45 protein-coding genes and 1 pseudogene are annotated in these 51,875 nt (G+C 72.2%); 20 read left to right on the top strand and 26 right to left on the bottom strand.

Annotation, left to right across the window (positions count from 1 at the left end; translation table 11 throughout):
- From ACZ7L7_RS08755 to ACZ7L7_RS08730, 6 genes and pseudogenes are all read left to right on the top strand, one after another.
- Positions 1 to 231: pseudogene (locus tag ACZ7L7_RS08755) on the top strand (serine hydroxymethyltransferase); the annotation flags it as partial.
- 62 nt (positions 232 to 293) lie between these two features.
- The gene (locus ACZ7L7_RS08750) at positions 294 to 1,658 is read left to right on the top strand and encodes an L-serine ammonia-lyase (RefSeq protein WP_285512438.1); all 1,365 of its coding nucleotides are present in this window, start codon (positions 294 to 296) and stop codon (positions 1,656 to 1,658) included.
- Positions 1,659 to 1,669: 11 nt separating this feature from the next.
- Complete coding sequence (gene fdhD, locus ACZ7L7_RS08745; RefSeq protein ID WP_472075366.1) at positions 1,670 to 2,509, top strand: formate dehydrogenase accessory sulfurtransferase FdhD; 840 nt, start codon at positions 1,670 to 1,672, stop codon at positions 2,507 to 2,509.
- Positions 2,506 to 3,810, top strand: coding sequence for a D-inositol-3-phosphate glycosyltransferase (mshA, locus tag ACZ7L7_RS08740; protein WP_471591829.1), 1,305 nt, complete (start codon positions 2,506 to 2,508; stop codon positions 3,808 to 3,810). The genes fdhD and mshA overlap by 4 nt, the downstream gene beginning before the upstream one ends.
- A 78-nt stretch (positions 3,811 to 3,888) precedes the next feature.
- On the top strand, positions 3,889 to 4,335 hold the full coding sequence (locus ACZ7L7_RS08735) for a VOC family protein (RefSeq protein ID WP_285512435.1): 447 nt from the start codon (positions 3,889 to 3,891) through the stop codon (positions 4,333 to 4,335).
- Positions 4,336 to 4,360: 25 nt separating this feature from the next.
- Positions 4,361 to 5,251 (top strand): dioxygenase family protein, encoded by an 891-nt coding sequence (locus ACZ7L7_RS08730; RefSeq protein WP_453608320.1) that lies wholly within the window; start codon positions 4,361 to 4,363, stop codon positions 5,249 to 5,251.
- A 61-nt stretch (positions 5,252 to 5,312) separates the two neighbouring features.
- On the opposite strand, the gene ACZ7L7_RS08725 is transcribed toward ACZ7L7_RS08730, so the two are convergent.
- From ACZ7L7_RS08725 to ACZ7L7_RS08705, 5 genes are all read right to left on the bottom strand, one after another.
- Entirely contained in the window at positions 5,313 to 6,302 is a 990-nt protein-coding gene (locus tag ACZ7L7_RS08725) for a zinc-dependent alcohol dehydrogenase family protein (RefSeq protein WP_285512434.1), read from the bottom strand.
- Entirely contained in the window at positions 6,299 to 7,111 is an 813-nt protein-coding gene (locus tag ACZ7L7_RS08720) for a carbohydrate ABC transporter permease (RefSeq protein ID WP_285512433.1), read from the bottom strand. Before ACZ7L7_RS08720 ends, ACZ7L7_RS08725 begins: the two co-directional genes overlap by 4 nt.
- Positions 7,108 to 8,067 carry a carbohydrate ABC transporter permease gene (locus ACZ7L7_RS08715; RefSeq protein ID WP_285512432.1) on the bottom strand — a complete coding sequence of 320 codons (960 nt, stop codon included), beginning with the start codon at positions 8,065 to 8,067 and terminating at the stop codon, positions 7,108 to 7,110. Before ACZ7L7_RS08715 ends, ACZ7L7_RS08720 begins: the two co-directional genes overlap by 4 nt.
- Before the next feature lie 85 nt (positions 8,068 to 8,152).
- Positions 8,153 to 9,508: an ABC transporter substrate-binding protein gene (locus ACZ7L7_RS08710; protein ID WP_285512431.1), complete on the bottom strand. Its 1,356-nt coding sequence runs from the start codon at positions 9,506 to 9,508 to the stop codon at positions 8,153 to 8,155.
- An 83-nt stretch (positions 9,509 to 9,591) separates the two neighbouring features.
- Positions 9,592 to 10,353, bottom strand: a complete 762-nt coding sequence (locus ACZ7L7_RS08705) for a DeoR/GlpR family DNA-binding transcription regulator (RefSeq protein WP_285512430.1) — start codon at positions 10,351 to 10,353, stop codon at positions 9,592 to 9,594.
- Between the two features lie 508 nt (positions 10,354 to 10,861).
- On the opposite strand from ACZ7L7_RS08705, the gene ACZ7L7_RS08700 reads away from it, so the two are divergent.
- Complete coding sequence (locus ACZ7L7_RS08700; protein ID WP_472075363.1) at positions 10,862 to 12,844, top strand: protein-arginine deiminase domain-containing protein; 1,983 nt, start codon at positions 10,862 to 10,864, stop codon at positions 12,842 to 12,844.
- A 58-nt stretch (positions 12,845 to 12,902) separates the two neighbouring features.
- Here the strand turns inward: ACZ7L7_RS08700 and exaC are convergent, their stop codons facing one another.
- From exaC to xylB, 5 genes are all read right to left on the bottom strand, one after another.
- Complete coding sequence (exaC, locus tag ACZ7L7_RS08695) at positions 12,903 to 14,426, bottom strand: acetaldehyde dehydrogenase ExaC (protein WP_093720922.1); 1,524 nt, start codon at positions 14,424 to 14,426, stop codon at positions 12,903 to 12,905.
- Positions 14,427 to 14,591: 165 nt separating this feature from the next.
- Positions 14,592 to 15,884, bottom strand: a complete 1,293-nt coding sequence (locus ACZ7L7_RS08690; protein WP_285512428.1) for a GAF domain-containing protein — start codon at positions 15,882 to 15,884, stop codon at positions 14,592 to 14,594.
- 97 nt (positions 15,885 to 15,981) lie between these two features.
- Positions 15,982 to 16,584, bottom strand: a complete 603-nt coding sequence (locus tag ACZ7L7_RS08685; protein WP_453608330.1) for an N-acetylmuramoyl-L-alanine amidase — start codon at positions 16,582 to 16,584, stop codon at positions 15,982 to 15,984.
- 168 nt (positions 16,585 to 16,752) lie between these two features.
- Positions 16,753 to 17,961, bottom strand: coding sequence for an ROK family protein (locus ACZ7L7_RS08680; protein WP_472075361.1), 1,209 nt, complete (start codon positions 17,959 to 17,961; stop codon positions 16,753 to 16,755).
- Positions 17,962 to 18,005: 44 nt separating this feature from the next.
- Complete coding sequence (gene xylB / locus ACZ7L7_RS08675) at positions 18,006 to 19,451, bottom strand: xylulokinase (protein WP_472075359.1); 1,446 nt, start codon at positions 19,449 to 19,451, stop codon at positions 18,006 to 18,008.
- A gap of 259 nt (positions 19,452 to 19,710) precedes the next feature.
- Between xylB and xylA the strand changes: the two genes are divergently transcribed.
- Together xylA and ACZ7L7_RS08665 are read left to right on the top strand one after the other, a co-directional pair.
- Positions 19,711 to 20,877, top strand: coding sequence for a xylose isomerase (gene xylA, locus ACZ7L7_RS08670; RefSeq protein WP_453608339.1), 1,167 nt, complete (start codon positions 19,711 to 19,713; stop codon positions 20,875 to 20,877).
- Positions 20,878 to 21,209: 332 nt separating this feature from the next.
- Complete coding sequence (locus ACZ7L7_RS08665; protein WP_285512423.1) at positions 21,210 to 21,659, top strand: hypothetical protein; 450 nt, start codon at positions 21,210 to 21,212, stop codon at positions 21,657 to 21,659.
- A gap of 30 nt (positions 21,660 to 21,689) precedes the next feature.
- Here the strand turns inward: ACZ7L7_RS08665 and ACZ7L7_RS08660 are convergent, their stop codons facing one another.
- Together ACZ7L7_RS08660 and ACZ7L7_RS08655 are read right to left on the bottom strand one after the other, a co-directional pair.
- Positions 21,690 to 22,958, bottom strand: a complete 1,269-nt coding sequence (locus ACZ7L7_RS08660) for an SWIM zinc finger family protein (RefSeq protein ID WP_285512422.1) — start codon at positions 22,956 to 22,958, stop codon at positions 21,690 to 21,692.
- Positions 22,955 to 25,807, bottom strand: coding sequence for a DEAD/DEAH box helicase (locus ACZ7L7_RS08655; protein WP_472075357.1), 2,853 nt, complete (start codon positions 25,805 to 25,807; stop codon positions 22,955 to 22,957). Before ACZ7L7_RS08655 ends, ACZ7L7_RS08660 begins: the two co-directional genes overlap by 4 nt.
- Before the next feature lie 244 nt (positions 25,808 to 26,051).
- Here ACZ7L7_RS08655 and ACZ7L7_RS08650 point away from each other — a divergent pair, with 244 nt between their 5' ends.
- Positions 26,052 to 26,234: a hypothetical protein gene (locus tag ACZ7L7_RS08650; RefSeq protein ID WP_093720913.1), complete on the top strand. Its 183-nt coding sequence runs from the start codon at positions 26,052 to 26,054 to the stop codon at positions 26,232 to 26,234.
- A gap of 120 nt (positions 26,235 to 26,354) precedes the next feature.
- Here the strand turns inward: ACZ7L7_RS08650 and ACZ7L7_RS08645 are convergent, their stop codons facing one another.
- The 6 genes from ACZ7L7_RS08645 to ACZ7L7_RS08620 form a co-directional block, all read right to left on the bottom strand.
- Positions 26,355 to 27,728 (bottom strand): tannase/feruloyl esterase family alpha/beta hydrolase, encoded by a 1,374-nt coding sequence (locus ACZ7L7_RS08645; RefSeq protein WP_472075355.1) that lies wholly within the window; start codon positions 27,726 to 27,728, stop codon positions 26,355 to 26,357.
- A 224-nt stretch (positions 27,729 to 27,952) separates the two neighbouring features.
- Positions 27,953 to 29,149 carry an NAD(P)/FAD-dependent oxidoreductase gene (locus ACZ7L7_RS08640; RefSeq protein ID WP_453602534.1) on the bottom strand — a complete coding sequence of 399 codons (1,197 nt, stop codon included), beginning with the start codon at positions 29,147 to 29,149 and terminating at the stop codon, positions 27,953 to 27,955.
- 124 nt (positions 29,150 to 29,273) lie between these two features.
- Positions 29,274 to 30,218, bottom strand: coding sequence for an RNA polymerase sigma factor SigJ (gene sigJ, locus ACZ7L7_RS08635; protein ID WP_453602536.1), 945 nt, complete (start codon positions 30,216 to 30,218; stop codon positions 29,274 to 29,276).
- Between the two features lie 147 nt (positions 30,219 to 30,365).
- Entirely contained in the window at positions 30,366 to 31,220 is an 855-nt protein-coding gene (locus ACZ7L7_RS08630; protein ID WP_285512417.1) for a hypothetical protein, read from the bottom strand.
- A gap of 138 nt (positions 31,221 to 31,358) precedes the next feature.
- Positions 31,359 to 31,655, bottom strand: coding sequence for a hypothetical protein (locus tag ACZ7L7_RS08625; protein WP_285512416.1), 297 nt, complete (start codon positions 31,653 to 31,655; stop codon positions 31,359 to 31,361).
- A 140-nt stretch (positions 31,656 to 31,795) separates the two neighbouring features.
- Positions 31,796 to 32,320, bottom strand: a complete 525-nt coding sequence (locus ACZ7L7_RS08620; RefSeq protein ID WP_285512415.1) for a PadR family transcriptional regulator — start codon at positions 32,318 to 32,320, stop codon at positions 31,796 to 31,798.
- Between the two features lie 103 nt (positions 32,321 to 32,423).
- Here ACZ7L7_RS08620 and ACZ7L7_RS08615 point away from each other — a divergent pair, with 103 nt between their 5' ends.
- A complete protein-coding gene (locus ACZ7L7_RS08615; RefSeq protein ID WP_472075353.1) occupies positions 32,424 to 33,179 on the top strand; it encodes an alpha/beta fold hydrolase in 756 nt (251 codons plus the stop codon).
- 93 nt (positions 33,180 to 33,272) lie between these two features.
- Here ACZ7L7_RS08615 and ACZ7L7_RS08610 read toward each other — a convergent pair whose 3' ends face one another.
- Positions 33,273 to 33,872 (bottom strand): class I SAM-dependent methyltransferase, encoded by a 600-nt coding sequence (locus ACZ7L7_RS08610; RefSeq protein ID WP_285512413.1) that lies wholly within the window; start codon positions 33,870 to 33,872, stop codon positions 33,273 to 33,275.
- Positions 33,873 to 34,045: 173 nt separating this feature from the next.
- Between ACZ7L7_RS08610 and ACZ7L7_RS08605 the strand changes: the two genes are divergently transcribed.
- The 7 genes from ACZ7L7_RS08605 to ACZ7L7_RS08575 all read left to right on the top strand — a co-directional run bounded on the left by ACZ7L7_RS08605 (position 34,046) and on the right by ACZ7L7_RS08575 (position 40,620).
- Positions 34,046 to 34,819 carry an MHYT domain-containing protein gene (locus ACZ7L7_RS08605; RefSeq protein ID WP_285512412.1) on the top strand — a complete coding sequence of 258 codons (774 nt, stop codon included), beginning with the start codon at positions 34,046 to 34,048 and terminating at the stop codon, positions 34,817 to 34,819.
- A 41-nt stretch (positions 34,820 to 34,860) separates the two neighbouring features.
- A complete protein-coding gene (locus tag ACZ7L7_RS08600; RefSeq protein WP_453602540.1) occupies positions 34,861 to 37,383 on the top strand; it encodes a sensor histidine kinase in 2,523 nt (840 codons plus the stop codon).
- Positions 37,380 to 37,853 carry a roadblock/LC7 domain-containing protein gene (locus ACZ7L7_RS08595; RefSeq protein ID WP_285512410.1) on the top strand — a complete coding sequence of 158 codons (474 nt, stop codon included), beginning with the start codon at positions 37,380 to 37,382 and terminating at the stop codon, positions 37,851 to 37,853. Before ACZ7L7_RS08600 ends, ACZ7L7_RS08595 begins: the two co-directional genes overlap by 4 nt.
- A 22-nt stretch (positions 37,854 to 37,875) precedes the next feature.
- Entirely contained in the window at positions 37,876 to 38,289 is a 414-nt protein-coding gene (locus tag ACZ7L7_RS08590; RefSeq protein WP_285512409.1) for a DUF742 domain-containing protein, read from the top strand.
- 171 nt (positions 38,290 to 38,460) lie between these two features.
- Positions 38,461 to 39,057, top strand: a complete 597-nt coding sequence (locus ACZ7L7_RS08585; protein WP_285512408.1) for a GTP-binding protein — start codon at positions 38,461 to 38,463, stop codon at positions 39,055 to 39,057.
- A gap of 152 nt (positions 39,058 to 39,209) precedes the next feature.
- Positions 39,210 to 39,623: a roadblock/LC7 domain-containing protein gene (locus ACZ7L7_RS08580; protein ID WP_285512407.1), complete on the top strand. Its 414-nt coding sequence runs from the start codon at positions 39,210 to 39,212 to the stop codon at positions 39,621 to 39,623.
- Between the two features lie 121 nt (positions 39,624 to 39,744).
- Complete coding sequence (locus ACZ7L7_RS08575) at positions 39,745 to 40,620, top strand: DUF6397 family protein (RefSeq protein WP_453602604.1); 876 nt, start codon at positions 39,745 to 39,747, stop codon at positions 40,618 to 40,620.
- A gap of 35 nt (positions 40,621 to 40,655) precedes the next feature.
- On the opposite strand, the gene ACZ7L7_RS08570 is transcribed toward ACZ7L7_RS08575, so the two are convergent.
- Entirely contained in the window at positions 40,656 to 41,525 is an 870-nt protein-coding gene (locus ACZ7L7_RS08570) for an acyl-CoA thioesterase (RefSeq protein ID WP_471430073.1), read from the bottom strand.
- A gap of 19 nt (positions 41,526 to 41,544) precedes the next feature.
- A complete protein-coding gene (locus tag ACZ7L7_RS08565) occupies positions 41,545 to 44,058 on the bottom strand; it encodes a DEAD/DEAH box helicase (RefSeq protein WP_285512405.1) in 2,514 nt (837 codons plus the stop codon).
- Between the two features lie 145 nt (positions 44,059 to 44,203).
- On the opposite strand from ACZ7L7_RS08565, the gene ACZ7L7_RS08560 reads away from it, so the two are divergent.
- Positions 44,204 to 44,998 (top strand): metal-dependent hydrolase, encoded by a 795-nt coding sequence (locus tag ACZ7L7_RS08560; protein WP_285512404.1) that lies wholly within the window; start codon positions 44,204 to 44,206, stop codon positions 44,996 to 44,998.
- 20 nt (positions 44,999 to 45,018) lie between these two features.
- Here the strand turns inward: ACZ7L7_RS08560 and ACZ7L7_RS08555 are convergent, their stop codons facing one another.
- The 5 genes from ACZ7L7_RS08555 to ACZ7L7_RS08535 all read right to left on the bottom strand — a co-directional run bounded on the left by ACZ7L7_RS08555 (position 45,019) and on the right by ACZ7L7_RS08535 (position 49,856).
- Entirely contained in the window at positions 45,019 to 45,279 is a 261-nt protein-coding gene (locus tag ACZ7L7_RS08555) for a type B 50S ribosomal protein L31 (RefSeq protein WP_285512403.1), read from the bottom strand.
- A gap of 33 nt (positions 45,280 to 45,312) precedes the next feature.
- Positions 45,313 to 45,783, bottom strand: a complete 471-nt coding sequence (locus ACZ7L7_RS08550) for a DUF5709 domain-containing protein (RefSeq protein ID WP_285512402.1) — start codon at positions 45,781 to 45,783, stop codon at positions 45,313 to 45,315.
- 223 nt (positions 45,784 to 46,006) lie between these two features.
- Complete coding sequence (locus tag ACZ7L7_RS08545) at positions 46,007 to 46,171, bottom strand: hypothetical protein (protein ID WP_472075350.1); 165 nt, start codon at positions 46,169 to 46,171, stop codon at positions 46,007 to 46,009.
- On the bottom strand, positions 46,159 to 47,976 hold the full coding sequence (locus ACZ7L7_RS08540; protein ID WP_453602549.1) for an ABC transporter ATP-binding protein: 1,818 nt from the start codon (positions 47,974 to 47,976) through the stop codon (positions 46,159 to 46,161). Before ACZ7L7_RS08540 ends, ACZ7L7_RS08545 begins: the two co-directional genes overlap by 13 nt.
- Positions 47,973 to 49,856 (bottom strand): ABC transporter ATP-binding protein, encoded by a 1,884-nt coding sequence (locus ACZ7L7_RS08535; protein WP_471430066.1) that lies wholly within the window; start codon positions 49,854 to 49,856, stop codon positions 47,973 to 47,975. The genes ACZ7L7_RS08540 and ACZ7L7_RS08535 overlap by 4 nt, the downstream gene beginning before the upstream one ends.
- Before the next feature lie 398 nt (positions 49,857 to 50,254).
- On the opposite strand from ACZ7L7_RS08535, the gene ACZ7L7_RS08530 reads away from it, so the two are divergent.
- Positions 50,255 to 51,868 carry a peptide-N4-asparagine amidase gene (locus tag ACZ7L7_RS08530; RefSeq protein WP_472075348.1) on the top strand — a complete coding sequence of 538 codons (1,614 nt, stop codon included), beginning with the start codon at positions 50,255 to 50,257 and terminating at the stop codon, positions 51,866 to 51,868.
- Positions 51,869 to 51,875 lie beyond the last annotated feature (7 nt).

Raw genomic sequence — 51,875 nt, 5'->3', positions numbered from 1 at the left:
GGCATCACGGTCAACCGCAACGCCGTGCCCAACGACCCGCGGCCGCCGATGGTGACCTCGGGTCTGCGGATCGGTACCCCGGCGCTGGCCACGCGTGGTTTCACGGCCGAGGACTTCGCCGAGGTCGCGGACGTGATCGCGCAGGCGCTGAAGCCGTCCTACGACGCCGAGGCCCTCAAGGCCCGGGTCACCGCCCTCGCCGACAAGCACCCGCTCTACCCCGGCCGTTAGTCCGTTCCGCGCGGCGTGCCGGGACCGTGCGGCACGCCCTGCCTCTTCCCACGGAGCATGGCGTGGCAATCAGCGTCTTCGACCTGTTCTCGATCGGCATCGGCCCGTCCAGTTCACACACCGTGGGCCCGATGCGCGCAGCCGGGCTGTTCGCCGCCCGGCTGCGGCAGGACGGCGTACTGCACCGAACGGCCACCGTGCGGGCGGAGTTGTACGGCTCCCTGGGCGCGACCGGTCACGGCCACGGCACCCCGAAGGCGGTGCTGCTGGGACTGGAAGGCGCGTCGCCGCGCACGGTGGACGTGGAGACGGCGGACGACCGAGTGGAGACGATCAAGTCCACCGGTCGCCTGTCCCTGCTCGGCGAGCACGAAATCGCGTTTGATGCCGGGGACCTGGTCCTGCACCGCCGCAAGGCCCTGCCGTACCACGCCAACGGCATGACGATATGGGCGTACGACGACTCGGGTGCGGAGCTGCTGTCGAAGACCTACTACTCCGTCGGCGGCGGATTCGTCGTCGACGAGGACGCGGTCGGCGCCGACCGCATCAAGCTCGACGACACGGTCCTGAAGTACCCCTTCCGCACCGGCGACGAACTGCTCCGCCTCACCCGGGAGACCGGCCTGTCGATCTCCGCCCTGATGCTGGAGAACGAACGAGCCTGGCGCACCGAGGACGAGATCCGCGCGGGCCTGCTGGAGATCTGGCGCGTGATGCGCGAGTGCGTGCAGCGCGGCATGACCCGCGAGGGCATCCTCCCCGGCGGCCTGCGCGTCAAGCGCCGCGCCGCCACCACGGCCCGCAAACTCCGCTCCGACGGCGACCCGCAGGCCCTCGCCATGGAGTGGATCACCCTCTACGCCATGGCAGTAAACGAGGAAAACGCCGCAGGCGGCCGAGTCGTAACCGCCCCGACCAATGGCGCCGCCGGGATCATCCCAGCCGTCCTGCACTACTTCCTGGAATTCGTGCCCGGCGCCGACGAGGACGGCGTGATCCGCTTCCTCCTCGCCGCGGGCGCCATCGGCATGCTCTTCAAGGAGAACGCCTCCATCTCCGGCGCCGAGGTCGGCTGCCAGGGCGAGGTCGGCTCCGCCTGCTCCATGGCGGCCGGTGGGCTCGCCGAAGTCCTCGGCGGCAGCCCGGAACAGGTCGAGAACGCGGCCGAGATCGGCATGGAGCACAACCTGGGCCTGACCTGCGACCCGGTCGGCGGCCTCGTCCAGATCCCCTGCATCGAACGCAACGGCATGGCCGCCGTCAAGGCGGTCACCGCCGCCCGGATGGCCCTGCGCGGGGACGGACGGCACCACGTATCCCTCGACAAGGTCATCAGGACCATGAAGCAGACGGGCGCCGACATGAAGGTCAAGTACAAGGAGACCGCTCGTGGCGGGCTCGCCGTGAACGTCATCGAGTGCTGAGGAGGCGGGCCGTGGGACGCGTGACCGAGCGGCGACCGGTGCTGCGGATCCGCGACGGCCGGGCGAGCCGCCGCCCGGACACCCTGGTCGCGGAAGAGCCGCTGGAGATCCGCCTGAACGGCAGACCGCTCGCCGTCACCATGCGTACCCCGGGTGACGACTTCGCGCTGGCCGTCGGTTTCCTGGTGAGCGAGGGAGTCGTGGGCCGCGCCGAGGAGGTGGCCAACGTCGTGTACTGCGCGGGCGCCACGGCCGACGGCTCCAACTCCTACAACGTCGTCGACGTGCGGCTCGCCCGGGGCGTACCACTGCCCGCCATCACGCTGGAGCGGAACGTGTACACCACCTCCTCCTGCGGCCTGTGCGGCAAGGCGAGCCTGGATGCCGTACGGACGACGGCGCGTTGGGCGATCGCCGACACACCGCCGGTCCGCGTCACCCCGGAGCTGCTGGCCGCACTGCCGGACCAACTGCGGGCCGCGCAAAGGGTGTTCGACCGAACGGGCGGACTGCACGCGGCCGCGCTGTTCTCGCCCGAGGGTGAACTGCTGGACCTGCGCGAGGACGTGGGCCGCCACAACGCCGTCGACAAACTCATCGGCCGCGCACTGCGCGACGACGCGCTGCCGCTCTCCCGGGCCGTGCTGCTGGTGTCGGGGCGGGCCTCCTTCGAGCTGGCGCAGAAGGCCGTCATGGCGGGCATTCCGGTGCTGGCCGCGGTCTCGGCGCCCTCCTCCCTCGCCGTGGACCTGGCCACGGGGACGGGGCTCACGCTGATCGGCTTCCTGCGCGGCGGTTCCATGAACGTGTACGCGGGCGGGCACCGCATCACGGCGGAGGCCGGCGCATGACCGGCCGCGACGGCTTCCCGCGCCGCGTCGCGATGCTCAGCGTCCACACCTCACCCCTGCACCAGCCCGGCACGGGCGACGCGGGCGGCATGAACGTCTACGTCGTCGAACTCGCCCGGCGCCTGGCCGCCCGCGGTATCGAGGTGGAGGTCTTCACCCGGGCCACGTCGGCGGACCTGCCGCCCAGGGTCGTACTCGCCCCCGGCGTCCTGGTCAGGCACGTGGCCGCGGGACCGTACGGGTGCCTGGCCAAGGAGCACCTCCCGGCGCAGCTCCGTGCCTTCGCACACGGAGTGACCCGGACCTGGGCCGGACAGCACCACGGCCACTACGACCTGGTCCACTCCCACTACTGGCTCTCCGGTCACGTGGGCCGGCTGACCGCCGCCCGCTGGGGCGTCCCGCTCGTCCACGCCATGCACACCATGGCCAAGGTCAAGAACGCCCACCTCCCCCACGGCGACACCCCCGAGCCCGCCGCCCGTGTGCGCGGCGAGACCCAGGTCGTACGCGCCGCCGACCGGCTGATCGCCAACACCGCCGAGGAGGCCGACGCCTTGGTCCGCCACTACGCCGCCGACCCGGCCCGGGTCGCCGTCGTCCACCCCGGGGTCGACCTGGACCGCTTCTCGCCCGGCGACGGCCGTGCCGCCGCCCGCGCCCGGCTGGGGCTCCCGCCGGACGCGCTGATCCCGCTGTTCGTGGGCCGGGTGCAGCCCCTGAAGGCGCCGGACGTCCTGTTGCGTGCGGTGGCCCGGCTGCTGGAGCGGCGGCCGGGGCTGCGGGAGCGGATCGTGGTGCCGGTGGTGGGCGGACCCAGCGGCAGCGGTCTGACCGAGCCGGAGGGCTTGCAGAAGCTGGCCGCCCGGCTCGGGATCTCCGACGTGGTGCGGTTCCGGCCGCCGGTGCGCCAGGAGCGGCTGGCCGACTGGTACCGGGCCGCGTCCGTGCTGGTCATGCCGTCGTACAGCGAGTCCTTCGGGCTGGTCGCGGTGGAGGCGCAGGCGTGCGGGACGCCGGTCGTCGCGGCACGGGTGGGCGGGCTGCCGGTGGCCGTACGGGACGGGGTGAGCGGTGTGCTCGTACGCGGGCACGATCCGGCGGACTACGCCCGTGCCCTGGAGACCTTCGCCGACAACCCGGAACGCTCCGCCCGCATGGGCGGGGCCGCCGTGCGCCATGCCGGGAACTTCGGCTGGGAGACGGCAGCGGCGGCCACGGCGGAGGTGTACGCGGCGGCCCTGCCGCGGACGCACCGGCGCAAAGCGCTCGACGCGTCGGCCGGGGTGTGCCTAGGGTGATCTTCGCGGCATCGCGTGCCGGTCACCGGCCGGGTGAGGCATGGAGGCGCCGCGGATGTGCCCACGGAGGCATTCGTCTTGTCCGTAGAGCTCAATCACACCATCGTTCCCTGTAGTGACCGGGAAGAGTCCGCCCGCTTCTTCGCCCGCGTCCTCAACCTTCAGGTCGGCGAACCCGCGGGGCCCTTCCTGCCCGTCGACACCGAGAACGGCGTCACGCTGGACTTCGCGACCGTCGGCGGTGACATTCCGACCCTGCACTTCGCGTTCCTCGTCTCGGAGGCCGAGTTCGACGGCATCCTCGCCCGGCTCGTCGAGGAGCGGATCCCCATCCAGGCCGACCCGCACGGCCGGCACCTCGGCCGGATCAACCGCAACGACGGGGGCCGGGGCGTGTACTTCCGCGACCCGTCCGGACACGCCCTCGAAGCACTCACCCGCCCCTACGGCTCCGACCCGACCTCGGAGCTGAACGGGGTGACCGAAGAAGTGCCGGGCGCGGCCGTGAGCCGATCCGTGCGGTGAGCAGTGCTCTCTGAAGGAGGCGGAGATGACCGAGCAGTCCCACGAACCGTCCGGAGCCTTCGCGACGGACCGTTCCGCGGAGGTCGTCGCCGCCTCCTTCGCCGCCGCGCCGGACGAGCGCCTGCGTGAGATCCTCACCTCGCTCGTGCGGCACGCCCACGCCTTCGTCAAGGACGTGGGCCTGACCGCCGAGGAGTGGGCCGAGGGCATCCGCTTCCTGACCGAGACCGGCCACCGCTGCGACGCGACCCGGCAGGAGTTCATCCTGCTCTCCGACGTCCTCGGGGTGTCCTCGCTGGTGGAGTCGCTCGCCAGCCCGACGGACGGCCACTGCACCGAGGCCACCGTGGAGGGCCCCTTCCACCTGGTCGACTCGCCGGCCCGCGCCCTCGGCGACACCATCGACGAGACCGGCCGCAGCGGCGAGCCGTGCCTGGTCACCGGCCGGGTCACCGACACCGACGGAGAACCGGTGCCCGGCGCACGGGTGGACGTCTGGCAGGCCGACGCGGACGGCTACTACGACGTCCAGCGGCCCGGCGAGATCCCGGCCGGCAACCTGCGCGGCCTGTTCACCGCCGACGCCGACGGCGCCTTCTGGTTCCGCACGGTCGTCCCCCGCCACTACCCGATCCCCACCGACGGCCCCGTGGGCGCCCTGCTCAGGGCCACCGGCCGGCACGCCAACCGCGCCGCCCACATCCACTTCCAGATCTCCGCGCCCGGCGTGCGCACCCTGACGACCCATCTGTTCGCCGCGGACTCCCCGTACTTGGACTCCGACGCCGTGTTCGGCGTCCAGGAGAGCCTGATCCGCCCGTTCGCCCCCACCGACGACCCGGCCCGCGCGGCGTCCCACGGGCTGCCGAACCCGTTCCGGCACGTGGACTTCCCGATCACGGTGCGCCGGTTGTAGGCCGCGGGCCCTGGGGCGGTCGTCCGCCCCAGGGCCCGTCCCCTCCGCAGCCTCCGCCGCCTCAGGGAAGCACGACGATCTTGCGGCCCTGGCCCGCAGCGAACTGCTCCAGCGCCTTCGGGTACTCCGACAGCGGCATCCGGTGGCTGATGAACACCTGCGGGTCGAGCACCCCCGTGGCGAACAGGTCCGCCGCCCGCTCGTAGCTGTGCAGCACCGCCATGGAGCCGGTGATGGTGATCTCCTGGTTGTAGATGCGGTACGGCGAAATGGTCGCCGTGGTCGCGTAGTCGGAGACCCCGAACTGCAGGAACGTGCCGGCCTTGGCGACCCGCTCCAGGCCGTCCTGGATGGCGGCGGCGTTGCCGGTCGCGTCGACGACCACGTCCCAGCCCTCCGGCCTGCCCAACTCGTCGGCGGACAGGGCGGTTCGGGTGCAGCCCAGCTTCTCCGCCGTGGCCAGCCGCTCCGGGTTGACGTCCACGACCTCCACCGAGGCGGCGCCGGTGCGCTTGGCCAGCTCCAGCATCATCAGGCCCATCGTGCCGCTGCCGTAGATCAGCACCTTCGAGGCGAGGCGGCTGTTGAGCACGTCGTAGCCGCGCACCGCGCAGGACAGCGGCTCGATGAGCGCCGCGTCCTGGACGTCGACGTGGTCGGGGAGCCGTACGCAGTTGGCGACGGGGGCGACGGCGTACTCCGCGGCGCCGCCGGAGACGGTGACACCGATCGCCTGCCAACGGTCGCACAGGTTGTTGCGGCCCACCCGGCAGTAGCGGCACTCGTTGCAGTACAGCGAGGGGTCCACCGCGACCCGGTCGCCGATGGAGAGTTCGGTGACCTCGGAGCCGAGGCCGACCACCACCCCGGCGAACTCGTGGCCCGGCACGACCGGCAGGGTGGGCGCGAACTCGCCCTGGAGGATGTGCAGATCGGTTCCGCACAGTCCGCAGGCCGCCACGTCGACCACGACCTCGCGCGGTCCGGGCGTGGGGTCGGGCACCGTGGTGACGGTGACCTTGCCGGGGGCTTCGATGACAGCGGCCTTCACTTGACTGCTCCTAGGGACAGGCCCCGGACCAGCTTGTCCTGGGCGGCGAAACCGGCGATGAGGACCGGCAGGGAGACCAACGTGGCGGCGGCGCACAACCGGGCGAGGAACAGGCCCTCGCTGGTGATGAAGCCGACCAGGAACACCGGCGCGGTGGAGGCGTTGGTGGCGGTGAGGTTCACCGCGAACATGAACTCGTTCCAGCTGAAGATGAAGCAGATCAGCGAGGTGGCCGCGAGCCCCGGCATGGCGACCGGCGCGACCACCCGCCACAGCACGGTCATCAGGTTGGCGCCGTCGACCTCGGCGGCCTCCAGGATCTCCTTGGGCACCTCGGCGAGGAACGAGCGCATCATCCACACCGCGATCGGCAGGTTCATCGCCGTGTAGAGGATGACCAGCGTCCACACGTTGTCCAGCATCCCGGCGTCCTTGACGATCAGGTACACCGGCAGCAGGGCCGCGATCGCGGGCAGGAACTTGGTGGACAGGAAGAAGAACATCACGTCGGTCCACTTCTTGACCGGCTTGATGGACAGCGCGTAGGCCGCCGGCACCGCGAGCGCGAGCACCAGGACCGTCGAAATGACACTGGCCATAGCCGAGTTGAGAAGGAACGGCGTGATGTCCCGTTCGAACAGCAGCTTGTACTGGTCGAGGGTGACGGGGGCGAACAGGCTCGGCGGGTTGGTCGCCGCGTCTGCCTCCTGGTGGAAGGAGGTGAGCACCATCCACGCCACCGGTGCGAAGAACGCCAGCGTGGCCAGCCAGGCGATGAACGTCCAGAAGGGGGACAGGCGCGCGGTCATCGGGACACCTCCTCACGGAACAGCGACGCGATGGTGCGCAGCGCGAAGGTCGCGATCACGATGGAACCGAGCACGACGACCACACCGGCCGCGGCGGCCTGGCCGTACTCGAACTTGCGGAACATGGTCAGGTAGATCTCGTAGGGCAGGTTGGTGGTCTGCGAGCCGGGGCCGCCCTGGGTGATCGTGTAGACCGCGTCGAAGGTCTGCACGACGTAGATCGTGCCGAGCAGGATGCCCAGCTCGATGTACTGGCGCAGATGCGGCAGCGTGACGAAGCGGAAGGTCTGCATCGGCGACGCCCCGTCCATCCGGGCCGCCTCCAGTACGTCACCGGGCTGCGCCTGCAGACCGGCCAGCAGGATCAGCATCATGAACGGCGTCCACTGCCAGACCAGCGAGATCACGACCGCGGGCATGGGGTACGTCGACACCCAGTCGATGGTCGGCCCGTTCTCCGCGCCGAAGAGGCGGTAGACGGCGTTGAGGGTGCCGTTGAGCAGGCCGTAGTCGGGGTTGTAGATGGCGTGCTTCCACAGCAGCGCCGCCGCCACCGGCATCACCAGGAACGGTGCGATGAGCAGGGTGCGGGCCAGGCCCCGGCCGACGAACTTGCGGTCGAGCAGCATCGCCAGGGCCAGCCCGAGCAGCACGCTGAGGATCACCACCGACGCGGTGAGCACGATGGTGTTCAGGACCGCCGTGCGCAGCCGCTCGTCGGTGAAGACGAAGGTGAAGTTGTCCAGGCCGACGAAGTGCCGCTCGCCCGGCTTGAGCACGTTCCACTGGAACGTGGAGATGACGATGGTGGCCACGAAGGGCAGCTGGGTGACGACGATCGTGAACACGAGCGCCGGCAGCAGCGGGATACGGCGGCGCCAGGGGCCGACGCCTTTCTTGGTGCGCTGACGGCTGGGCGGTGGCGCCGTCTTGGGCGGGGCGGTGAGCGTGGTCATGGGAGGTTCCTCTGCCGATGGTCGGCGGGAGTGGGAAAGGGGCCCGGCCGGGGGAGGAGGTCTCCCGGCCGGGCGGCACTGGGGGCTACTGGTAGTTCTTCGCGACGTCCTCGGCGAGCTTCTGGCCGTCCTCAAGTGCCTTGTCCACGCTGGTCTTTCCGGCGATGGCGGCGGAGATCTCCTGGGTCACCTTGGTGCCCAGGTCCTGGAACTCGGGGATGGCCACGTACTGCACGCCCACCGTCGGGCGCGGCTGCACACCGGGGTTGGCCGGGTCGGCCTGCTCGATGGACTTCAGCGTGATCTCACCGAACGACGCGGCGGCCTTCTTGTACTCCGGCAGCGCGTACGTGCTGGCCCGCTTGCCGGCCGGGACCCGCGACCAGCCGAGCTTCTCGCCGACCAGCTTCTCGTACTCCTTGCTGGAGGCCCACAGCATGAACTTCGAGGCGGCGTCGGCCTTCTTCGTGGTCTTGGGCATGGCCCACGCCCAGCTCCACAGCCAGCCGCTGCTCTGCGTCTCCACGGTCGGCGCGTACGCGTAGCCGACCTTGCCGGCGATCTTGCTGGAGCTGGGGTCCTCCAGCGAACCGGCCGCGCTGGTCGCGTCGTACCACATGGCGACCTTCTTCTGGCTCATGGCGTTCAGGCACTCGGTGAAGCCGGCCTGGGCCGCGCCCGCCTCGCCGTGCTCGCGCACCAGGTCGACGTAGAAGTTGGTGGCCTTCTTGAACTCCGGGCTGTCGACCTGCGCCTTCCAGTCCTTGGTGAACCAGGTGCCGCCGAAGGTGTTGACCACGGTGGTCAGCGAGGCGCCGAGCTCACCCCAACCCGCCAGGCCGCGCAGGCAGATGCCGCGCATTCCCGGCTCCGCGCGGTCGACCTTGGCCGCGATGTCGGCGATCTGCTGCCAGGTCGGACGCTCGGGCACCTTGATGCCCTTGGCCTCCATGACCTCCTTGTTGTACATGAGCATCGACGACTCGCCGTAGAACGGCAGGGCGTACAGCTTGCCGTCGGTGCCGGACAGCGAGGTGACCATCGGCTTGAGCAGGTCGGCCTTGTCGAACTTGGCATCCTTGTCGGCGTAGGAGCTCAGCTCGTGCAGCCAGCCGTTCTTGTGCCAGATCGGTACCTCGTAGGCGCCGATGGTGGCGACGTCGTACTGGCCGGCCTGGGTGGCGACGTCCTGGGTGACCTTGTCGCGCAGTTCGTTCTCGGGAAGGATCGTGAACTTCACCTCGATGCCGGTCTCCTTGGTGAAGTGGTCCTTCGTCAGCTTGGCGATGTCCTCCATCTGCGGGTTGCCGACCATGAGCACGTTGATGGACTCGCCGTCCCCACCGGAGGTCGAGGAGCCGCCCGCGCCGCTGCAGGCGACGAGCAGGGAGCCCGCTGCCGCGGCGGTGACGGCGACGTGGATCATTCTTCGAGTGCGCATGACTGACTCCAGGGGATGTTTCGGGCGTGCGGAACCAGACCCCCTGACCTACGGGGGTGCGGAAATCGGGGAGTTGACTGCGGCTAGGCCCGGATGACCTCGGGGCCGAGCAGGGAGTAGCGGTGAGCTTCGGAGGCGGGCAGCCCGGTGTCGGTGACGATCGCCTCGAACTGGGTGACCTCGGCGAACCGGCAGAAGCTCGCCACACCGAACTTGGTGTGGACTCCGGAGAAGACCCGGCGCCTGGCGGCCCTGAGCACCTGGGTCTTGACCTCGCTGACGGCGGGGTCGGGGGTGGTGAGCCCGTACTCGCGGGAGATGCCGTTCGCGCCGACGTACGCCAGGTCGATGACGAAGCCGGACAGCATACGGGTCGCCCAGTGGTCGACCGTGGCCAGCGTGCCGCCCCGCACCCGGCCGCCGAGCAGCACCACGGAGATGTTCTCCGCGGACGCCAGGGCACCGGCGGTGGCCAGTGAGGAGGTCACGACGGTCAGCGGCCGGTCGCGGGGGAGCGCGGCGGCGATGAGCTGCGGGGTGTAGCCCTCGTCGATGAAGACCGTCTCGGCGTCGCCCAGCAGCTGTGCCGCCGCCGCGGCGATCCTGGCCTTCTCGGGGACGTGCATGGTGGTGCGGAAGGCGAGCGTGGTCTCGAAGCCCGCGCTCTCCACGGGGTGGGCCCCGCCATGGGTACGGCGGACCAGTCCGTGTCGTTCCAGCAGGTTGAGATCACGTCGCACGGTCTCCCGGGAGACCTTGAGGTCGGCTGCGAGTTCTCCGACATCCACGGATCCAGAACGGCGTGCCGTCTCCAGAATCCCGCGTCTTCGTTCATCGGCGTCCACGGCGACACCTCCGTTTCACGGCTCTGTGCGCGATCCCGCGCCGGTGCTTTCCCGCAACCCGTCCCGTCGGGTTTCGGTGGCCAAATTTCTACCGGCGCCGGCCACTACTGACCAGGTTCGTCGTAGCGCCGCCGATGACCGAATATGCCCGCTTTTCAGGGGGGGAGGCCCAGCGTGAGGCCTCAGCGGGCCCCGGGGCACGGGCGTCTCCTGCCCGCTCGGCCGTGGATCCGTGCCCGAACGCTGCCCGCTTGCGTCTGTCCTGATCCGGTCGGTCGAACGCAACGCGCGTGGACCGGAGTGCCGCACGGGGGAACGCACCCGCCCTCATTGCTCTCTTGCACGGCGACACACCCTGTCCGACCCATCCGATCCATCCGATCTTCAACGACTTCCACGAGCTTCTACGACTCCCACGAGCTCTTACGACTTTCACGAGCTCTTACGACTTTCACGAGCTCTTACGACTTTCACGAGCTCTTACGACTTCCACGAGAAGGGACGCATTGTGCGCCGACGTACGCGTTCACGTACGAACCCCGCCGGACCCGTGATCCTCGCCCTGGCCGCGGCCGGATCCGTCCTGGCCGGACCGCACCCGGCCCTCGCCGCGGAACCGTCGGTACGGGCCGATCTGCGGGCCGACGTGAACCGTGACGGCCGGGTCGACGTCAGCGGCGACACCGACCGGGCGGGCGAGGACACCTGGACCGTCGGGCGCGGGGCGGTCTACCTGCCCAACATCGACGACGACACCAAGCGCTGCCCCGTCAAGGGCGCAGGCGGCAGACCGCTGTCCGACGCCAAGCTCGTGGCCTGCAACGACGCCTCCGACACCAAGGTCAACGGCACCGCCGACACCGCCGACCTGGCCCGTGTGCGCACCGTGCCGATGCCCGACGTGCCCTCCGGCGCCCAGGGGAGCGTCAAGGTCACCACCGGCGCCGAGCACACCCGCGTCTTCCTCAAGCGGGACGGCAAGTGGGTCCTGGTGACCGGCCAAACCCGGCTGAGTGCCGCCGAGTTGCGCTCCGGTGCCGAGTTCGGCGTCGAGGCCACCGACGTCATTCGCGACAGCGCCAAGTGGGACGGCCGCGCCGTCATCCGGCTGAGCGTCACCTCCGGCGGACAGACCACCACCGACTCCGTCACCCTGCGCGTGGCACCGCTGCTGACCCACCATCACCTGCAGAACGCCCAGCAGATGATGGTCACCAAGCTGCGCGGCGCCGGGGACTGGAACGAGATCCAGCGCAAGTTCGTCAAGGACCTGGAGAAGCAGGTCAAGGCGGCCGGTATCACCCGACCACTGGTGACCTTCGAGAAGTACGGCGACATCTGGGCGCAGGACTTCTTCGAGCCCGCCTACGTCAGCATGACCGGGCCGCGCGGACGGCGGCAGACGATGCGCGTGATGCTGCGCTCCGACCAGCCGGGCCGCGAGGCGGGCCGTGAACTCTTCGAGAAGGTGCGCGGCCGGGACATCGGCGTCGTCCAGGCCTTCGACCGGGGCGAGCCGGACGACTGGTCGCTGAACTCCATGGGCAACCTGGAGACCATCCCGCCCTACACCCTCGGCGACCGCTCCTACCCGGCCGGACGGGTCATCCAGGGCTGGCGCAAGGACAGCGGCGAGAGGCCCTCCAAGGCCGTGACCAAGCTGCTCAAGTCGCAGGGCATGCAGGACCCGTTGCTGCTGGACACCTCCTGGCTCGGCGTCGGCCATGTCGACGAGTTCGTGCAGTTCCTGCCCGCCGACACCCCGCGCGGCTGGCGCATCGGCATCGCCGATCCCGACGCCGGGCTCCAACTCCTGCGCGACGCCCAGCGCGACGGCCACGGCCGGACCAAGATGTTCTCCGTGCCGCGCGAACAGGGCATGCCCGCGCCCAGGGAGACCATCGACGAGGCCCTCGCCAACCGCGACCTGCTGGCCGACAACAAGCTGGCCGCCGAACGCATCGCGGCCAACCTGGCGATACTCAAGCGCGAGACCGGCGTCACCGACGACGAGATCGTGCGGGTACCCGCCCTCTACGTCCGTGAACGCCAGCCCGTGGGCGAGCGGGACGGCGTGCCCGTGCCCCGTCTGACCCGGCTCGGAGCCGACACGCCCCTGATGGACCGGCTGGAGGAGCACGGCCAGCAGAAGTGGAGCGCTCGGGGCGAGCAGGGCGAGCGCGCCGCCGCCGAGCCGACCGTGCAGACCAGCGCGTACATTCCCGGCGCCGTCAACGGCATCGTCGTCGCCCGCGACCGCTACCTGGCCCCACGCCAGTGGGGTCCCGTGATCAACGGCAAGGACATCTTCACCGAGGCCGTGACCGACGTGTACCGACGGGCCGGGATGCGGGTGTCGTACCTGGACGACTGGTTCACCTACCACCTCGGGCAGGGCGAGATCCACTGCGGCACGAACACGCTGCGCGACATGTCCGCGCCCTGGTGGGGGTCGCGGAACGGCCTGCCCTGGAGCGGAATCCGGCGCTGAGGGCGGGGCGTCCGACGGGCACGGGCCCGTCGGACGCCCCTGGGCCGTGGAAGAAGCCTCAGAAGAATCCGAGCTTCTTCGGGGAGTAGGACACGAGCAGGTTCTTCGTCTGCTGGTAGTGCTCCAGCATCATCTTGTGCGTCTCACGGCCGATGCCCGAGCCCTTGTAGCCGCCGAACGCCGCGTGCGCCGGGTAGGCGTGGTAGCAGTTCGTCCAGACCCGGCCCGCCTGGATCGCGCGGCCCGCGCGGTAGGCCGTGTTGGCGTCCCGGGTCCACACGCCCGCGCCCAGCCCGTACAGCGTGTCGTTGGCGATCTTGATGGCGTCGTCGAAGTCGTCGAACGAGGTCACCGAGACCACCGGGCCGAAGATCTCCTCCTGGAAGATGCGCATCCGGTTGTGGCCCTCGAAGATCGTCGGCTGGACGTAGTAGCCGCCCTTGAGTTCGCCGTCGTGCTCGATGCGCTCGCCGCCGGTGAGGACCTTCGCGCCCTCCTGCCGGCCGATGTCGAGGTAGGAGAGGATCTTCTCCAACTGGTCGTTGGAGGCCTGCGCGCCGATCATCGTGTCCGTGTCCAGCGGATGCCCGGTCCTGATCCTCTCGGTGCGGGCGATCGCCGCCTCCATGAACTCGGCGTAGTGGCCCCGCTGGACCAGTGCCCGGGACGGGCAGGTGCACACCTCGCCCTGGTTCAGCGCGAACATCGTGAACCCTTCCAGCGCCTTGTCCCGGAAGTCGTCGTCCGCGCGCCAGACGTCCTCGAAGAAGATGTTCGGTGACTTGCCGCCGAGTTCGAGGGTGACCGGGGTGATGTTCTCCGAGGCGTACTGCATGATCAGGCGGCCGGTCGTGGTCTCACCCGTGAACGCCACCTTCGCCACCCGCGGACTCGACGCCAGCGGCTTGCCCGCCTCCACGCCGAAGCCGTTCACCACGTTCACCACACCCGGCGGCAGCAGATCGGCGACCAGGCTCAGCCAGTAGTGGATCGAGGCCGGGGTCTGCTCGGCCGGCTTGAGCACCACCGCGTTGCCCGCCGCCAGCGCCGGGGCCAGCTTCCACGTGGCCATGAGGATGGGGAAGTTCCACGGAATGATCTGCGCGACCACACCCAGCGGCTCGTGGAAGTGGTACGCCACCGTGTCGTCGTCGATCTCGCCGAGCGTGCCCTCCTGCGAGCGGATCGCGCCCGCGAAGTAGCGGAAGTGGTCGATGGCGAGCGGGATGTCGGCCGCCAGCGTCTCCCGCACCGGCTTGCCGTTCTCCCAGCTCTCGGCGACCGCGAGACGCTCCAGGTTCGCCTCCATCCGATCGGCGATCTTGAGCAGGATGTCGGAGCGCTCGGTCGCCGAGGTACGTCCCCAGGCAGGGGCCGCCGCGTGCGCCGCGTCCAGCGCCCGCTCCACGTCCTCCGCCGTACCTCGCGCGATCTCCGTGAACGGCTGCCCGTTCACCGGCGAGGGGTTCTCGAAGTACTGCCCCTTCAGCGGCGGCACGTACTCACCACCGATGAAGTGGTCGTACCGCGCCTGGTAGGAGACGATCGCGCCCTCGGTCCCGGGTGCCGCGTAACGGGTCATGTCGGCCAGCCTCCTCGCAACAGCGCTGCCCGCCGTTGGACAGCTCCTGGCGGGAGGCTAGGGACGGGGACGTTGCAACGACGTTGCGTGTGCGCGGGGGAGAGAGGATCTTGTGCGTGGGGAAGGGCGGAAGGGGAGCGGGATCCGGCGCCGTGGGCGCGCCGCCTACCCCGCGATCCCGCTCAGCTCCTGTTCCAGCGCCGCCAGCCGCGCCCGGACGGCCGCCGTCGGGCGTACGGCGGCCAGGGCGCGCCAAACGTCCAGGTCGTCCTCGCCCCACGGCGCGTGCGCCCAGTCCGCCAGCAGGTCGGGGTCCCGGCGGGCGATCAGCGCCGTCCGGAGCCCGTCCGCGAGCCGCCGTCTGATCCGGGCCACCGCAGGCGCCTGCGAGCCGGGCAGCAGCGGACCCGCGTACGCCGTCGCCGCGGCGCTGACCGCGCCCACGGCCAACCGCCGCTCCACGACGGCGACATCGGACTCGACCGGCGCGGTGAGCCGGTACGGTCGCGAGGCCAGCAGCCCCGGCCCGAGGATCCGCCGCAGCCGCGCCAGCTCCGCCCGCAGCGTCACCGGTGTGACCGTCTCGTCCTCGTACAGCGCGCACAGCAGCTCGTCCCCGGTCAGTCCCTCCGGATGGCGGGCGAGCAGCACCAGGATCTCGCTGTGCCGTCGGCTGAGCCGGATCCGGCGGCCACCGGTGACCAGGTGTGCCTCGTCCCGGCCCAGGGCGGACAGCTCGTGCCGGTCCTCCGTCGGGCCCGCCGGGGCGAGCAGCGCCAGCTGGGACTCCGCCGCCCGCGCCACGGCCTGTACGAAGCCCAGGCTGTGCGGATGGGCCAGACCGTCGCCGCCGGTGATGTCCACCGCCCCGAGCACCCGCCCGGTCCGCGGATCGTGGACCGGCGCCGCCGCGCACGTCCACGGCTGCACCCGCCGGATGAAGTGCTCGGCCGCGAACACCTGCACCGGCCGGTCGACCGCCACCGCCGTGCCCGGCGCGTTCGTCCCGACCGCCGCCTCCGACCACCGCGCCCCGGGCACGAAGTTCATCCGCCCCGCCCGCTGCCGAGTCGTGGCGTGCCCCTCGACCCACAGCAGTCTGCCGTGCTCGTCGCACACCGCGAGCAGATGCTCCCCGTCCGCCGCGAACGAGCCCATCAGCTCCCTGATCAGGGGCATCACCCGGGCCAGCGGATGCTCCGCGCGGTAGGCGCCGAGGTCACCGTCGGCCAGCTCCACACTCGCCGTGCCGTCCGGCCCGACCCCCGCTCTCGCGGAACGCCGCCAGGAGTCGGCCACCACGGAGCGCACCGGCTGCGGCACGGTGCCCGCCGCGGTGAACGTCTCATGCGCGCGGCGCAGCACCCGCGCACGCTCGGCAGGGTCGGCCCCCGGCTCCAGGGCCACCCACGGATCGGTCAACTCGGCCTCCCGGGACGCGATGCGGCTGGGGGACATCGTCACTCCGGGTATACGCGCTGACAACCGTTTCGACGTCGGTCACCCGAACGACGGGCCGCTCGCCTCGAACACGGGGCCGTTGCCGCCCTCGCCATCACATGGCCGCCTCCACGAGTGTCATGTAGCGCTCCCAGTCCCAGTGCGGCCCGGGATCGGTGTGGTCGGTGCCGGGCACTTCGTGGTGTCCGATGATGTGCCTCCTGTCCGTCGGGATGCCGTGCCGGGCGCAGATCGCCGCGGTCAGCGCGGCCGAACGCCTGTACAGGGCACCGGTGAAATAGCCGGGCTCGTCCACCCAGCCCTCGTGTTCGATGCCGATGCTGCGTGTGTTGTGCTCCCAGTCGCCCGCGTGCCAGGCCACGTCCGCCTCGCGGACGCACTGCGCCACATGTCCGTCGCCGGAGCGGACGACGTAGTGCGCGGACACCTTCTTCCTCGGGTTCCGGAAGACGTTGAGGGTCTGGGAGTAGCGGGTCTGGGTGACATGGATGATGACGAGGTCGATGCTGTACTGCGCGGGTCGGCGGGCCCGGGTGTAGTTCGCGGCGCTCGCCGGCTGCCACTCGGCGGTGGGGTGGTCGGGAGCCTGGACGTGCGCGCCCGCCCGCGGCCACGGGAGCAGGGCGTAGGGCACGGCGGCGAGGGCTGCGCCCCGCAACAGCCGGCGTCTGCTGGTCAGTGATCGTGCCCGTTCCATACGGGTGGTGCCTCTCGGTCGGTGATCGGGGAGCGGGGGCCCTCGCGTGAATCACCGTACGTCGGGGAGGGGTTGGGCGGGGGCGACGATCAAGTTCCGTGGACGGGTCGTGGGTTGTGGACAACTCGGGCACTCGTGTGGGTGAGTGCTTGAGTGGGCTCCAGCCCTTCACACCCTCGCGGCAACTCCCGCCGGATCGTCCAGCACCCCGCGCACCACCCAGTGCGCGGCCCCCAGCAGCGGCCCCTCGGAGCCGAGCCGTGACACGGCCACCGGACAGGCCGGACCCGCTGTCCGTCCCGCCAACTCCGCCTCCAGCGACGGCAACAGCCACGGCGCCAGCCCGGCCAGTGCCCCGCCGAGCACCACGCTGTCGGGGTCCAGCAGATTCACCGCGCCGGTCAGGGCGATGCCGAGCGCGGACCCGGCGTCGTGCAGCGCCCCGCGTACCTTCGGATCCCCGTCGGCCGCCCGCCCCGCGAGCAGCCCGACGCGGTCCTCGCCGGGCTCCAGCCCGGCCGCCCGCAGGACGGCCTCCTCGCCGGCGTACTGCTCCAGGCAGCCCCGGCCCCCGCACGGACACGCGGGCCCCTCCGGCCGGACCGGCACATGACCCAGTTCGCCCGCGAATCCCCGGGTGCCGCGCAGCAGTTGTCCCTCCACCACGACGGCGGCACCGATGCCGATCTCCGCCGACACATGCAGGAAGTCGCGGGGGGTGCTGTCGCCGAGCCAGAGTTCGGCCAGGGCGCCGAAGTTCGCCTCGTTGTCCACGGTGAGCGGCACATCGTCCGGCAGCAGCGCCCCGAGGTCGACGTCGTGCCATTCGAGGTTGGGCGCGCGCACGACCGTACGGCCGTCGCGGGCCACCAGACCGGGCACGGCCACCGCGAGCCCCGCGGGCCGCAGCCCCTCCGACTCCGCCTCCGCGACGACCCGTCGCACCAGCTCGGTCAGCTCACGGACCACCGGTTCCGCCGCGCGTCCCCGGTTGGCGCCGTGCCGTACGGCCCGTGCCCGTATCGACCCGCGCAGATCGACCGCGCACACCGCGAGGTGGTCGACGCCGATCTCCGCGCCGATACCGGCCGGGCCGTGCGCGCTGACCGCGAGGGCCGAGCCGGGCCTGCCCACGCGGCCGGGCCGCTCCGGGCCCAGCTCCTCGATGAGGCCGGAGCGGATCAGCTCGTCCACGAGGGTGGACACCGCGGCACGGGTGAGGCCGATCCGGGAGGCGACGGCCGCACGGGAGAGGGTCCCCTCCGCGCTGACGGTGTGCATCACCCGCGCCAGGTTGCGGCGGCGCATGCCCTGCTGGGTGTCGGGCAGCGCGCGGCCGGGACGGGGCGGCTGGGGCTCGTGCAGCGGTGCGGTCATGCCTCCGTCAGTCCTCGGTCGGTGTGTGGGTCGCCGCGCCCCGTTCACCGGGCGCGCGGCACCCGCTCCAGCAGTGGGGCCGCGTCGGAGAGTACCCCGGCGATCCGCGCCAGGGCCGCCTCGTCCCGCTCCACGGCCTCCAGCACCGGGCCGGCGGCGGTGTTCCAGCGCCGGGCGACCGCGGCCGGGTCCTCGCCGGTGAGCAGGCCGGCCGCCTGCGCCGCGGCGCCCAGCGCCACCAGTTCCTTGGCCTCGGGCACCTGCACGGGACGGCCCGACAGCCTGCGCACGGTCTCCTGCCAGGCCGTGCCGCGCGCCCCTCCGCCGATCAGCAGCAGGGGAGCCGAGCGGTCCGCGTCCGCATCTAGGACCAGGTCCAGGGCGCCGAGCAGGGAGTGCACGGCGCCGTCGTAGGCGGCCTGGAGGAGCTGACCGGGGGTCGTGTCGTGGCGCAGGCCGACCAGCAGTCCGGAGGCGGCCGGCAGGTTCGGGGTGCGCTCGCCGTCCAGGAAGGGCAGGAACGTGACCTCGGTGGTGGGCTCCACCGCCTCCCGGTCCAGGCCGAGCAGCGCCGCCACCCGGTCCACCGCAAGGGTGCAGTTCAGCGTGCAGGCGAGCGGCAGCCAGTCGCCGTGCGCGTCGGCGAAGCCCGCGACCGTGCCCGACGGGTCGGCGGGGCGGTGCCTGGACACGGCGTACACCGTGCCGGAGGTGCCGAGGCTGAGCACCGGGGTGCCCGGGCGCAGGCCCAGACCGAGAGCGGCGGCGGCGTTGTCGCCGGTACCGGGGGCGACCAGGGTGCCCTTGGAGAACGGCAGGTCGTGGTGCTCGCGCACGGTGCCCGCGACCTCTCCGGGGCGGACCACACGGGGCAGGAACGCCGGGTCGAGGCCCACGTGCGCCAGGGTCTCCTCGTCGTACGCCTCGGTCCCGGACGCCCACCAGCCGGTGCCGGAGGCGTCGCCGCGGTCGGTCGTGCCCTGGCCGGTCAGCCGCTCGGTGAGGTAGTCGTGCGGGAGCCGTACCGCCTTGGTGGCGTGGACGGACTCCGGCTCGTGCTCGGCCAGCCACGCCCACTTCGTCACCGTGAAGGAGGCGCCGGGCACGCTGCCGGTGCGCTCCGCCCAGGCCTTCGGGCCGCCCAGCTCGTCGACGAGACTGCGGGCCTGGGGCGCGGAGCGGACGTCGTTCCAGAGCAGGGCCGGGCGGACCGGCTCACCGCGCTCGTCCAGCGTGACCAGACCGTGCTGCTGGCCGCCGATCGACACGGCCGCCGCCTCGCGCGCCGCTTCACCGCACTGGCGCAGCGCCTCGCACAGGGCGTCCCACCACTGGCGGGGGTCGGACTCGCGGCCCGCCCCGGAGGACACCGTGTGCGGGGCCTGGCCACTGGCCACGACCCGTCCGGTGGCCGCGTCCACGACGAGGGCCTTGGTGGACTGGGTGGACGTGTCCACGCCGACGACGAGCGGTCCTTCGGCTGCTGACATCGGGGCTCTCCTTGTTGCGGCTCGGTCTGCGCCGACTGGCGGCGGCGGGGTGCGGGGGTGCCCCGCGTGGGGCACGTCTCTCGTCCGGGGACACCTGTTCTCTTCCCAGGGACGCGTCGGCATACTAATTTGTAAACGGCCATGACGAAATAGCCGTGAGGGAGCCGGAACGGCTTCAGGCGCCCCGCGGGCGACCGACCCACCCAACGGCAGCAAGCAATACGCAGCAAGCAATACGCAGCAGGCAAGGAGCCGCGGCATGAACTACCAGCCCACCCCCGAGGACAGGTTCACCTTCGGCCTGTGGACCGTCGGCTGGCAGGGACGGGACCCCTTCGGCGACGCCACCCGCCGGGCCCTCGACCCCGTCGAGACGGTGCAGCGCCTGGCCGAGCTCGGCGCCTACGGCGTCACCTTCCACGACGACGACCTGATCCCCTTCGGGTCCTCCGACACCGAGCGCGAGGCGCACATCAAGCGTTTCCGCCAGGCCCTGGACGCCACCGGCATGACCGTGCCGATGGCCACCACGAACCTCTTCACACACCCCGTCTTCAAGGACGGCGCCTTCACCGCCAACGACCGCGACGTACGCCGCTACGCCCTGCGCAAGACGATCCGCAACATCGACCTGGCGGTGGAGCTGGGCGCCAGGACCTACGTCGCCTGGGGCGGCCGCGAGGGCGCCGAGTCCGGCGCCGCCAAGGACGTGCGCGTCGCGCTCGACCGCATGAAGGAAGCCTTCGACCTGCTCGGCGAGTACGTCACCGCCCAGGGCTACGACCTGCGCTTCGCCATCGAGCCCAAGCCGAACGAGCCGCGCGGCGACATCCTGCTGCCCACCGTCGGCCACGCGCTCGCCTTCATCGAGCGCCTGGAGCGCCCGGAGCTGTACGGCGTCAACCCGGAGGTCGGCCACGAGCAGATGGCCGGACTGAACTTCCCGCACGGCATCGCCCAGGCCCTGTGGGCGGGCAAGCTCTTCCACATCGACCTCAACGGCCAGTCCGGCATCAAGTACGACCAGGACCTGCGCTTCGGCGCCGGCGATCTGCGCGCCGCGTTCTGGCTCGTCGACCTGCTGGAGAGCGCGGGCTACGCGGGCCCGAAGCACTTCGACTTCAAGCCGCCGCGCACCGAGGACCTGGACGGCGTGTGGGCGTCGGCCGCGGGCTGCATGCGTAACTACCTGATCCTCAAGGAGCGCGCCGCGGCCTTCCGCGCCGACCCGGAGGTCCAGGAGGCGCTGCGGGCCTCGCGCCTGGACGAGCTGGCCCAGCCCACGGCCGCCGACGGCCTCGACGCCCTGCTCGCCGACCGCGCCGCGTTCGAGGACTTCGACGCCGAGGTGGCCGCCGCGCGCGGCATGGCCTTCGAGCGGCTCGACCAGCTGGCCATGGACCACCTCCTGGGGGCGCGCGGCTGACGGCGGACCACCTTGAGGGGGCGTGCGGCTGAGGGCGGACCACCTTGAGGGGGCGTGCGGCTGAGGGCGGACCACCTTGAGGGGGCGTGCGGCTGAGGGCGGACCACCTTCAGGGGGCGTGCGGCTGAGGACGGACTCCTTGAGGGGGTGTGCGGCTGAGCGGGCACGCGCGCGTACGGTCCCGCGCGCGGGGCGCTACGAGCGGGTGAGCGTCTCGTGCGCGGGGCCGTGCTTCGGTGCATACGGCGGAACCGTGCGGTCCGTGACATGGGCCGGTACCAACTGCCGCGACTGGCTCGCACGAGCCCCGTCGGGAGGTGACCCTGGGAGGTATGGCCATCCCGCCCGTACCTCCCCAGCCGCCCGGTACGCCGGGTGACACGCCGCCCCCGGGCGGCGGATACGGACCACCGCCCAACGGCTTCGGGCCGCCGCCCGACGACGGCTCACCCACCTACGGCGGCCCGCCGCCCGAGGGCCCGAGGCGGCGGGGACTTCTCCTCGCCCTGCTCGCGGTGCTCGTGGCGGGCGCGGCCGTCGCCCTGGTGGTGCTGCTCAACTCGGGGAGCGACGACCCGAAGTCGCCCTCCCCCAGCAGCGAGAGCGCGTCCCCGAAGCCGTCCTTCAGCATCCCGACCGAGCTGCCCAGCAGACTGCCGAGCGAACTGCCCTCGTCCCTTCCGTCGGAGCTGCCGAGCGGGCTCCCCAGCGAACTGCCGAGCGACCTGCCCAGTGACATCGAGTCGCTGCTGCCGGACATCGGCGACGTGGAACTGCCCTGAGCACGGCGCCACGCGCGTGTGGCGCCCCGCTCATCCCTCGGCCGGCCCCCCTGCCGAGGCCAGTGCCGTGGCCGGGTCCTGTGCCGGACCCGCGGCCGGCACCCAGTGGCCCCGCTCCTTGCGGTACGGCCACCAGCGGCCGTCGCGCCCCAGCCGTACCTGGGCCGGGGCGCCGACCGCCGTCCACCGGTTGCTCCTCGCCCGCAGCGTCGGCCGCTCCTCCTCGTCCCAGGCCGCGTCCAGTGCCGCACGCGCGCGTGCCAGCGCTTCCCCGGTCACGGCCCACTCCTCCTCCAGTACGGCGAGCCCGGGCGCTCCGCCGAGCCGCCAGGCCCGTACGGCCAGGTCCAACTGCTCCCGGTCGCGCCCCGAACCCTCGGCGAGGCGCTCGGCCACGGCCGGGTCGGGAGCGCCTAGGGCGAGCCGGACCGCGTCCCGCGCGAGCGGGATGTCCTCCGCGCGGGAGTGCGGGTCCGCGCGCAGGGCGTCCACGAGCAGGCGGTGGGCCTCCGCCGCGGTGCGCGCGGCGAGGTACTCCAGGGCGGCGGGGTCGGTGCCCGCCGGGGGAGGGGTCTCCGTGTCGAGCGAGGGCGGCACCCCCGGCTCCTCGGGCAGTTCCGGGAGGTCCGGCAGCGGCGGCAGGATGTCCCCGGCCGCGAACGCCTCCGCCGCGTCCACGCCCTCCGGCTCGGATACCGCCTCGGCCGGAGCGGCGCCGCGTGCGCTGCGGGCCTGAAGGTCCTCCAGCAGGGCTTTCTCGCTCCGTCCCCGCAACAGCAGCAGCACGAAGGGGTCATGGTCCAGCAGCCGCGCCACCTGGTAGCACAGGGCTGCCGTGTGCGCGCAGTGGTCCCATGCCCCGCAGTCGCACTCGGCCTGCAGTTCGCCCATGCCCGGTAGCAACTCGACGCCGGTGACCGCGGCGTCCTCGACCAGGTGCGGCGGCATGTCACGGTCCAGCAGCGCCGCCACATGCCCGGCCCGCTCGGCCGTCATGCCCAGGAACCGGTCCCACTGGTCCTCGGACAGCTCCTCCAGCAGGACGTCGGCGCGGTGGTGGGTGCGGTCGCGGTCCTGGACCACGGCCGTGACGCGTCCCGGGCGCACCGACACCGCGCCCACACCGCCCGCGCGGGCGAGCCTGCGGCCCGCCTTGAGCTGTTCGTTGTCCAGCGCGGAGTCCTCCAGCGCCTTGAGCCACGCCAGACCCCACCAGGTCCGCGCGAATCCCTTCCCCCGCGCGGGCGGCAGCGCCGCGAACGTGCGCTCCAGGCTCTCGTCACCGTCGTAGCGATTCATCGCGCGCCCCCTCGCAGCTCCACCAGATCGGCCAGTTCCGCGTCCGTCAGTTCCGTCAGCGCCGCCTCCCCGGAGCCCAGCACGGCATCCGCCAACTCCTTCTTGCGGGTGAGCATGGCGGCGATGCGGTCCTCGACGGTCCCCTCGGCGATCAGCCGGTGCACCTGCACGGGCCGCGTCTGACCGATCCGGTACGCGCGGTCCGTGGCCTGCGCCTCCACGGCCGGGTTCCACCAGCGGTCGTAGTGCACGACATGCTCGGCCCGCGTGAGGTTCAGCCCCGTCCCCGCCGCCTTCAACGACAGCAGGAACACGGGCACTTCACCGTCCTGGAACCGGCGCACCAGCTCCTCCCGCTCGGCGATCGGCGTACCGCCGTGCAGGAACTGGGCGTGCACCCCGCGCTCCGCCAGGTGCCGCTCGATGAGGCGGCCCATGCGCACGTACTGGGTGAAGACCAGAACCCCCGCCTCCTCGGCGAGGATCGTGTCCAGGAGTTCGTCCAGGAGCTCCAGCTTCCCGGAGCGTCCGGCGATCCTGGGCCGCTCCTCCTTGAGGTACTGCGCCGGGTGGTTGCAGATCTGCTTCAGGCCTGTCAGCAGCTTCACGATCAGCCCGCGCCGCGCCATGCTGTCGGCCTCGGCGATCTCCGCGAGCGTCTCGCGCACCACCGCCTCGTACAGCGCGGCCTGCTCCGCGGTGAGCGACACCGCACGGTCCGTCTCGGTCTTCGGCGGGAGCTCCGGCGCGATGCCCGGGTCCGACTTGCGGCGGCGCAGCAGGAAGGGGCGGACCAGGCGGGCGAGCCGTTCGGCGGCGGCCGGGTCCTGACCGCCCTCGACGTCCTGCGCGTAGCGCGTGCGGAAGGTGCCGAGCCGGCCGAGCAGTCCCGGTGTCGTCCAGTCGAGGATCGCCCACAGCTCCGAGAGGTTGTTCTCCACCGGAGTGCCGGTCAGCGCGACACGCGCGCGTGCGCCGATGGAACGCAGCTCCCGCGCGGTCGCCGAGTAGGGGTTCTTCACGTGCTGTGCCTCGTCGGCCACCACCATGCCCCACCGCACCTCGCCGAGCCGGGGCGCGTCCAGGCGCATCGTGCCGTACGTGGTGAGCACGAACTCCCCGTCGGCTAGGCCCTCCAGGTCGCGCCGGGAGCCGTGGAAGCGCCGGACGGGCGTGCCCGGGGCGAACTTCTCTATCTCGCGCTGCCAGTTGCCCATCAGCGACGTCGGGCACACCACCAGCGTGGGACCGGCCGAGGAGTCGTCGGTCTGCCGGTGCAGATGCAGCGCGATAAGCGTGATGGTCTTGCCGAGCCCCATGTCGTCGGCGAGGCAGCAGCCCAGGCCGACGGAGGTCATCCGCGCCAGCCAGTTCAGGCCCCGCCGCTGGTAGTCGCGCAGAGTGGCGGCGAGGGCCGCGGGCTGCGGCACCGGCTCCTGCGCCTCGGGGTCGGCGAGCCGCTCCCGCAGGGCCGCCAGCCATCCGGTGGGCCGCACCTCGACCCGGCGGCCCTCCACCTCCGCCGAACCCGTCAGGGCCGCGCCGAGCGCGTCCACGGGTGTCACCTTGCGGTCCTGCCGCGCGCGGGCCCGGCGCACCTCGTCGGGGTCGACCAGGACCCACTGGTCGCGCAGCCGGACCAGGGGCCGGTTGGCCTCGGCGAGACGGTCGAGGTCGGAGCGGCTGAGCTGCCGCCCGCCCAGCGCGAACCGCCAGTCGAAGGAGAGCAGCGCGTCGGCGGACAGGAACGACGGCGTGTCGGCGGTCAGCCCGGAAGGGCCGTCATCGTCGGGCGGGCCGACCACCGCGTGGGCGGTCAGTTCCCGGGCGAGCTGCCGTGGCCAGTGCACGTCGACGCCGGCGGCGGCCAGCGCCCGGGCGCCCGCGGAGAGCAGGTCGGTGACCTCCTCGTCGGCCAGCTCCACGGCATCCGGTACGGCGGCCGACAGCAAGGGGGCCAGCGGCGGCCACGCGCGTACAGCGCGTCGCAGCGCCAGCAGGGTGTCCATCGTCGCGCGGGGACCGAAGCCGGTGGTCCCGGCCCACACCTGCGCGGCGTCGGCGACCAGCGCCTGATCGGTCACCCCGTGCACCTGGAGCACGGCACGGAAGGCGGGCGCCGGATCCAGCGTGTCGGCCTCTTCGGTCAGGCCGGGGACCTCGACGCGCAGCGACAGGCGCACCCCGGCGTCGTGGCCCGCGGCGACATCGGCCGCCCACGCGCGGTGCTCGGGCAGGTGCTGAGGGTCCGGTGCGGCGTAGGCGGGAGCGCCGGTCACGAGCGGTGCCGCCGAGGTGCGCGGCAGGGTGTCCGCCACGGCGTCCAGGAAGGCGCGGAGCAGGTGCTCGGGATCGGGCAGCCGCAACGGGCCCGTGGCGGTGAGCGGCACGGCGTGCGCCTCGGGCGGCATCGCCGCGGCCAGTCGGCGTACCCGCTCGATGTCCGCACGGCTCAGAGGACCCATGCGCCAGGCGTCGTGGTCCGAGGGGGACAGGCCGGGCAACAGCAGCCCGCGCGCCGCGAGTTGCAGCGCCAGCACGGCCGCCGCGCCCCAGAACGCGCACGCGCGATGCGCCTCGCCCGCGGCGCGGGCACGGAGCAGGACCGGCAGCGCGGCGCGTACGGGCAGCAGTACGGCCGGAACGCCCACCCGCTCGACGCCCCCGTCGCCGGGCACGGCCACGGTCAGGTGCTCGGCCGATCCGCCCATGACGGCGGGCGGGGTGTCGGCGTCGGGGTGCCAGAAGGCAACCCTGCCGGTGCGGGCGGGATCGCCGGGTACGAAGACGGTGGAGCAGCGGGCTAGTTCGTGGAGGTCGGAGCGGGGTGCCGGGAGAGCCGTCTGCACAGGAATGGCGTATTCCTCAAATTTGACTACTGGGCTGAGTCGCCGAGGGTACAGCACGTCCGGCCCGGATCCGGCATGGCAGGACTGTGTTCCGTGTCACGCCCGTGGGAGGGTGGGGGCACGCGGGAGCACCAGTAGGGGGCACACCTCAGGGGCGTCTCAGGGTCGCGGACAGGAACCGCGGGAAGCGCGGGTCCGTTTTGAGAGCAGAGAGCGGCAGTGCGCCGCGGAGGAGGCGACAGACATGACGAGGAACCAGAAGATCGCCGCAGGGGGTGCGGCGGTCGGCATCATTCTGCTCATCTGGCTGCCCTGGTGGGCAGCGCTCCTGATCATCCTGGGCGTCCCGGCCGCCGCGTACCTCGCACTCGACCCCTCGCAGCGCCGCAGGCTGCGCCGCGCGGGCCGCAAGGAGCTCGGCCGCTGAGGCGGCGGAGGCCCTGCCCCTCGGCCGGGCCTCTTCCGCCCCTCACCGGCTACCGGAGGGCGCGGGAGTCGAGCCCCCTCACCGGCTACCGGAGGGCGCGGGAGTAGACCCCCGCACCGATTACCGGAGGGTGCAGGAGTTGACGACGTCCCCGCCGTCCACCGGCCTGGCGACGGTCCGGTCCGCCAGCGGGCGTGCGCCCCGCTCCACCCAGGCGACCAACGTGTCGAAGGCCGACCGATAGCAGGGCAGGATCGGCCGCAGCCGGTCGGGGTGACTGTCGTAGAGCCCGTCCACATGAGTGCCGCCCGCGATCGTGTAGTACCGGTGCAGCCGGGACCTGCCCACGGCGCCGGTCATGCGGTCGTACACATCCGAGTCGGCCGCCTTCGGCAGCAGCGCGTCCAGGTCGCCGTGCAGGGTGATCAGTGGCTTGCCGATCCGCCCGGTGAGCGCGACCCGGGCCACCGCGCGATGGACGGAGGCGGGCCGGGAGGCGTAGTCGTAGGCCGCGTCCTCGGCGCAGGGGGCGAGGATCCGCTCCGGGGTGCTGCCTGCGGACGGGCCGGGGCAGCCGGGAGCGTACGTCGGATCGAACTCGGCGCGGTAGATCTTCTGCGTGACACCCCAGTAGGCCTTCTCGTGGTAGGGCCACAGGAATTCCGAGCCGCGCGCGAAGCCCGCCGCGTACAGGTCCTCGTCCCCGGCCTCGCCCAGGGTGCGGGCCACGGTCGCGGGCAGGGAGGTCAGCAGGTTCGGGCCGTGCGGGGTCCACAGCGTCCCCTCCCAGTCCACGCCCCCGTCGTACAGCTCCGGACGGTTCTCCAACTGCCAGCGCGTGAGGTAACCGCCGTTGGAGACACCGGTGATGTACGTGCGACTCGGGGAGCGCCCGTACCGCTGGGCCACGGCCTTGCGGGCCGCGCGGGTGAGCTGGGTGGTCCGGGCGTTCCACTCGGCCACCGCGTCACCGGGCCGGACGCCGTCCCGGTAGAAGTCGACGCCGTTGTTGCCCTTGTCGGTCGCCGCGTACGCGTAACCCTGGGCGAGCACGTGGTCGGAGATGGCCTTGTCCGTCGCGTACTGGCGCCGCGTGCCCGGTGCCCCGGTGACGACCAGCCCGCCGTTCCAGCGGTCCGGGAGCCGGAGGACGAACTGCGCGTCGTGATTCCAGCCGTGCGTGGTGTTGAAGCGTGAGGAGTCCGGGAAGTACCCGTCGACCTGAATGCCCGGCACCCCGGACGGTACGCGGGTCCCGGCCGCCGTCAGTCCGGCCTGGTCGGCGAGATCGGTGTAGGGGGTGCCGGCGAGCCCGGTCGTGGTCAAGTCACCGAGACAGGCGCTCTGTTGGAATGCCGCGCCCGGCACACGGATCTGATGCCGACGCGCGCAGTGTTCCTCTCCGGCTGCGGCGCTGGCGGTGGGAGCGGGCCACACGAGTGCCGACGCGAGCAGGGCGGTCACGGCGAGAGGGGCACCTCGGGACAAGCGCATTGTGGCCTCCAGAGCACAGGGGAATATGTCGACAGGGCGACAACGGGAGGGAGTGGGGCGGAGCCGGAACTGCCCCATGGTGCGTTTCCTTCTGTGCCTCATCCATGGGTTGGGACCACATGGATCGGGGGCCCTTCGTGGCGGGCTGAGACAGGCCTTGGTGGAAGGCCCGGCTCAACCTGCCGTCCCTGTTCCCCGAAGCGGCCGGGGCCGCGCAACGGCCCTCAGGCCGCCGCCTCCGTTCGCGCGGGGCGCACGGGCTCCTGCTGGACGACCCGGCGGCGCCGGACCGGCATGCCCATGGTCGGGTTGGCGATGCCCCAGGCCGCGCTCTTGCAGATCAGTTCCTTGTAACGGGCGGCCAGCCGGCCGGTCAGGGCGCGCTCGACGGCCTGGTCGTCGGCGGTGACGAACTGGATCAGGCCCTCCCTGCGGCCGAGCGAGATGCACTGCTGGAAGTACCGGACGGTGTTCTTCGGGAGCTTGCCGCCGGTGAGGCGGGCCGCGATGCTGTCGGCGGCCAGCCAGGCCATCGGGACACCCGAGGCGCAGGACATGCGCAGCGGCTTGTCACCGGGGCCCATGGCCCGGGCGGCGTCGCCCACGGCGTACACGTCCGGGTGCGAGACCGAGCGCATGGTGTCGTCGACGACGATCTGCCCCCGGTCGGTGACCTCCAGGGTGGTCGCGGAAGCGATCGGGTGGACGGCGAAGCCGGTGGTCCAGATCGTGACGGCGGCCGGGACGACCGCACCGTCGGCGGTCTTCACACGGTGCGCGTCCACCGCCGCGATCTCGGTGTTCTCGTGGACCGTGATGCCGAGCCGGTCCACCACCTCGCGCAGGTGGCCGCGGCCCTTCTCGGAGAGCCAGTCGCCGAGGGCGCCACGGGCGGCCAGGGCGACATCGAGGTCGGGACGGGCCTCGGCGATCTCGGTCGCGGCCTCCACGCCGGTCAGGCCGCCGCCGACCACGACCACGGGCTCACCGGCGCCCAGGGAGGCCAGGCGCTCCCGCAGGCGCAGCGCGCCCGGCCTGCTGGCGATCTCGTACGCGTGCTCCGCGGTCCCGGGCACCCCCTGGTCGTTCCAGCCGCTGCCGAGCGCGTAGACGAGGGTGTCGTACGCGAGGACTTCCTCGGCGCCGTCCGCGACGACGGTCACCGACTTCGCGTCCACGTCCACCGCGGTGACCTTCGCGAGCTTGAGCTCCACACCCGTGCCCGCGAACAGTTCGGCGAACGGCCGGGCCTTGAGCTCCTGGCCGGTGGCGAGCTGGTGCATCCGGACGCGCTCGACGAAGTCGGGCTCGGCGTTGACGAGGGTGACGGACACGTCGTCGCGGTGCAGTCGCCGGGCGAGGCGGCCGGCCGCGACAGCTCCGGAGTAGCCGGCGCCGAGGACGACGATGCGGTGCTTCATGTGACTGCTCCTGTCTGGGTCGGTTCACCGCTGTTCTGCGCGGTGTCGCCCCTTGAACCGGGCAGCTCGCCGATTCCTGACAGGATCAGGATGTGAACCACGTCACATCGGGCGGGGAGGGGTGTCAGAGGGTCAGGAGCGGGGGCTCCCGGTGGTCCGTGGCGGCCCACTGCTCGGTGGCGCGGACCAGCTTGTCGGGGTTGACCTGGCTGCGCACCGCCACGATGCCCTCCGGCGTGACCTCCAGGCAGGTGATCCCGACGACCCGGCCCTCGACCACCACGACGATGGCGGGCTCGCCGTTGGCGGTCGTGGCGTAGATCTCGGGAACGCCGCCGACCAGGGCACGCTTGGCCTCGCCCGGTTTGAACAGGCCGCGCAGGAACTTCGCGACCGCGAGCGCGCCCTCGAAGGGCTTCGTACGGGCCGGGATCTTCCCGCCGCCGTCCCCGACGGTGATCGCGTCCTGGGTGAGCAGGCGCACCAGGGGCTCGGTCCGGCCGCTGGTCGCCGCGGCCAGGAACTCCTCCACGATGCGCTTGGCCGCGGCCTCGTCGATCTCGGTGCGCGCCTTGCCGGCCGCGACGTGCTTCTTCCCCCGGTGGAAGATCTGCTGGCTGGCCGCCTCGGTGATGTCCAGGATCTCGGCGATCTCGCGGTGCGAGTAGTCGAACGCCTCCCGCAGCACGTACACCGCGCGCTCATTGGGCGACAGCCGCTCCAGCAGCACGAGGACGGCGTACGACACCGACTCGCGCTGCTCCACTGTGTCGGCCGGGCCGATCATCGGGTCCCCCGCGAGCAGCGGCTCGGGCAGCCACTGGCCGACGTACGTCTCGCGCCGGGCGCGCGCCGAAGTCAGCTGGTTGAGGCAGAGGTTGGTGAGGACCTTGGTGAGCCATGCCTCGGGCACCTCGATCCGCCCGGTGTCCGCCGCCTGCCAGCGCAGGTAGGTCTCCTGCACCGCGTCCTCCGCCTCGCCCGCCGAGCCGAGCAGCCGGTAGGCGATGGCCTCCAGCCGGGGCCGCGCGGCCTCGAACCGGTCCACTGCACTCATGATCGACGGCATGGACGCGATCCTATGCGGCCCCGGGCGCCGAGCACATAGGGACTCCTCGCCGAGGCCGTCGCACCCGCTCCGCCATCGCTCGCCGAGGCCGTCGCACCCGCTCCGCCATTGCTCGCCGAGGCCGTCGCACCCGCTCCGCCCGCGGCCTCAGCTCGGGCGCACCGCCATCTTGTCCAGGGCCTCCAGAAGGCCGGGCAGCTCCGGGCCGCGGCCCACCGGCAGGACCTCACCGGGCTCGTCGTCGAGGAGCACGAACGCGATGTCGTCGGTTCTGGCCACCAGGGACCAGCCGGGGCCGTCGGCGCGCAGGGTGCGGGCCTCGCCCGAGGCGAAGGCGGACCGCACCCGGCCGAGCGGCGGCGGCGATTCGATGTACGCGCGTGCCTCCGCGAGAACCCGCCGGATACCGGCGTGCCCCTCCGGCTTCTCCCCGTCGCCCGAGGCGCCCTCGGACGGCTCCTCACCGGCCTCCTCGCCCTTGGGATTCTCGGGGGCCGGGAAGTCCGCGTCGTCGATCTGCTCCCGCCACGTCGCCCACTGCAGCGCGATCTCGTCCGCGCCCAGCCGGCGCTGCGCCGGGCCCCACGTGGAGGTGTCCGGCGGCGTCAGCAGGGGGCCGTCCGCGATGTCGGGCTCGGGGTCGTGCGGCGGCGGCACGTTGGGGGCGGCCACGGCGACCGCGAGCGGCCAGCCGGGCAGCGCGGCGACCACCGTGCGCTCGTCCGGCGACAGGTCGTACTCCATGCCGCAGTCCCAGGACGCGATGGCGACCGCGACCAGCGAGACGTCGTCGATGACGACCGTCCAACGGGCGCCCTCGCCGTCCTGGCCGAGCACCAGCCCGTAGCCGTCGGCCAGCGGCGCGAGGCCGAGCGCCGCGCACGCCTCGGGGTAGTCGTCGCCCAGCACGCTCGGGAACTTCGCCGGTGTCAGCAGCACCGCCGTCAGCACATAGAGCGCGTCGTCCTCGGCGGCGACGGCGTCCTCGTCCGTCCCGGCCATCCCAGCCTCCCCATCGGTTCGTCCATCGGCGCGCACCCTAGTGCGCTGGGAAGGCCCTTGTCACGACTCCCCACCCCACGCGGAGCTGCAGTTTTCCGGCTGGACGGGGTGAAATCACCCCTCCCGGGGCGACGTGGGTCACGCCGCCGGAAGCCCGAGCAGGTCCCGTGCGACGGTCCGCGGGGACTCGTCGCGCTCGCGCGCGAGGGCGATGACGGCCCGGCACGCCAGCTCGTTCACCCCGAACGACAAGGCCTCCGGTGAGACCCACCCCGCAGCCTCGTCGATGCGCTCCTGGTCGTCCTCCGCGCAGGCCGACACGTACGCGGCGGCGGCCTCGAACAGATTGTGCGTACGTCCGTCCTGCTGGGCGCTCTGTTCCGTGCGCCACGCTTCCCGCATGCGCCCCCAGGACCGTCGGACCCTGCCGAACATGCTGACCACCTTCCCCCTGTGCGGTTGTCATGTCGCGCGCCCATCTCCTGCCGCCCGACGTGGAGTTGCGGCTCCGGGCGACAGCGGAGAACGGCACGCTCACGAGCATCGGGCACTCGTCCGCGGTCCGGTAGTCCCCCTCAGTCCTCCAGGGAGGCGAGGGTCTCGCGCAACCAGCGGGTTTCGGCCCGGGAGGTGGCCCGCGCGATGGTGAGGACGCCGCGCCGGAACGGGTCGTCGAACTCCTCCGCGCTCAGCGGCCGGTCGCCGTCGTAGAAGAAGCTGGCCGGTTCCTCCAGGAAGGCGAGGCGGCGGCGCAGTACGGCCGACTGGGCGGCCGGGTCGTCGAGGTGCCGGAGGAATGCGAGGACTGTGAACCAGCGGTTCTCGTCGGTGATGTCGCGCCGGTGGGGCTCGGCGAGCCGCCGCCGCAGTTCCTGCCTGCCCGCCCCGGTGAGTGTCAGCACATGGCGGGGCGCCGCCACCGCGCCGGGCTCGGTGGCCCGCTCCAGCAGCCCCGCCTTCTCCAGCCGCTTGATCGCCGGGTAGAGCGTGCTCTCCGCGATCGGGCGCACGTGCCCGGTGAGCGCGGTGATGCGCTTGCGCAGCTCGTAGCCGTGCAGGGGGGTGTCGTAGAGGAATCCGAGGATGGCGAGCTCCAGCATGGCCACATCTTCGCGCACCGCGCGGGGTATGCATCGCTCTCGTAATACATCGGTTCCGATGTATTCTCCTCAGGGCGAGGTTGTCGACGGGGAGGGTGCCGCGGTGAAGCAGACGGAATTCGACGGCAAGGGGAGCTGCGTCCGGTGGACGGAGGTACTGGGGGAGGAGCCCGCGCGGGTGTATGTGCACGGGCTGGGGTCGATGTCGTCCGTGTATCACGCGCACATCGCGGCCCGGCCGGAACTCGCGGGGCGGCGCAGCCTGTTCGTCGATCTGCCGGGCCACGGTGTCAGTGACCGGCCCGAGCACTTCGGCTACTCCCTGGAGGACCACGCCGACGTCCTGGCCAAGGTGCTCGACTCGGCGGGACTGACCGGTGCGGAGCTGATCGCGCACAGCATGGGCGGCGCCGTCGCCCTCGTGCTCGCCCACCGACGCCCCGAACTGGTCTCCCGGCTGGTCCTGACCGAGGCCAACCTCGACCCGCTGCCGCCGCCCTCCGCGGGCAGCCGCGAAATCGCCGCCTATGGGGAGGAGGATTTCGTCGTCGACGGCCACGCGCGCGTGCTGGAGGGCGTGGGGCCGCTGTGGGCGGCCACGATGCGCCTGGCCGACCCGCGCGCCCTGCACCGCAGTGCCGTCGGGCTCGTCCGCGGGTCGCGGCCGACGGGGCGGGAGATCCTGGCGGCCCTGCCGGTGGACCGGGTCTACATGCAGGGTGGGCTGAGCGGTGAACTGCCGGGCAGCCGGGAGCTGGAGGCGGCGGGCGTGCGCGTGGTGACGGTGCCCGGTGCCGGCCACAACGTCATGCTCGACGACCCGGACGCCTTCACCGCCGTGGTCGCCGGGACCGTGTGAGTGCTCAGTGCGTGCGTCGGGACCGTCTGAGCGCTCACTCCGCGCGCCGGGAGGCTCCGGTGATCGGTCCGCATGCCGGGAGGGTCCGAGTGGTCAGTCCGCGCGCACGGCGAGCGCCAGGAAGCGGGAGTCCTCGTCGACGTACGACGTCATGCGCCAGCCGGAACCGGCCAGCAGGGGGCGGAGCTTGGGCTCGGCGCGCAGGTCGTCCGGGGTGATCTGCCGCCCCTGGCGGGCCGCGAGGGCCGCCCGGCCGATCGGGTGGAACAGCGCCAGCGTGCCGCCGGGGCGCACCACGCGGGCCAACTCCCGCAGATTCCGGTCCGGATCGGGCAGATGCGCGATCAGCCCCGCCGCGAACACGGCGTCCAGCGACTCCGACCGCAACGGCAGCGCGGCCACGTCGGCGAGCAGCAACCGCCCGTCCCGGTCCCGCCCCGCCCGTACGGCCGCTTCCAACATGGCCGGGGTCAGATCGGCCCCGACGACCACTCCCGACGGTCCCACAGCCGCGCGCAGGGGCGGCAGGGCGCGGCCTGTGCCGCAGCCCGCGTCGAGCACGCGGTCCCCCTCGCGCAGGGCGAGGTCGGCGACGGCCGCCGCGTAGGCGGGACCGTCGTCCGGGAAGCGGGCGTCCCAGTCGGCCGCGCGAGCGGTGAAGAACTCCTGGACGTGTGTGTGGTCGTCGCTCATGTTCGGCATGATCCCTCACCGGCGCGGGTGATGACGTCACCGACAAGGAGGACGCGTCTGCGCGCATGTTCGAGCTGGAGGCGATCGTTCTGCGCGTCTTCCGCGTCATATTCCAACAGCTTTCGAAACGCGCCCCGGTTGTGCGCCCCTGCCGGGACTAGCGTCCCGGGGCCATGGGACACCTGGACCACGCCGCCCTCGGCTGGCTGACCCCCGCGCTGTCGTACGCGATGGCCTGCATCGGCGCCGCCCTGGGGCTGCGCTGCACCGTGCGCGCCCTCGGCGCGACCGGACGCTCGCGCCGGAACTGGCTCGTCACCGCCGCCTCCGCCATCGGCACCGGCATCTGGACCATGCACTTCGTGGCCATGCTGGGCTTCAGCGTCAGCGGCACCGACATCCGCTACGACGTACCGCTCACCATCGCGAGCCTGCTCGTGGCCATGGCCGTGGTCTGCGCCGGTGTCTTCGCCGTCGGCTACAGCCGTGACCGCACCCGCGCGCTCTTCCTCGGCGGGCTCACCACCGGTCTCGGTGTGGCCAGCATGCACTACCTCGGCATGGCGGCGGTCCGTCTGCACGGCGAGGTGAGCTACGACCCGGTCCTCGTCGGGCTGTCGGTCCTGATCGCCGTCGTCGCCGCAACCGCGGCCCTGTGGGCGGCGCTCAACATCAAGTCGCCCGTCGCGGTCACCGTCGCCTCCCTGATCATGGGCGCCGCGGTGAGCAGCATGCACTACACCGGGATGTTCGCGGTCGGCGTGCGGGTCACGCCCGGCGGCGACGTCCTGCCCGGGGCCACGGCGATGCAGTTCATCTTCCCCCTCGCCGTCGGCCTCGGGTCCTACCTGTTCCTGACATCTGCCTTCGTCGCCCTGTCCCCGACGACGGGGGAGCGGGCGGCCTCCGCCTCCGCCCAGCGGCCGGTCGAGAGCGCCGCCCGCTAGCCACGGGCCGCCCCGGCGAACCACATCCGAGCGAGGAGGCCATGCGTACACCCCGTAGGACCACCGCCCCCGGCGCCGAGCCGCCGCCCTCACCGCCCGTGCGCGGCCGCCGAGCGCACGCCGGACCGCCCGCCGACGAAGGACCCGACGACGCCCTCGGAGGCCTGCCGGAGGAGGCGCCCGCGCGGGGAGGCCGCTGGCACCTGCGCCCGCGCACCGTCCGCGCCAAGATCGTCTGCCTGCTGATGGTGCCCGTGGTCTCCCTGCTCGCCCTGTGGGCCTACGCCACCGTCACCACCGCGCAGGACGTGTCCCGGCTGCGGCAGGTCCAGCGCGTCGACGCAGCCATCCGCGGCCCCGTCGCGGACGCCGTCGCCGCCCTCCAGGCCGAACGCACCACCGCGGTGCGCCTCGCCACCGAACCCTCCGCCGCGTCGGACGGCGACTACAAGGAACTCGCCGCGCGCACCGACGCGGCCGTGGCCCGACTGCGACTCGGGGACCGCAGCACCGTCGCCCACGCGGAGGAACTGCCGGCCGGAGTGGCGAGCCGCCTGGAGGAGTTCGTCTCCGGAGCCGAAGAGCTCGGCGCGCTGCGCTCCGACGTCCTCGACGGCCGGACGAAGTGGGACCAGGCCTACGCGCGGTACACCGAGACCATCGCCGCCGCCTTCTCCGTCGGCGGCGCGCTCACCGGCATCCAGGACGCCGCCCTCGGCTCGGACGCGCGCGTGGTGCTCGAATTCTCCCGCGCGGGGGAGGCGTTGGCCCAGGAGGACGCCGTCCTGACCGGCGCACGCCTGGCAGGCCGGCTCGACGGGCAGCGGCTGCGCCTGTTCACCGGGGCCGTAGAGACCCGACGTGCCCTCATCGCATCGGCCGTGGCCGACCTGCGCGGCCCCGAGCGCGCCGCGTGGGAGAAGCTCGCGGCGGGGGACGACTACGCCGCCGTCGGCGCGGCCGAGGACGCGGTCCTGGACGCCGCACCGGGAGCACGCGCCGTGGCCGCCGCGCCCCGGGCCGCCTGGGACCGGTCCCTCGCACAGGTGCGGGACGGGATGCGCGCCATCGAGGCCGACGCGGGCCGCGGCGTCGCCGACCGGGCCGACCCGTTCACCCGGGGACTGCTCACCCCGGCCGGAGCCGCCGTACTGCTCGGCCTCCTCGCCGTCGCCGCCTCCCTGGTGATCTCCGTCCGCATCGGCCGCGGCCTCGTCGTCGAACTGGTCGGCCTGCGCAACAGCGCGCTGGAGATCGCCCGCCGCAAACTCCCCGAGGCCATGCGCAGGCTGCGCGCCGGGGAGGAGATCGACGTCCGCGCCGAGGCCCCGCCCCAGGAACCCGCCGAGGACGAGGCCGGACAGGTCGCCGAGGCCCTGAACACCGTGCACCGCGCCGCCCTCAGGGCCGCCGTGGAGCGCGCCGAACTCGCCAGCGGCATCTCCGGGGTCTTCGTCAACCTCGCCCGCCGCAGCCAGGTCCTGGTACACCGTCAGCTCAGCCTGCTGGACAGCATGGAGCGCCGCTCCGACGACCCCAACGAACTGAGCGACCTGTTCCGGCTCGACCACCTCACCACCCGAATGCGCCGCCACGCGGAGAGCCTGATCATCCTCTCCGGCGCGGCACCGGGACGCGCCTGGCGGATGCCGGTCTCCCTGACCAACGTGGTCCGTGCGGCGGTCTCCGAGGTCGAGGACTACGCGCGCGTGGAGGTACGGCAGCTCCCCGAGGCCGCCGTGGTGGGCACGGCCGTCGCCGACCTCACCCACCTGCTGGCCGAACTCGTCGAGAACGCCGCCCAGTTCTCACCGCCCCACACGCGCGTGCGCGTCACCGGCGAGCCCGTCGGGAACGGATACGCCGTCGAGGTCGAGGACCGCGGACTCGGCATGGGCAAGGAGACCCTCGCCGAGGCCAACCGTCGTATCGAGCAGTCCGAGGCGCTCGATCTGTTCGACAGCGACCGGCTCGGCCTGTTCGTGGTCAGCAGGCTCGCCGCCCGGCACGGCATCAAGGTGCACCTGCGCACGTCGCCGTACGGCGGCACCACCGCGGTCGTCCTGCTGCCCACCGCCCTGCTGCAGAGCGGTGCCGTGGAACGCTCCCCGCGCCAGGAGGCCGAGGCGCCCCGGCCCGCCGAACGCGAGTACGCGCGCGTACCCGGCGGAACCCCGCGCCCGCACCAGGAACCGGTCGAGGCCCCGGCGGACCGGCCCGCGCTGGTGCCCCCCGCGCCGGTGGCCGCCGATCCGCCGACGCCTCCCGGCGTCACCGCCCTGCGCCTCCACCGCACACCGGACGAGCCCGACGACTCCGACAGCTCCGAAGACCTCCCGCGCCGGGTCCGGCAGGCGAACCTCGCCCCCCAACTGCGCCAGGCGCCGGCGGCGGAGCAGACCCCGGCCGCCCCCGCGGACGACGAGCGCACGCCCGAACTCGTCCGGGACCGCATGGCGGCCTACCGCGCCGGCTGGACGCGCGGCGGCGGACGGCAGCCCGGCCGTGGCACCGCCCCGCATTCCCCCGTGCGCAGCGACAGCAGCGAAGGAGACCGCACATGACCCAGGACCCCGGCACCAGGGACGGCGTGGGGGTCCCCCCGCGCGAGCGAAGCCGAGAGTGGGGGAGGTCCGGTGAACTCGACTGGCTGCTGGACGACCTGGTCCTGCGCGTGCACGAGGTGCGCCACGCGGTGGTGCTCTCCAACGACGGGCTCGCCGTGGGCGCGTCCAGCGACCTGCGCCGCGAGGACGCCGAGCATCTCGCGGCGGTCGCCTCCGGCTTCCACAGCCTGGCCAAGGGCGCGGGACGGCACTTCGGGGCCGGCGGGGTGCGCCAGACCATGGTGGAGATGGACGACGGCTTCCTGTTCGTGGCCGCCGCCGGTGACGGTTCCTGCCTGGCCGTCCTCACCGCCGTGACCGCCGACATCGGGCTCGTGGCGTACGAGATGGCCCGTCTGGTGAAACGTGTCGGCGAGCACTTCTACGCCCCGCCGCGGGCCACCGCGCGGCCGCCCGCGGCGGGCTGAGCCGAGAAGACGGACCTCAACCATGACCGAAGACCTCAGGGGCGGCTCGCGCGAGCAGGGCATCCAGTGGTACGACCACGAGGCCGGGCCTCTCGTCCGCCCCTACGCCATGACCGGCGGCCGCACCAAGCCGGGCCCCGCCGGAGTCCGCTTCGACCTGATCGCGCTGGTCACCCTCGACACGGGCGCGCTCGGCGCCGTCGACGACGCGGCGCTCGGACCGGAGCACCGCACCCTGGTCGAACTGTGCCGCCCGGAGACCCAGTCGGTGGCCGAACTCGCCGCGGGCGCCGATCTGCCGGTCGGCGTCGTCCGGGTGCTGCTCGGCGACCTCCTGGAACTGGGCTGCGTCACCGTCAGCCGTCCCGTCCCGCCCGCGCAGCTTCCTGACGAACGGATTCTGCGCGAAGTGATCGAAGGGTTGCGGGCGCTGTAGATGACAGTTCAGAAAACGGCAAAAACCAGACGAACCCTCCGGGGCGAGACCGCAGTTGTCATCATGCTGACTTCGCACATACGCGCAACGGTCGCACGGGCACGTCATATGACCGTGCGGCACACCCCCGACGGCGCCGACCGTTGCCGGCACTCCCGAGAGAAGTGATCGATGGCCTCCGAGGACCTGGGTGGCGAGACAGCCGCCCTCGCGTTGAAGATCCTGGTCGCCGGTGGATTCGGCGTGGGCAAGACCACCCTGGTGGGCGCGGTCAGTGAGATCAAGCCGTTGCGCACGGAGGAACTGCTCAGCGAGGCCGGTCAGTGGGTGGACGACACCGACGGGGTGGACCAGAAGGTCACGACCACCGTGGCCATGGACTTCGGACGCATCACCATCCGCTCCGGCCTCTCCCTCTATCTGTTCGGCACACCCGGCCAGGACCGCTTCTGGTTCCTGTGGGACGAACTGTCCCAGGGAGCCCTCGGCGCGGTCGTCCTCGCCGACACCCGGCGCCTGGAGGACTGCTTCCCGGCTGTGGACTACTTCGAGCACCGGCACATCCCCTTCGTGGTGGCCGTCAACTGCTTCCCCGGCGCCCGCACCTACGGCGCCCAGGACGTCTCCCGAGCCCTCGACCTCGACAAGGGGACACCCGTCGTGCTCTGCGACGCCCGGGAACGCGACTCGGGCAAGGAAGTGCTCATCCGGCTCGTCGAATACGCCGGACGCATGCACACCGCCCGGCTGCTCGACTCCGTGGGCTGAACCGACACCCGCCCGTCGGCCGCGGGATGCGGGGACTTCGGTCAACTTCGGTGGCTCGCCCCGTTCTCCTTGCTCTGGGCACGACTTGTCCGGAAGGCTGGCGAGCGGATCCTCCCCCGGCCCGGGGGAGATGTCGCACGGGGAGACGGGACATGGCGCAGAACCAGGGACTGGGCTGGCTGCTGGACGACCTGACGGAACGGGTGGAGCATGTGCGGCACGCACTGGTCCTGTCCAACGACGGTTTGGTGACGGGCGCGAGCACCGGGCTGCGCCGCGAGGACGCGGAGCACCTGGCCGCGGTCTCCTCGGGCCTGCACAGCCTCGCGAAGGGCTCCGGCCACCACTTCGGCGCGGGCCGAGTACGCCAGACGATGGTCGAGTTCGACGACGCCGTGCTGTTCGTGACCGCGGCGGGCAGCGGCAGCTGCCTGTGCGTCCTCAGCGGCGCCGAGGCCGACATCGGACAGATCGGCTACGAGATGACCCTGCTCGTCAACCGGGTCGGCGAGCACCTCGGAGTGGACCCGCGCAAGCCCGAGGGAAATTCCGGGGAAGAGTTCTGACCTGCTGTTTTCCGCTCCCTCGCAGAGTTATCCACAGGCTCGCCACGGGTTCCGCCGGATTGGTTACCTTTCTGTCACGGCTCACGAACACAGCGTGAGCACCGACTCCACGGGGGAGACCATGACCGGATCCACCATCACCCAGCCACGCCGCACCTCCCGCACGCCCGGCCACGCGGCCCGCGAACTGGGACTGCGGCGACGCGAGTTCGACCTCGCCGTCCACCTCGGACTCATCCGCACCGTGCCGGACGAAGGAGGCGGCGGCACCCGCCGGGTCCCGCGCGACGAGATCGAGCGGGTGCGCGCGACGGAGGGATTCCCCGACTCCCTGCTGGACCGCGTGTGGACCGTCGGCACCACCGAGGGCGCCAACCTGATGCAGGTGCCGCCCGGCCGCTTCACCCGCCTCGCCCGACTGGGCCTGGTGGTGCCCGTGTCCTTCTACCTCAACCGCTACCGGGCCGTCGTCTGGATGTATCTGGCCGAGGAACTGCGGCAGTTCGCGGCCGACGAGAAGAACACCCCGCTGCTGAAGGCACGCACGCCCGAAGGCCTGCGCGATCAGCTCGCCGGGGGCCTGGACCTGCGCGCCCGCAACTGGCGCGGACGCCATCTGGGCTTCCTGCTGCGCCAGAACGACGACCCGTGGCAGCGGGCCGGAGCCGTCGCGGCCTTCCTCGACCCGGTGCAGATCGCGGAGATCGTCCCCGACCCCTACGAACGCTCCCATCTGAACCGCTTCCGGCCCGGTCCGCCCGCGCACGGAGCACCCGGCTCCCCGGCCGCCCGCATCTGCGAGCAGATCATGACGGCGGATCACGCGGACGAGATCGGATGGCTGCGGGCCGACCTCGCCCGGGCCGTCGACGAGGCCCGTACTGAACGGCCGGCACCGCGGCCGAAGCCGCTCGCGCACAGGCCGACGGTTCCGGAACCGGACGAACCCCGGCCGACCCACCGTCTGTTCGGCTGGCTGCGCCGCAGAAGCGGATGACCCGCGCCCGCGGATGACTCGTACAGGCGGCTGAACTACAGCGCCCGGAACAGACCCTCCTGGACGACCGACACCAGCAGCCGCCCATTACGGTCGTAGATCCGCCCGCGGGCCAGACCTCTCCCGCCCGTGGCGATCGGCGACTCCTGGTCGTACAGGAACCACTCGTCCGCGCGGAACGGCCGGTGGAACCACATCGCGTGGTCCAGCGACGCCATGTCGAAACCGCGCGGACCCCACAGCGGCTCCACCGGGATGCGCACGGCGTCCAGGAGGGTCATGTCACTGGCGTACGTCAGCGCGCAGGTGTGCACCCACGGGTCGTCGCCGAGCGGGCCCACGGCACGCATCCACACCGCGCTGCGCGGCTCGGCGTCCTTGACGTCCGCGGGCGTCCAGCGCAGCCGGTCCACATAGCGGATGTCGAAGGGCTGGCGGCGCGCCATCCGCTCCAACTGCTCCGGCAGCGCGCCCAGATGCTCCCGGATCTCCTCGACGACCGTCGGCAGCGACTCCGGGTCCGGCACCTCGCGGGCCGGCGGCAGCTGGTGCTCGAAACTCCCCTGTTCAGGCTTGTGAAAGGAGGCGGTGAGATTGAAGATCGTGCGGCCCTGCTGCACGGCGGTGACCCGGCGGGTCGTGAACGACCGCCCGTCCCGCACCCGTTCGACCTGGTACACGATCGGCACCCCCGGGCGGCCCGGGCGCAGGAAGTACGCGTGCAGCGAGTGCACCGGCCGGTCTCCGTCCGTGGTGCGGCCCGCTGCGACCAGCGCCTGGCCGGCCACCTGGCCCCCGAAGACCCGCTGCAAGGACTCGTTCGGGCTGCGGCCCCGGAAGATGTTGACCTCGATCTGCTCCAAATCGAGCAGGTCGACAAGCCTCTCGGCCGGATTCGTCGTCATGTCTGGCATTCTCCCGTGCTCACAACTGGCCCACGTCGGTGACCCGGACCACCGCGCGGCCCTCCGCGTCGGAAGCCGTCAGGTCGACCTCCGCGCTGATGCCCCAGTCGTGGTCGCCGTTGGGGTCGTCGAAGATCTGCCTCACCCGCCACAGCCGGTTCTCCGGCTCCTCCTCGATGACCAGCAGCTTCGGGCCGCGCGCGTTGGGGCCGGTACCGAGGTCGTCGTACTCGTCCCAGTACTTGTCCATCGCCTCGCCCCAGGCCTCCGCATCCCAGCCCGCCTCGGCGTCCATCTCGCCCAGCTCCTCGACCTGGTCGAGCGCTGCCAGCTCGACCCGGCGGAAGAGGGCGTTGCGGACCAGGACGCGGAAGGCACGCGCGTTGGTGGTGACCGGCTTGACCTCGTCGGCCTTCTCCTGGGCCTCCTCGGCGGTCATCTCCTCCGGGTTGGCGAGCTGCTCCCACTCGTCCAGCAGGCTGGAGTCGACCTGGCGGACCGTCTCGCCCAGCCACTCGATCAGGTCCTGCAGGTCCTCGGACTTCAGGTCGTCCGGGATGTTGTGGTCCAGGGCCTTGTAGGCGCTGGCCAGGTAGCGCAGCACGATGCCCTCGGTGCGGGCCAGCTCGTAGAAGGACACCAACTCCGTGAAGGACAGCGCCCGCTCGTACATGTCCCGGACCACGGACTTCGGCGACAGCGGGTGGTCACCGACCCAGGGGTGGCTCTTGCGGTACGTGTTGTAAGCGTGGAAGAGCAGTTCCTCCAGGGGCTTGGGGTAGGTGATGTCCTGGAGGCGCTCCATGCGCTCCTCGTACTCGACCCCGTCGGCCTTCATCGCGGCGACGGCCTCGCCCTTGGCCTTGTTCTGCTGGGCGACCAGGATCTGCCGCGGATCGTCCAGCGTGGACTCCACCACGGACACCATGTCCAGGGCGTAGGACGGCGACTCGGGGTCCAGCAGCTCGAACGCGGCCAGCGCGAAGGTGGACAGCGGCTGGTTCAGCGCGAAGTCCTGCTGCAGGTCGACGGTGAGCCGCACGATCCGGCCCTCGGCGTCCGGCTCGTCGAGCTTCTCCACGATGCCGCCGTCCAGCAGCGACCGGTAGATGGCGATGGCTCGCCGGATGTGCCGCAGTTGCTGCTTGCGGGGCTCGTGGTTGTCCTCCAGCAGATGCCGCATCGCCTCGAAGGCGTTGCCGGGCCGGGCGATCACCGACAGCAGCATGGTGTGCGTGACCCGGAACCGGGACGTCAGCGGCTCCGGCTCGGAGGCGATCAGCTTCTCGAAGGTGTTCTCCGTCCACCCGACGAACCCTTCGGGAGCCTTCTTGCGGACGACCTTGCGCCGCTTCTTCGGGTCGTCGCCGGCCTTGGCGAGCGCCTTCTCGTTCTCGATGACGTGCTCGGGCGCCTGAGCGACCACGAAGCCAGCCGTGTCGAAGCCCGCCCGTCCGGCCCGGCCCGCGATCTGGTGGAACTCACGGGCGCGCAGCGTACGGACGCGGTTGCCGTCGTACTTGGTCAGCGCCGTGAACAGCACCGTGCGAATGGGCACGTTGACGCCCACGCCCAGGGTGTCGGTGCCGCAGATGACCTTCAGCAGACCGGCCTGCGCGAGCTTCTCCACCAGCCGGCGGTACTTGGGCAGCATGCCCGCGTGATGGACACCGATGCCGTGCCGCACGTAACGGGAGAGGTTGCGGCCGAACTTGGTGGTGAAGCGGAAGTTGCCGATCAGCTCGGCGATCTGGTCCTTCTCCTCGCGCGAGCACATGTTGATGCTCATCAGGGCCTGCGCCCGCTCCACGGCCTGCGCCTGCGTGAAGTGCACGATGTAGACCGGCGCCTGCTTGGTCTCCAGCAGTTCGGTCAGTGTCTCGGTGAGCGGGGTCAGGCGGTACTCGTAGGACAGCGGCACCGGGCGGGTGGCCGAGCGGACCACGGCGGTGGGGCGGCCGGTGCGCCGGGTGAGGTCCTTCTCGAACATCGAGACATCGCCGAGCGTGGCCGACATCAGGACGAACTGCGCCTGCGGCAGTTCGAGGATCGGGATCTGCCAGGCCCAGCCCCGGTCGGCCTCCGCGTAGAAGTGGAACTCGTCCATGACGACCTGGCCGACGTCGGCGTGCTTGCCGTCGCGCAGCGCGATCGAGGCCAGCACCTCGGCGGTGCAGCAGATGACCGGGGCGTCGGCGTTGACGGAGGCGTCGCCGGTGAGCATGCCGACGTTCTCGGTGCCGAACAGCTTGCACAGTTCGAAGAACTTCTCCGACACCAGCGCCTTGATGGGGGCCGTGTAGAAGGTGACCTCGTCCCGGGCCAGCGCGGCGAAGTGGGCACCCGCCGCGATCATGCTCTTTCCGGAGCCCGTGGGTGTCGACACGATGACATTCGCGCCGGACACCACCTCGATCAGCGCCTCCTCCTGGTGGGGGTAGAGGGTGAGCCCCCGCTCCTGTGCCCACGACTCGAAGGCTTCGTAGAGGGCGTCGGGGTCGGCGGTCGGCGGCAGCTGATCGATGAGGGTCACCCACCCATCTTGCCTGCCGAGGGGCCTGACCGGGGAATCGGCTGCCGGACCGAAGATCGTGACCGCTACGCTGTGTCGCCGACAGCAGGTCAGCGCACACCGTCAACTGGACAGCGGCGCACGAGGAATGGGGCGGGCAACGGCCATGATGGGACCAGCACACTCACTGTCGGGCGCCGCGGCCTGGCTCGGCGTCGGCGCGGCCGCCGCGGCGGCCGGACGGCCGATGCCCTGGCCCGTCGTCCTGGTCGGCGCGCTGATCTGCGCCGGCGCGGCTCTGGCCCCGGACCTCGACCACAAGGCCGCCACCATCTCCCGCGCCTTCGGACCCCTGTCCCGCTGGCTGTGCGAGATCGTCGACAAGCTCTCCTACGCCGTCTACAAGGCGACCAGGAAGCAGGGCGACCCGCGCCGCTCCGGCGGTCACCGTACGCTCACGCACACCTGGTTGTGGGCCGTCCTGATCGGGGCGGGCACCTCGGTCCTGGCTATCACCGGTGGCCGCTGGGCGGTACTCGCCATCCTCTTCGTGCACATGGTGCTGGCCATCGAGGGCCTGCTGTGGCGGGCGGCGCGCGGGTCCAGCAGCGATGTCCTGGTCTGGTTGCTCGCCGCGACCAGCGCCTGGATCCTGGCCGGCGTGCTGGACAAGCCGGGCAACGGCGCGGACTGGCTGTTCACCGAGCCGGGCCAGGAGTACCTGTGGCTCGGTCTGCCGATCGTGCTCGGGGCCCTGGTGCACGACATCGGGGACGCGCTGACCGTGTCGGGCTGCCCGATCCTGTGGCCCATTCCGATCGGCCGCAAGCGCTGGTACCCGATCGGCCCGCCGAAGGCCATGCGCTTCCGGGCGGGCAGCTGGGTGGAGCTGAAGGTGCTGATGCCCGCGTTCATGCTGCTCGGGGGAGTGGGCTGCGCGGCAGCGCTCAATGTGATCTGAGCGGCTGCGGCGGGCGCAGGTCAGGAATCGTCGGCGCCCGCCCCGCCGTAGCGGCGTTCGAAGCGGGCGACGCGGCCCTCGGAGTCCACGGTGCGGGCCTTGCCGGTGTAGAAGGGGTGGCTCTCGGAGGAGATCTCCACGTCCACGACCGGGTAGGTCTCGCCGTCGTCCCACTCGATGGTCTCTCCGCTGGTCGCGGTGGACCGGGTGAGGAAGGCGTACCCGGCGGCGCGGTCCCGGAAGACGACCGGGTGGTAGTCGGGGTGCTTGTCCTGCTGCATCGGGGCTCCTCGGGGGCGGGTGCGGCGGTGGGTTCAGCCGGACAGGGCGTCCTCGTCGACGATGTGCATCGCGGCCTCCTCGGCCGAGGCCGCGGCGCCGTCGATACCGACGTCCGTGGCGACCAGCGCGCTCTCCTCGTCCTCGTGCGCACCCTCGTCGGGGGCGACGAGCCGGCCGGAGCGGGTGGCCCCGACCTCGTTGTCCAGCAGTTCGCCGTCGGTGCCGTCGCAGTCACCGAGGCCGTCGCCGTCGGGGGTGGCGAGGTCGGGCAGCTCCTCGGCGAGCCGCTGGTCCAGTGTCTCGCCCTGATGGCCTTCCGCGGCCGTCACACCGCTGCGCTCCACTGCCCAGGGCCGGTCCGGCGGCGACCAGCCACGGTCCAGGGGGTCGTCGACGCCGTCGTTGTCCAGGGTGTCCTCGGCGTCGAGCAGCCCCGCGTCGTCCTGGATCTCGGACGCGTCGGGCTGGTAGACGTCGTCCCCCCATCCGTCGGCGCTGTTCACGGATACCTCCAGGTGCTGGGGACGGGCCCGTCGACATCACCGTCGACGACGGGCCGGCGCGCGGGGCACAGGCCGCGCCCGTCACGAACCGCAGGCTTCCCGGGCGCTCCCCGAACCGGTGCCGCTTTCCAGACTTCCACCCCTGTTCCCCCCCGCGCAACGGCACGGGGCCGGACCGGGGCCGTGACAGGGCCGGGTGCCCCCGCCCCGCCCGGAGACCGCTTCAGCCGTCTCCGCCGGTGCCGCTGCCCCAGCTGTCCTCGCCGTCTCCGCCGGTGCCGTTGCCCCAGCTGTCCTCGCCGTCTCCGCCGGTGCCGTTGCCCCAGCTGTCCTCGCCGTTTCCGCCGGTGCCGTTGCCCCAGCCGTCCCCGCACCTCACCCGTGCCACGACCGCCACAGCGCCGCGTACGCCCCGTCCGCCGCGACCAGGTCGTCGTGGCTGCCCAGCTCGCTGATGCGGCCGTTCTCGACGACGGCGATGACATCGGCGTCGTGGGCGGTGTGCAGACGGTGGGCGATGGCGACGACCGTCCGGCCGTCCAGCACCCGCGCGAGGGAACGCTCCAGGTGGCGGGCGGCGCGCGGGTCGAGGAGGGAGGTCGCCTCGTCCAGGACCAGCGTGTGCGGATCGGCCAGTACCAGCCGGGCCAGCGCGATCTGCTGCGCCTGCGCCGGGGTGAGCGCCAGTCCGCCCGAGCCGACCTCCGTGTCCAGGCCGTCGTCGAGGGCCCGGGCCCAGGAGTCGGCGTCGACCGCGGCGAGCGCCGCCCACAGCTCGGCGTCCACGGAGTCCTCCCGCGCCCCAGCCCCGGCGGGGAGCCGGGAGTGGGGCAGGGCGAGCAGCAGGTTGTCGCGCAGGGAGCCCACGAACACGTGGTGCTCCTGGTTGACCAGGGCCACGTGCTCACGGACCCGCTCGGCAGGCATCCGGGAGAGTTCGGAGCCGCCGAGGGCGATGCGGCCCTCCCGGGGCGCGTAGATGCCCGCGAGCAGCCTGCCCAGGGTGGACTTGCCCGCGCCGGAGGGACCGACCAGCGCCAGCCGGGTGCCGGGGGCCACCTCCAGGGACACGTTGCGCAGGACGTCCACGCCGTCCAGGTAGCCGAAGTGGACACGGTCGGCGTGCACGTCGCGTCCGTCGGGGGCCAGCGACGAGTCCCCGGCGTCCGGCTCGATGTCCCGCACGCCGACCAGCCTGGCCAGCGACACCTGGGCGACCTGGAGCTCGTCGTACCAGCGCAGGATCAGGCCGACCGGGTCGACGAGCATCTGGGCGATGAGCGCGCCGGTGGTCAGCTGGCCCACGTCGATCCAGCCCTGGAGGACGAAGACGCCGCCGAGTATCAGCACCGAACCGAGGACGGTGACGTGGGTGATACTGATGACCGGGAAGAGCACCGAGCGCAGCCAGAGCGTGTAGTTCTCCCAGGCCGTCCACTCCTTGACCCGCTGCTTCGTCAGGTCGATGCGGCGGTCGGCGAGCCGGTGGGCCTCGACGGTACGGCCGGCGTCCACGGTCTCGGCGAGCACCGCGGCGACGGCGGCGTATCCGGCGGACTCGGAGCGGTAGGCGGAGGGCGCCCGCTTGAAGTACCAGCGGCAGCCCACCGCCAGCACCGGCACGGCGAGCAGCACCGCGGCGCCCAGCGGCGGCGCGGTGAGCACGAGCCCGCCGAGCAGCAGTGCCGCCCACACCACGCCGATGGCCAGCTGGGGCACGGCCTCGCGCATGGCGTTGGCGAGCCGGTCGATGTCGGTGGTGATCCGGGACAGCAGGTCGCCGGTCCCGGCCCGCTCCAGGACACCGGGCGGCAGCCCGACGGACCGGACGAGGAAGTCCTCGCGCAGGTCGGCCAGCATCCGCTCGCCGAGTATCGCCCCGCGCAGCCGCACCTCCCGGACGAACACCGCCTGGACGGCGAGCGCGGCCAGGAACAGCGAGACGGTGAACCCCAGATGAAGCTCCCGGGCGTCCTCCGACACCCGCTGCACCAGGTCGCCGAGCAGCCAGGGCCCGGCCATGGAGGCCAGTACGGCTGCCGTGTTGACGCCGATCAGGACCAGGAAGGCCCGGCGGTGGCGGCGGAACAGCTCGGTCACGTAGGCGCGTACGGTGGCCGGGGCGCCGACGGGCAGGGTGTGCGCCGTCGTCGGGGCCGCGGGGTCGTAGGCCGGTGGCGCCACGCCGATCATGCGGATTCCTCGATTTCTTCCAGTGCGTCGAGCTGGGCGGCGCCCGCCGGTCGGGCGTCCACGTCAGGTCCCGGATGGCCACCGGGCCGCGCGGCCCCGTCGGCACCGGAGACGGCCCCCTCGCGCACCGCCTCGTGCCGAGCCGCCTCCTCGTCCGTCTCCCGGGTCACGACGGCCCGGTACAGCGGCTCCTTGTGGATCAGTTCGCGATGCACGCCCACCGCCGTGACCTCACCCTCGTGGACGAGGACGACCCGGTCGGCCCGGTCCAGGAGCAGCGGCGAGGAGGTGAACACCACGGTGGTGCGACCGGCGCGCAGCTCCCGCAGACCGCGCGCGATCCGCGCCTCGGTATGGGAGTCGACGGCGGAGGTGGGCTCGTCCAGGACGAGTACCTCGGGATCGGTGATCAGTGAGCGGGCCAGGGCCAGGCGCTGGCGCTGGCCGCCGGACAGGGAGCGCCCGCGCTCGGTGATGAGTGCGTCCATCGGGTCGGCAGCGTCGAGCGACCCCTGTACCAGTGCGGCCAGTACGTCCTCGCACTGCGCCGCCGCCAACGCCTCCGCAGGGCCGACGGCACCGGACTTGGGCACGTCGAGCAGTTCGCGCAGGGTGCCCGAGAGCAGCACCGGGTCCTTGTCCTGGACCAGGACGGCCGTGCGCGCGGTGTCGAGCGGCAGTTCGTCCAACGGCACCTCGCCCAGCCGGACCGAGGTGCCGGGCTGCGCCGGGTGTCCGCCGAACCGTTCGGCCAGGCGTCCGGCGGCGTCCGGGTCGCCGCAGACCACGGCGGTGAACAGGCCCGCGGGCGCGAGCAGTCCGGTGTCCGGGTCGTACAGATCGCCGGACGGCGGTTCCCCGGCACGGGACCCGCCGGTGTCGGTGGCCCGTTCCAGCGACAGCACCCGCGCGGCCCGCCGGGCCGACGGGCGCGAGAAGGAGTAGGCCATCGCGATCTCCTCGAAATGCCGCAAAGGGTAGGTGAGGAGCATGATCGAGCTGTAGGCGGTGACCAGTTCGCCGACGGCGATGCGGCCGTCGCGGGCCAGGTGGACGCCGTACCAGACGACCGTGACGAGCAGCAGGCCCGGGAGCAGGACCTGGATCGCGGCGATCAGGGCCCACATCCGGGCGCTGCGGACGGCGGCGTGGCGGACCTCCTGGGAGGCGCGGCGATAGCGGTCGAGGAAGAGTTCCTCGCCGCCGATGCCGCGCAGCACGCGCAGTCCGGCGACGGTGTCGGAGGCGAGTTCGGTGGCCCGGCCCGCCTTCTCGCGCTGGAAGTCGGCCCGTCTGGTGGCCCGGGGCAGCAGCGGCAGCACCGCCACGGCAAGGACCGGCAGGCCGACGGCGACCACGAGGCCGAGTGCGGGCTGGTAGAGCACCAGGCCGACGCAGACCAGCACGATGGTGACCGCGGCCGCGGTGAAACGGGACACGGCCTCCACGAACCAGCCGATCTTCTCGACGTCGCCCGTGGAGACCGCGACGACCTCGCCCGCGGCGACGCGCCGGGTCAGCGCGGAGCCGAGCAGCGCCGCCTTGGCGGCCAGCAGTTGCTGGACGCGGGCGGCGGCGGTGATCCAGTTGGTGACGGCGGCGCGGTGCAGGAAGGTGTCGCCGAGGGCGACTCCGGCGCCGCTGAGCACCAGCAGTCCGCCGGCGAGGGCGAGGCGGCCGCCGGAGCGGTCGACGACGGCCTGAATGGCCATGCCGACGCAGAACGGCAGCGAGGCCACGGAGGCGAAGTGCAGCAAGCCCCAGGCGAGGGCCTTGAACTGTCCGCCCAACTGGTTCCTGAAGAGCCACCACAGGAAGCGGGGACCCGAGCGGGCGTCCGGGACGCCCGGGTCGGGATACGGAAGGTCTTGAATCTGCATGACGTCCCAGTGGCTCGGGTCGGTGGGCGGGAGAGGAGAGCGGTGGCCACCGCTCGCGGTGGCAGCAAACCGTGTCAGGTTCGCGTCGCGGCGGGGGTGGTGGCAAGCGGTTTTCCCCGCGGTGGAAACGATTCGGCTGCACCCACCCGCCCCACCGGACCCACAGCTTCCGCCTGGCCTCGAAGGAGCGGCGCCCAGGGCGCCCGCCGACGGGAACCCAGGAACCAGGGAGCGCTTTCCGACCGGCGGGGCGACCGGCTTCCGCCACCCCTGGCGGCGGCCCGTCGTGCCGACCCGGGACGCCCGCAGGAGGCGCCGCACTGCGCCGGCGCCCCCGGGGCCCCAGTAGAAGGCGCGCCCTATTGCGCCGCCCCCGGGCACCCCCGTAGAACACGCCCATGAAGAGACGGATCGTCATGTCCATGCTCGCCGGAGTGACCCTCCTGGCGGGCACGCTCCTCGGAGCGACACCCGCGTCCGCCCAACAGGTCGACATCCCGGCCGAGTTCGGCTCGGACTGGCACGACCCGGTCACCGCCGCGCCGCCCGTCACCGCCCCGAGTACCAAGGCCTGCCGAGTGACGCTCGCCGAGGCCCAGTTCCGCGACTTCACGCCGTACCGCGGCACCTACACCCCGCCCAGCACCTGCGGCGACCGCTGGAGCAAGGTCGTGCTGCGCCTCGACGGCAAGGTCAAGGGCCGCCAGTACGACCGCCTCGGCCACCTGAGCGTCGGCGGCGTCGAGATCTTCCGCACCTCCACCCCACAACCCTCGCCCGACGGCATCGAATGGTCCGTGGAGAAGGACATCACCCGCTACACCGACACCCTCCGCAGGCCCGGCGACGTGGAGATGCTGATCGGAAACGTCGTCGACGACACGTACACCGGCATCATCGACGTAAAGGTGACCCTGACGTTCTACGCCGGCAGGCCCGCACGCCTCACCGGCATCCCCGACCGAATCCTGCCCCTGACCGATGGCAGGCTGACCACCCCGCGCAACAGCGAACGCATCGTCGCCGAGGTGTACGCCACCGGCTCCGGCGGCGGCTGCGAGGAGTACTGGTACCTCACGGTCCCCGAATCCGCCCCGTACTCCTGCCGGGCCGCCGACGGCCCGAACCGCGAGGTGCAGATCAGGGTCGACGGCCAACTGGCCGGGATCGCCGCCCCGTTCCCGCACGTATGGACCGGAGGCTGGTCCAACCCCTTCCTCTGGTACGTGATTCCGGGCCCGCGCGCCTTCGACGTCCGGCCGGTCGAGTACGACCTGACACCGTTCGCGGGGATCCTCAACGACGGCCGCCCGCACGACATTCAAGTTTCCGTCGCCGGACTCCCCGAGGGGAGACCCGGCTGGAGCGCACCCGTGAACGTCCTCGTCTGGCAGGACGAGGGCCGCGCCCAGGTCACCGGGGCGCTCACCGCGCACCACGACCGAGGGCTCGACAACTCCTCGTCCTACACGCCCGGTGCGCAGCACCGGGTGGACACCGGGAGCACACACCGCCTGACCGTCGCGGGCTACGTCGACACTTCGCACGGCCGGGTGACCACCACCGTCCGCCGTTCGCTGGCCCACACCTCCGTCCACCGGTGGACCGACGGCGAGACGACGGACGCACTCGACGCCACCTGGCGCGACAGCGAGTCGGTCACGTCCGACGGACGCGGACCGGCCCGGACGACGCACACGCACCGGACGTACACCATGGACGGCACCACCACCCTCGGTGCCGACGACCGGCTGCGCACCGCCCTGACCCTCGGCGACCGGGCGACGTCCGAGACCACGCGCGACGGACGGCGCACCGCCTGGTCCCGGCTCGACGACACCTATCGCGGCGACGCGACGTGGACCGTCAACGTGCCCCGCGACCAGCGCCACGCGGTCGGCACATCGACCGAGCGCTACCGCCTCCACGGCTCGCACGTGCCCGGCGGCTGCTACGACCGCTCGCTGGCCACGCAGCAGGGCACGCTCACGGAGGACCGGCGGCGCTGCTGACACGGCC

It is taken from the genome of Streptomyces sp. NPDC110618, from assembly GCF_055657065.1.
The sequence above is the reverse complement of the archived record's forward strand: the minus strand, read 5'-3'. Positions and strand labels throughout refer to the sequence as shown.

Excerpts from the sequence above, each read along its gene's own strand:
- mshA (WP_471591829.1), top strand. The coding sequence starts at position 2,506 with ATGACCGGCCGCGACGGCTTCCCGCGCCGCGTCGCGATGCTCAGCGTC.
- ACZ7L7_RS08730 (WP_453608320.1), top strand. The coding sequence starts at position 4,361 with ATGACCGAGCAGTCCCACGAACCGTCCGGAGCCTTCGCGACGGACCGT.
- ACZ7L7_RS08720 (WP_285512433.1), bottom strand. The coding sequence starts at position 7,111 with ATGACCGCGCGCCTGTCCCCCTTCTGGACGTTCATCGCCTGGCTGGCC.
- ACZ7L7_RS08715 (WP_285512432.1), bottom strand. The coding sequence starts at position 8,067 with ATGACCACGCTCACCGCCCCGCCCAAGACGGCGCCACCGCCCAGCCGT.
- ACZ7L7_RS08710 (WP_285512431.1), bottom strand. The coding sequence starts at position 9,508 with ATGCGCACTCGAAGAATGATCCACGTCGCCGTCACCGCCGCGGCAGCG.
- exaC (WP_093720922.1), bottom strand. The coding sequence starts at position 14,426 with ATGACCCGTTACGCGGCACCCGGGACCGAGGGCGCGATCGTCTCCTAC.
- ACZ7L7_RS08690 (WP_285512428.1), bottom strand. The coding sequence starts at position 15,884 with ATGTCCCCCAGCCGCATCGCGTCCCGGGAGGCCGAGTTGACCGATCCG.
- ACZ7L7_RS08685 (WP_453608330.1), bottom strand. The coding sequence starts at position 16,584 with ATGGAACGGGCACGATCACTGACCAGCAGACGCCGGCTGTTGCGGGGC.
- ACZ7L7_RS08680 (WP_472075361.1), bottom strand. The coding sequence starts at position 17,961 with ATGACCGCACCGCTGCACGAGCCCCAGCCGCCCCGTCCCGGCCGCGCG.
- xylB (WP_472075359.1), bottom strand. The coding sequence starts at position 19,451 with ATGTCAGCAGCCGAAGGACCGCTCGTCGTCGGCGTGGACACGTCCACC.
- xylA (WP_453608339.1), top strand. The coding sequence starts at position 19,711 with ATGAACTACCAGCCCACCCCCGAGGACAGGTTCACCTTCGGCCTGTGG.
- ACZ7L7_RS08665 (WP_285512423.1), top strand. The coding sequence starts at position 21,210 with ATGGCCATCCCGCCCGTACCTCCCCAGCCGCCCGGTACGCCGGGTGAC.
- ACZ7L7_RS08660 (WP_285512422.1), bottom strand. The coding sequence starts at position 22,958 with ATGAATCGCTACGACGGTGACGAGAGCCTGGAGCGCACGTTCGCGGCG.
- ACZ7L7_RS08650 (WP_093720913.1), top strand. The coding sequence starts at position 26,052 with ATGACGAGGAACCAGAAGATCGCCGCAGGGGGTGCGGCGGTCGGCATC.
- ACZ7L7_RS08645 (WP_472075355.1), bottom strand. The coding sequence starts at position 27,728 with ATGCGCTTGTCCCGAGGTGCCCCTCTCGCCGTGACCGCCCTGCTCGCG.
- ACZ7L7_RS08640 (WP_453602534.1), bottom strand. The coding sequence starts at position 29,149 with ATGAAGCACCGCATCGTCGTCCTCGGCGCCGGCTACTCCGGAGCTGTC.
- sigJ (WP_453602536.1), bottom strand. The coding sequence starts at position 30,218 with ATGCCGTCGATCATGAGTGCAGTGGACCGGTTCGAGGCCGCGCGGCCC.
- ACZ7L7_RS08630 (WP_285512417.1), bottom strand. The coding sequence starts at position 31,220 with ATGGCCGGGACGGACGAGGACGCCGTCGCCGCCGAGGACGACGCGCTC.
- ACZ7L7_RS08625 (WP_285512416.1), bottom strand. The coding sequence starts at position 31,655 with ATGTTCGGCAGGGTCCGACGGTCCTGGGGGCGCATGCGGGAAGCGTGG.
- ACZ7L7_RS08620 (WP_285512415.1), bottom strand. The coding sequence starts at position 32,320 with ATGCTGGAGCTCGCCATCCTCGGATTCCTCTACGACACCCCCCTGCAC.
- ACZ7L7_RS08610 (WP_285512413.1), bottom strand. The coding sequence starts at position 33,872 with ATGAGCGACGACCACACACACGTCCAGGAGTTCTTCACCGCTCGCGCG.
- ACZ7L7_RS08605 (WP_285512412.1), top strand. The coding sequence starts at position 34,046 with ATGGGACACCTGGACCACGCCGCCCTCGGCTGGCTGACCCCCGCGCTG.
- ACZ7L7_RS08600 (WP_453602540.1), top strand. The coding sequence starts at position 34,861 with ATGCGTACACCCCGTAGGACCACCGCCCCCGGCGCCGAGCCGCCGCCC.
- ACZ7L7_RS08595 (WP_285512410.1), top strand. The coding sequence starts at position 37,380 with ATGACCCAGGACCCCGGCACCAGGGACGGCGTGGGGGTCCCCCCGCGC.
- ACZ7L7_RS08590 (WP_285512409.1), top strand. The coding sequence starts at position 37,876 with ATGACCGAAGACCTCAGGGGCGGCTCGCGCGAGCAGGGCATCCAGTGG.
- ACZ7L7_RS08585 (WP_285512408.1), top strand. The coding sequence starts at position 38,461 with ATGGCCTCCGAGGACCTGGGTGGCGAGACAGCCGCCCTCGCGTTGAAG.
- ACZ7L7_RS08580 (WP_285512407.1), top strand. The coding sequence starts at position 39,210 with ATGGCGCAGAACCAGGGACTGGGCTGGCTGCTGGACGACCTGACGGAA.
- ACZ7L7_RS08575 (WP_453602604.1), top strand. The coding sequence starts at position 39,745 with ATGACCGGATCCACCATCACCCAGCCACGCCGCACCTCCCGCACGCCC.
- ACZ7L7_RS08570 (WP_471430073.1), bottom strand. The coding sequence starts at position 41,525 with ATGACGACGAATCCGGCCGAGAGGCTTGTCGACCTGCTCGATTTGGAG.
- ACZ7L7_RS08560 (WP_285512404.1), top strand. The coding sequence starts at position 44,204 with ATGATGGGACCAGCACACTCACTGTCGGGCGCCGCGGCCTGGCTCGGC.
- ACZ7L7_RS08555 (WP_285512403.1), bottom strand. The coding sequence starts at position 45,279 with ATGCAGCAGGACAAGCACCCCGACTACCACCCGGTCGTCTTCCGGGAC.
- ACZ7L7_RS08540 (WP_453602549.1), bottom strand. The coding sequence starts at position 47,976 with ATGATCGGCGTGGCGCCACCGGCCTACGACCCCGCGGCCCCGACGACG.
- ACZ7L7_RS08535 (WP_471430066.1), bottom strand. The coding sequence starts at position 49,856 with ATGCAGATTCAAGACCTTCCGTATCCCGACCCGGGCGTCCCGGACGCC.
- ACZ7L7_RS08530 (WP_472075348.1), top strand. The coding sequence starts at position 50,255 with ATGAAGAGACGGATCGTCATGTCCATGCTCGCCGGAGTGACCCTCCTG.